Raw genomic sequence first — 50,457 nt, forward strand, 5'->3', positions numbered from 1 at the left:
CACCCCGGCACTGCGCGTGTGCTGGCCACGTCGCAGCCCGTGCCCGGGGGGTTCTCGGTGGTCGTCAAGAAGGACCTGCCCGCCGATGCGCGCAACCGGCTGGCCCAGTGGTTTGGCGCCACGCCAGCGTCCACCGGCCTGCCGCCTGTCACCCTGCGCCCCGAAGCCACCGAATACCGCCGCGTGGCCGAGCTGGGCCTGTTCACCCCCACCAGCCTGCCGGGCGTGAGCCGCATCACCGCCCGCGAGGCCCAGACCCTGCTGGCGCAGGGCGCCACGCTGGTGGACACACGCACCGAGAAGGAATTCAAGGCCAAACGCATCCGGGGTGCGGTGTTTGCGGCCTATGTGGAGAAAAGCCTCAAGGACGTGGCCTTCAATGCGGCGCAGGACGACTTCCAGGCGCTGGACAAGTTGCCGGGCCTGGACAAGGCCAAGCCGGTGATCTTTGCCTGCAATGGCGCCGAATGCTGGAAGTCCTACAAGGCAGCCAAGGTGGCGGCCGCCAAGGGCTACAAGTCGGTGTACTGGCTGCGCGGCGGCCTGCCCGAATGGGATGCCATCGGCCTGCCCACCGAGGGCGGTTGAGCGCTCCGCAGTGGAACCACCGGGGCTTTTGCCCCGTTCCGTACAATCGCTTGCAACTCAACACCCAAGGGCGCGCAAGGCGCCCTTTGTATGGAAATAGCAATACTGTTCGCCCTCATCTTCCTCAACGGCCTGTTTGCCATGTCAGAGATCGCTCTGGTCACTGCGCGCAAAGCCCGGCTGCAAAAGCTGATTGATGAGGGCGATAGCGGCGCCGCCGCTGCCGTGAAGCTGGGCGAAGACCCCACGCGTTTTCTCTCCACCATCCAGATCGGCATCACGTCGATTGGTGTCCTGAACGGTATCGTGGGCGAGGCCGCACTGGCCGCGCCGCTGGCCGCCTGGCTGGAGCGCCTGGGTGTGCCGCTGCCTTACGGGGGCTATGCGGCCACCGGTCTGGTGGTGGTGCTGATCACCTATTTCTCCATCGTGGTGGGCGAGCTGGTGCCCAAACGCATCGGCCAGTCCTACCCCGAGACCTTTGCCCGCCTGGTGGCGCGCCCCATCAACCTGCTGGCGCTGGCGACCAAGCCCTTTGTGCTGCTGCTGTCCACCTCCACGCGCACGCTGCTGCGCCTGTTGGGCGTGAAGGAAACCAGCGGCAGCCCGGTGACCGAGGAAGAAATCCACGCCATGCTGGTGGAAGGCACCACGGCCGGTGTGATCGAGTCGCACGAGCACACCATGGTGCGCAATGTGTTCCGCCTGGACGACCGCCAGATCGGCTCGCTGATGGTGCCGCGCGGCGACGTGGTGTGCCTGGACATCGATGCGCCGTTTGAAGACACGCTGCAGCGCATCGAAGAGTCGGACCACGCCCGCTTTCCGGTGGTGCGGGGCGGCATGGACAACATCCTGGGCGTGATCAACGCCCGCCAGTGGATGGCCAAGGCCCTGCGCGACCGCAGCCAGGGCCTGAACCAGCAGACGCTGCAGACCGCGCTGTATGTGCCCGAGACCATCACCGGCATGGAGCTGCTGGACAACTTCCGCCTGTCGGACGTGCACATGGCGTTTGTCATCGATGAATACGGCGAGGTGCAGGGCATCGTCACGCTGCAGGACCTGATCGAGGCGATCACGGGCGAGTTCCAGCCGCGCGACCCGGAGACCTCGTGGGCGCTGCAGCGCGAAGACGGCAGCTGGCTGCTGGACGGCCACATCCCCGTGCCCGAGCTGAAGGACCGCCTGAACCTGGACGCCGTGCCCGAAGAAGAGCGCGGCCGCTACCACACCCTGAGCGGCATGATCATGCTGCTGACGGGCCGCCTGCCCAAGGTGACCGACACGGTGCAGTGGGAAGACTGGAAGCTGGAGGTGGTGGACATGGATGGCAAGACCATCGACAAGATCCTGGCCACGCGGCTCACGCCCGAAGAAAAGGCCGAGGCCGAGGACAGCCCGGCCCTCTGACCCCAGCACCTGCGCTCAGGCCTGCGGCCCGCTGTCCACAAACACGGTGAGCACCCCGGTGTAGCCGTAGAGGTGGTGGTGGGCGATCTCGCCGCCCGCAAAAAAACCGGCCAGCGGCACATCGCCCAGCGCATGGCGCACGATCTGCAGCTCGGCGCTGGGTCCGCCAAAATGCGGCCCGCCCCGGCCCGAGCAACTCACGTAGATGGCGCCACAGATGCGCCGCCCGGTCTGGGGCAGCACCCCGGCGCCGGGCGTTCCGGGCGCCGGGGCGGGGCCGCCCCGCGCCTCGGACGACGATTCCAGCGGCGCGGGCTCCAGCTCTTCGGGCGACAGCTCCTCGCGGATTTCGGCGCAGATGCGCATCAGGTCGGCGCGTGCCGCCGCCACATTGCGCTGGCAGAACGCCAGGTGCATGCCCGCTTCCACCTGGTCGGCCAGGGCCACGCCCCGGCGGCTGCCGTCGAGCCCCACGATGTGGCGCACGCGCGTGTCGGTACCGAAGTGGCCCGTGCGGCGCTGGCCCTGGGGTTGTTCACCGGCACTCACCAGCCCGGCCAACGTGGCGCGCACCTTGCGGAGCGCGGGCTGCGGGTCGCCACCATCGAGCGATACCTGCAGCGTGTCGAGCAGCACATCGAGCGCGGGCTCGCCGTCGAGCGTGAGCACCACGTTGTCCTGCGCGGCGGTGATGCTGTGCAGCGCGCCCACGGGCTGGCAGCCCTGCGTGACACGCGACACCAGGGCCACCCCGGCATCAAACGCCACGCCCGACAGGCCGCCATCAAACACCCCGCTGGCACCGCCCTGCCCGGCCATGTTGCCGTCGCCGCCCACCGCAAACTGCACGCTGGCCGTGCGGCTGGCGCTGAGGCCGCCAAACAGGTAGCCGGACTCGGTACGCGCCGCCATTTCGGTCAGCAGCCCGGCCAGCTCGGGCGTGTGGCCGTCGGCATGCACCAGGGCCGTGTGCGCTACAAAACCGCTGCCCGGGCGGGGCGCATGCGTGGGCAGCGGCGCCACGCCCGAGAACACGCGGTACTGGTCGGCGGGCACATCCAGCAGCATCACCGACAGTGCGGGTTCGTCAAAATATTCGGCGTTGTTGGCCGACACCCCCACACCCACGGTGCCGCTCCAGTCGGTCACCTCGGGCAGCTCAGCGCTCAGGTGGTCGAGCAGCGCCTGAGCATCGTTGCCGTAGTGGTCGGTGATGTAGAGCAGGCCCAGCGTGGGCGCTGTCGCGTATTCGGGCAGCGCCATCTGGGCGCGCAGCTGCGCCAGCACCAGCGCAGCCGCCATGCGCCACTGGGGGTGGGTGGCGTGGCCGGTTGGGAAGAGTTTCATGGTGAGGGTCTCCGTGCCGGGGCGCGCGCCCGGGTGGCGCTCCGCCTGCGGGCGCTGGCTCAGCCTGCTCGCTTGCGGGCAGCCGGGCTGCGGGTGCTGCTGGCCTTCTTGGCCGCAGGCTTGGTGGTGGTCGTGCGCGCTGCAGGTTTCTTGGTGGCGGCGGTCTTCTTGGCGGCGCCCGATGTGGCAGACCGCTTGGCACCACCCTGCATGGTCTGCATGCCCTTGGCCGCAAACTGGCTGGCCATGCCGGTGGCCGTCTTGAGGGCCTCCTTGGCCAGGCCCGTGGCCATGTTCTTGGTGGTGTCGATGGCGGTCTGCTTGGCCGCGTCCTTCATGGCGTTGGCGGCGATCTGCTGGAACTGGCTGGTGAGCGCGCCCCACCACTGCATCGGGTCCACCACGGCGGGCTCGGGCGTGTCAGCGGCCTTGCCCTTGGCTTTGGGCTTCGCTTTCGCAGCGGGTGCGGGCTCGGCATCGGCCTCTGTTTCTTCAGGGGACTCTTCTTCGGCAGCGGCACGGCCCGTCACGCGGGCGGCGGCGCTGGTCACGGCCTCTGCGGCACCGGTCACGGTGTCGGCGGCTTTCTGCACGCCGCTCATCACGGTGTCGGCGGTCTTGAGCTTGAAGGCGTTGGCCACGTCGCCCATGCTGAAGTTCATGCCCTTGAGCGTGGCCAGGGTCATCTTCTGCACCTCCAGCGCCTGAATGGTGGCGGCCAGCGCGCGCGAGTTCTGCTCCAGCCAGAACTGCACAGCCTTGAGCTCTTCGATGCGCTTTTCCAGTTCTTCCACACTGATGGTGGGGGCCACCCAGTTGGAGAGGTTGGGCAACTGCGGAATGCTGCTGGACGCCCCCTTGGCCAGGCTTTGCAGAAAGTCAAAACCGGGGACGAATTTGCCGAAACCGAAGTTGTTGGATGTGTCGCTCATGGCCGCTCCGCAAGAGGTGGATCTGGGTGGGTCTGTGATGGGGCCACAGCTTACTCCAATGCGTCGCGGCCGGAAGGGGCAGATTCCCGCCCCTGCACGCTCAGTCGCGCTCAGTGCTTGTGGCCGTGCCCGTGGCCTGCTGGTGCAGCGCCGCCCGGGGGCGTGGTGGCCACGGGCACGCTGATGTTGAGCTTGCTCTCGGCGCCCTTGGCGTCCTGGAACACCAGGGTCAGCGGCACGGCGGTGTCCTTGACCAAGGGGGCCTTCAGGTCCAGCAGCATGACGTGGTAGCCGCCGGGCTTGAGTTCCACCGTCTTGCCTGCGGGCAGGTCCAGCGCGGGGATGGCGCGCATCTTCATCACGTCGCCGTCCATCTTCATCTCGTGCACCTCGGTCACGCCTGCGGCGGGCGATTCGGCGCGCACCAGGCGGGCGCCTTCGGGGGCCGTAAGGCGCATGAAGGCGCCCGTGCCCTTCTGGCCCTGCACGCTGGCGCGCGCCCACGCGCCTTCTACCTTGACGGTAGCGGTCTGCGCCCAGGCAGGGGCGCTGGCAAAGGCGGCCACCAGCGTGGCGGCCAGGGCGGCGGTGTGAAGCAGTTTTTTCATGGTGAAGATTCCTTGTTCAACGTAAATGTGGAGGGGCAGAAAGGCTGCCTCTTTTTGGTCAATCAGTGATTGTGGGCACCGGCGCCCGCGCCGGGCAGGATTTCCAGCGCGGCGGCAGGGGACTTCAGGTCCGACATCTTTTGCCCGGCCTTGGGCACCTCCACCCAGTCGTTGCGGCCTTCGGCGCAGGCCTGGCGCACGGGCCAGTACACGATGCCCGCCTGCGCGGGCGCGGTGGCGACCAGCACGAATTCGTCGTAGTGGGCACTCTGCAGCATGTCCTCCGGTGTCTTCGCCGTCCAGGTCACGCGCACCACATCTTCGGTGATGCTGCGGCCGTGGCTGCTATAGGGCTGGGCGAGCTTTTCGCGCTGCACCTCCAGTGCCCAGCCCGGCTTGGGCATGGGGCGCGCGCCGCGCATGCCCGCCGGGATGTCCACCGCGATCTGCCGCGTGGGCGACGCACCGCAGCCGTGGCCCACCTTGAATGTGGCCTTGTAGCTGGCGCCCGCCGGGGCGACCTGGTATTCCAGTACCACATGGGCGGATGCAGCACCAAAAAGGCCTCCTGCGCCTGTCAGCAAAGCGATTACAGCTATCTTTTTCATAGTATTGAAAGGCATGGGATGTATTCCTTTCAGAGACTGACCTTGAGCTCAGCGAGGTAGGTGCGCTGCGGGTAGGGGTGGAAGTTCCAGAACTGGTAGTTGTTCAGGTTGTCGATGCCCACGGCAGCACTGACCTGCTTGGTAATCTGGTAGCGCACCCGCACATCGGTGGTGAAGTAGCGGCTCGCGCCCTGGTAGGCAAAGCCGTTCACGTCGGTGTTGTCGAGCGTGCTGTACTGCCTGCCGCTATAGCGTGCGCCCAGGGTGTACGACCATTTGTCGTCCATCCGGTAGGTGGCCACGGCGCTGGCGCGCCACTCGGGGATGCGCGGCTGCCATTTGCCCACGCTGGCGGGGAACTTGTCGTTGCGGGTGATCTTGGAATCCGTCCAGGTCAGGCTGCTGCCCAGCTCCAGCCCGCGCATGAAGACGTTGGCGGCCTGGTACGACAGCTCCAGCCCCTTGGTACGAATCGCGCCCACGTTCTGCACGTTGGTCACGTTGGGTGTGACGAGCACATTGGTCTGGGAGTACAGCGCGTCTTTGGTGCGCTCAAAAAACGCGGTCAGGCGCAGCAGCCCGTTGCCCATGTCGCGCTCCGCCGTCAGCTCCGTCGTCCAGCTCTTTTCGGGCCGCAGATTCGGATCGTTGTTGATGAGCGTGCCGCTACCACTGATGCCACCCTGGTACAGCTCGGCCACCGTGGGCATGCGCACGGCGCGGCCGGTGGAGGCCTTGAGCACCCACAGGTCGGTGGCCTGGTAGGCCACAGCCGCCTTGGGCGAGACATAGGTCTCATTGCGCTCGGGGTGGCTCAACGTGGTGGTGGCATTGCCGGTCTGGCCGTTGCTGGCGCTCCAGCGCTCGGCGCGGGCGCCCAGCACGGCCTTCCATTGGGGCGCAATCTTCCAGCTGTCTTGCGCCCACAGGCCCAGCAGCTGGGTGTCGCCGTTGAAAGCCTGGTTGCGGGCGCCTGCTGCGCCGTTGATCCAGTTCGTGGTGGCGTTCTCGATGGTGCGCAGCCGGTAGCTGTCGCGCTGCAGGCCAAAGTCCACAATGTGCGCGCCTTGCACCCCATCGGGCCGCCAAGTGCCCTTGGCGGCCAACGTGTTCCAGCCCGTGCCCTTGCTGTTGACAATGCGGCCCGCGCCGCCGTTCAGCGCGGCGGGCAGCGCGGCGGTGGCGGCACGCAGGGTGTCGGTATGGTAGTCGTACAGGCTGGCGGCCACCTCCCAGTCGAACGTGCCTTGCGTGCGGCTCTTGATCGACAGGCCGTGCATGAAGTGCGTGAGGTTCTCGTTGGAGACATTGAAGTCCGTGGGCGCGAGCGCAAACGAGCGCCCATTGATGTTGACCGTGCCGCTGTAGACCACATTGCCGTTGGCATCTCGCAGGTAGCTGGTGGGCCGCCCTTCGGACTCGTTGTGCCACCAGCCCAAGGTATAGGCCGCGCGCACGGTGGGCGAGAAGTCGTAGGCGATCTTGGCCTTGACGTGGTCTTGCTGCGTGTGGTACTGCGTGGCCGTGCCCAGCAGGTACCAGGGCTGGTTGCTGCGGTTGTTGCCCGGCACAGCGCCCGTCACGGGTGTGCCCGCGTTACCCACGTTGCCTGCCGACACGAGGCGCGTGGGGAAGGTGAGCGGCTGGCCTTCGCTGTCGGTCTTGCTGAAGTTGAGGAACCAGGACCAGTCGCCACTCTTGTTGCCCACCGAGGCGCTGACCTGCTTACCGGCATAGGTGGCGTTGGTGCCATACAAGTCAAACGGCTGGTGCTGGACGCTGACCTTGCCATGCGCCTCGAACTGGGTCGGCATGCGCGTGACGTAGTCCACCACCGCGCCCACAGAGTTGCCCGCATAGGCGGCCGAGAACGGGCCGTAGAGCACGTCCACCCGCTCGATCTCCTCGGGCGTGACCAGCATCCAGCGCGGTGCGTTGGTGGGGCCGTTGCCCAGGTAGTTGGAGAGCAAGATGCCATCGGCAAACACCATGGACCGCGCCGGATTGCCCGTGCCCGAGGCGCGGGTGGACAGTACGGCATGGTTGTAGTCGCCGATGTAACGCTTGCGCACCAGCAGGCTGGGCAGGTACTTGAGCGCGTCTTCACTGTCGGTGGCGTTGATCGAATGCTCGATCTGCTCGCGCGTCACGCCCTCGATGGTGGTGGGGATCTGCGTGGGCAGCGAGGTGGGCTGGCCGCCGGTGATGGTGACCACGCCCAGTTCCTTGACGGGGGCATAGCTGGGCTCAGCGGGTTGGGCGAACGCCGGGGCAGCCCCGGTGAACGTGCAGCCCAGGACGATGGGAAAGGCACTGGCCAAGGCCAGCGCCATGCGGCTTTTGCGCATGGGAACTCCTGAATTTCAAGCCAAATAGGCCGCTTGCGCGCGATGGACAAGCGCAAGCAGCTATCAAAAAAGTAGCAAAATCAGGAGAAGGCCGGGGGCCCGCGCGGCGGCAGCGGCGCAGCAGTGCGCGCAGCAATGTGCGCGGCAGGGATGGGGCGCAGCGCATGCGCCAGAGGGTGGAACACAGGAAGCCGTGCCTGCGCGGCAGGCGGCGGTGCACCCACTTGGGCGCACAGGGGGCAGTCCAGCGTGTGGCTCTGCATCTCCTGGGCACCATCGTCCGTCTTGACCAGCAGCTTGATCGCACCCGAACCCGAGCAGATCAGCTCCATGGCCTGCGGGTTGACCAGCGGCGACGCCACGGCCACGCCCATGGACACCACAAACCACGCCAGCACCAGGCGGGCGAGCCAGCCAAGGCTGCGGAGGGTTTGCAGGGAGAAGCGCATGAGGGCCCGATTGTAGGTGGCGCCAACCGCGAGGCCTTGTCCGGGGTCATCTGCGCGACGGACGGCGCCCCCGCCCGCACCTAGGATGTACGCTGCATTCACCCCTACAACGGAGACAACCCCATGCTGACACTCTGTGGCTTTTCGGCCAGCAACTACTACAACAAGGTCAAGCTCGCCCTGCTCGAAAAAGGCCTGCCGTTCACCGAAGAACTGGCTTGGGTGGGCGAGACCGACCGCAGCGCCAGCCCGCTGGGCAAGGTGCCCTACCTGCGCACGCCCCAGGGCCCGCTGTGCGAATCAGCGGTGATCGCCGACTACATCGAGGCCGCCCACCCCGCGCACCCGCTGATCCCCACCGACCCCTACCAGGCCGCCAAGGTGCGCGAGCTGATCACCTTTCTGGAGCTGCACCTGGAGCTGGTGGCGCGCAACCTGTACCCGCAGGCCTTCTTTGGCGGCACGGTGAGCGACAGCGCCAAGGAAAAGGTGGGCGCGCAGCTCACGAAGAACATCGCCGCCTTCGGCCAGCTCGCCAAGTTCAGCCCCTATGTGGGTGGAGACAGCTTTACGCTGGCCGACTGTGCCGCCATCGTGCACCTGCCGCTGGTCAGCTCAGCCACCAAGATCATCTATGGCCGCGACTACCTGGCCGAGCTGCCCGTGCGCGAATACCTGACCCGCATGGGCGAACGGCCCCACGTGCAGCGCGTGAACGCAGACCGCAAGACCAACACGGCGGAGATGCTGGCGCGGCCACCCAAGCGCTGAAGCCGCCTCCCAGCGCAGGGTCTTCATCCCTTGACCTTGGTCAACCGAGGTCGTCCCGCGCTGGCGCACCATGCAGGCATCCGATCACCCTTGAGGAGACACTGCATGGACAAGACCCAGGCCGCCCCATTCCTCCAACAGTTGCGGGCCCAGCAATCCGAGTTGTTGGCCCAGCTGGCGGCACAGCGCGGTGGCACCATCGGCCGGGCCGAGGCCGCCGCAACGCATTTTGGCCAGCCCGAAGACCCGCGCGCCCAGCTGGCCACCGAACGTGAACTGGCGTTCGCGCTGGACGAGCACGAAACTGCCCACCTGGCCGCCGTGGAGGCGGCCCTGGCCCGCATCGAGGCGGGCACCTACGGCGAGTGCACGGACTGCGGCGCCCACATCACCGCAGCCCGCCTGCACGCCACCCCCGAGGCGGCACGCTGCGTGCACTGCCAGGAGAAGGCCGAGCAGCACCGGCGGACAGCCTGAGGGCGAGCCTGAAACCGGACACCGGCTGCTATCCTTTGCGGGATGCGCAGCCTCTTTCACCTCGCTTTCCACGTCACCGACCTCGATGCCGCCCGCCGCTTCTATGGCGGCGTGCTGGGTTGCCAGGAGGGGCGGAGCACCGACACCTGGGTGGACTTCGACTTCTTCGGCCACCAGATCTCGCTGCACCTGGGCCCCCCGTTTGCCAGTGCCCGCACCGGCCATGTGGGCGACCATCTGGTGCCCATGCCCCATTTCGGCGCCATTCTGGAGCTGCCCGACTGGCATGCGCTGGCGGCGCGGCTGAAAGCGGCAGGCACGGCCTTTGTGCTGGAGCCCCAGGTGCGTTTTGAAGGCCAGCCGGGCGAGCAGTGGACGATGTTCTTCCACGACCCCAGCGGCAACCCGATCGAGATCAAGGGCTTCCGATCGCTGGACGCGGTGTACGCCACATGAGCTACACGTTCGCGTCGGCCACCATCTTGCTGCTGCTGATCACCGATCCGCTGGGCAACATCCCCATTTTTGCCAACGCGCTGCGCGGCGTGGCGCCCGAGCGGCGGGCGCGGGTGATCCTGCGCGAGGTGCTGATCGCGTTTGCACTGCTGCTGGTGTTTCTGTTCTTCGGGGCGGAGTTTTTGCGGGTGATGAACCTGAGCGATTTATCGCTGCAGATTGCTGGCGCGGTGGTGCTGTTCCTGATCGCACTGCGCATGATCTTTCCTTCGGCAGACGGTCCGCAGGCGGAGCTGCCGGGCGAGCCGCTCATCGTGCCGCTGGCCATCCCTGCGCTGGCAGGCCCGTCGGCCCTGGCCACGGTGATGCTGCTGGTCGCCCAGGCGCCCGAGCGCAAGCTCGAATGGGTGGGCGCCCTGTGCGTGACCATGGCGGTGTGCGCCATTGTGCTGCTGATGGCCGAACGCATCCAGCGCCTGGTGGGCGAGCGCGTGGTGATGGCGTTTGAGCGCCTGATGGGGCTGATCCTGGTCGCCATCTCGGTGGAGATGCTGATACGCGGCATCAAGCAACTCGCGCACCAGCTCTAGCCCACAGCCAGCGGGGCGCACCGCCCCGCGCCCGCTTCAGCGCCGCTGCAGCAGGGGCATGGAGCCCAGCGCGAACACCGAGTTCGGCACCCCCACCCGGGCCATCAGGGGGCGCGGCTTGGGCGGGAGTTTGGGCTTGGCAGCCACGGCGGGCGCGGCGTCTTCCAGTGCGCCCCCTTTTTCGAGCTGCTGGGCCACCAGGTCCTGCAAGGTGACCGACTGCAGGTACTCCATCACGCGCAGGTTGAAGGTGGACCACAGTTCGCCGGTCATGGACTTCACCTGCGCCGCCTGGCCCGCGCCCAGGTTCTGCAGGTCGTCGGCCTTGAGGTTCTCGACCGCCAGGATGATCTCGGCCACCGACACCTGATCAGCGCGGCGGGCCAGCGTGTAGCCACCACCGGGCCCGCGCGTGCTGTCCACCAGCCCGGCACGGCGCAGGGCGCTGAACAGCTGCTCCAGGTACGAAAGGGATGTGCCCTGGCGTGCACTGATGGTGGACAGGGCCACCGGCCGCATTTTCTGGCGCAGGGCAAGGTCGGTCATGGCCGACACGGCAAGTTGTCCTCTGGTAGTGATACGCATGGTTGCTACTCCTCAGAACAGGTTCTCATGAACGCTGACAGTTCCTTCCCGGGCGGAGCGCGCCACGGACAAGGGCCAAGCCTGCAATGTAGAGATTTTGACACTTCGCGTATATTCGTTTTATTGAGTTTTATTGCTCGCTTTTTTCGAAGTGTTTCACTGAATCGCACCATGAACTTCAAGCACCTGCGCTATTTCTGGACCGTGGCCAAAGCAGGCGGCGTGATGCGCGCTGGCGAGCAGCTGCACACCACCCCCCAGACGCTGTCCGGGCAGATCAAGCAGTTGGAGGAGTGGCTGGGCCACGACCTGTTCAGAAAGCGAGGCCGGGGCCTGGAGCTGACTAGCGAAGGCCGGGTGGCCCTGGGCTATGCCGAGCAGATCTTTGCGCTGGGGGATGAGCTGGAGAAGTCCATCCGCCTGTCGCGCGGCCAGGAGAAGCCGCTGGAGTTCCGCGTGGGGGTGGCCGACTCGATTGCCAAGTCGGTGGCCTACCATCTGCTGGAGCCCGCGTTGGGCATGCCACAACGGGTGCACATGACCTGCCACGAAGGCAAGTTTCCCGAGCTGATCGCGCAGCTGAGCCTGCACAAGCTCGACCTGGTGCTGGCAGACGAGCCGGTATCCAAGAAGATTGGTGTGAAAGCCTTCAACCACCCGCTGGGCACCAGCGGCATGAGTTTTTTGTGCGCACCCAGCCTGCGCGCCCAGCTGGAAGGGCCCTTTCCGCAGTGCCTGCATGGTGCACCCATGCTGATCCAGGGGCCCATGACGTCAGTGCGGCAGCAACTGGACCATTGGCTCAACAAACACCACCTGCAACCCCGCCTTGTCGGCGAGTTCGACGACAGTGCGCTCATGAACGCGTTTGGCCGCCAGGGCCGGGGCATTTTTACGTCCCCCACGGTACTGGACGAGGAGACCACCGCCCAGTTCGGCGTGGAGGTGATCGGCCGGTCCACCGAGCTGGTGGAAGAGTTTTTCGCGATTTCCGTCGAACGGCGGATCACGCACCCCTGCGTCGTTGCGATCACCAAGGCAGCCAAGGCCGATCTTTTCGCCCGCTGAAGAAGTCGTTTCACCCCTTTCCACTGGACGGAGGATCAAGATGTTTCCGGATTCTGCGCCCGAAAGAACGTTGCATGGATGGGCGGACTGGGGACTTCCAGGCCCCGCCTCCGCTCCTACCGCCCTTGGAGTCAGCGCAAAACAGATGGGGGCGCGCTGGTACTGCAACGAACCGACGGCGGTGAGCACAAGGCTCCAAGAGAAAAGGCCCGATCCAAGATAGCAACGGCAAAAACAAAAACGCCCACTGAGGAGTGGGCGTTTTGCAAAGCGGAGACCGCTGTATTTGGTTGCGCGAGAAGGATTTGAACCTCCGACCTTTGGGTTATGAGCCCAACGAGCTACCAGACTGCTCCATCGCGCGGTAAAAAATAAATTATACCCTATTATTCCGCAGCTGCCGAATTATTTTCGGTTTCTGCAGCACGATCGACCAGTTCGACCAGTGCCATGGGCGCGTTGTCACCCACGCGGAAACCCATCTTCAGAATGCGGGTGTAACCACCAGGACGCACCTTGAAACGGGGGCCCAGGTCGTTGAACAGCTTGGTCACGCTATCGCGGTCGCGCAGGCGGTTGAAGGCCAGGCGGCGGTTGGCCACGGAGTCTTCCTTGGCCAGGGTGATCATGGGTTCGATCACGCGGCGCAGTTCCTTGGCCTTGGGGACCGTGGTCTTGATGGCCTCATGCTCGATGAGCGAGTTCATCATGTTCTGCAGCATCGCGAGGCGGTGCGAGCTGGTGCGGTTGAGTTTGCGGAGGCCGTGTCCGTGGCGCATGGTGCTTTCCTTCTACTGTCTATGTAATTAAATCGGACAGCCGTGTCAGGTACTGTCCGAGGCACTCTTCCCTTTGGCGTCTTGCTTCCAGGGAACAAAAAATCCTCCTTGCGGAGGACTGAAAAACCGGGTCCCCTTTTCGGGAAACCCAGAATTATAACGTTCGCTTAGCGCTTGTCCAGACCAGCTGGTGGCCAGTTCTCAAGCTTCATGCCCAGCGTGAGACCACGCGAGGCAAGCACTTCCTTGATTTCATTGAGCGACTTGCGGCCCAGGTTAGGCGTCTTGAGCAGTTCGTTCTCGGTGCGCTGGATCAGATCACCGATGTAGTAGATGTTTTCGGCCTTCAGGCAGTTGGCAGAACGCACGGTCAGTTCCAGCTCGTCCACAGGACGCAGCAGGATCGGGTCGAACGTGGCATTGCCACGTGGGCCTGCAGGTGCGTCGAACGCAGCCAGCTCGCCACCTTCCAGCTGCGCGAACACAGCCAGCTGTTCCACCAGGATCTTGGCCGAGGCGCGCACGGCGTCTTCGGCGGTGATGGCACCGTTGGTTTCGATCTCGACAACCAGCTTGTCCAGGTCGGTACGTTGTTCAACGCGGGCGCTTTCCACGGTGTAGCTCACGCGCTTCACAGGAGAGAACGATGCGTCCAGAACAATCCGGCCAATCGACTTGGTCGATTCGTCGGCATAGCGGCGCAGGTTGCCCGGCACGTAGCCACGGCCCTTCTCGACCTTGATCTGCATGTCGAGCTTGCCGCCTTGCGACAGGTTGGCAATTACGTGATCAGGGTTCACGATTTCGACATCGTGAGGGGTCTGGATATCACGGGCCGTCACCACGCCTTCGCCGTCCTTGCGCAGGCTCAGCGTGACTTCGTCGCGGTTGTGCAGCTTGAACACCACACCCTTGAGGTTCAGAAGTATGTTGACCACATCTTCCTGGACACCGTCGATCGACGAATACTCATGCAGAACGCCTGCAATGGTGACTTCCGTCGCTGCGTAACCCACCATGGACGAGAGCAGGACGCGCCGGATGGCGTTGCCCAGCGTGTGGCCGTAACCACGCTCGAACGGCTCCAGTGCGACCTTGGCACGGTTGTGGCCAAGCTGCTCGACATTGATCGCCTTGGGTTTCAGCAAATTGGTTTGCATTCAGACTTCCTCTCAATACCCCCAGCTCGTTACACCGGTAAGGCTGGTGAAGCGCCTAAACCGCGATGCCTCGCGGTTCAGGGACGGTTTTCTTGATTGACTGACTCGACCGATTAGCGCGAGTACAACTCAACGATCAGCGATTCGTTGATGTCGGCACCGAATTCATCGCGGTCAGGCGTCTTCTTGAAGATGCCTTCTGCCTTGTCGGCGTTCACTTCCACCCATGCAGGCATGCCAACTTGGGCTGCCAGCTGCAGGGCTTCCACAACGCGGGCTTGCTTCTTGGACTTTTCACGCACAGCCACCACATCACCGGCCTTGACCAGGTAAGAAGCGATGTTCACGGACTTGCCGTTCACGGTGATCGCCTTGTGGGACACCAGTTGACGTGCTTCGGCGCGGGTCGAACCGAAACCCATGCGGTACACGACGTTGTCCAGACGCGATTCCAGCAGGAACAGCAGGTTGGCGCCGGTGTTGCCCTTCTTGCCGTCTGCGGCTTCGAAGTAGCGGCGGAACTGCTTTTCCAGCACGCCGTACATGCGCTTGACCTTCTGCTTTTCGCGCAGTTGCAGGCCGTAGTCGGAGGTACGTGCACCCGAAGTGCGGCCATGTTGGCCGGGCTTGGAGTCGAACTTGGACTTGTCAGCGATCGAGCGACGAGCGCTCTTCAGGAACAGGTCCGTGCCTTCACGGCGGGAGAGTTTGGCCTTGGGGCCGAGGTAACGTGCCACTTGAGCTTCCTTTGTGTCATCTACCGCAAACCATTGCGGGAGCCGCCTGAGGCGCTTGCGCGCTCACAGGCGGCGGTGGGCTTAGAGAAAATTAGATACGACGGCGCTTTTGAGGGCGGCAGCCGTTGTGGGGCACAGGCGTCACGTCGGAGATCGACGTGATGCGAATGCCCAGCGCGCCCAGAGCGCGCACCGAGGATTCACGGCCAGGACCAGGACCCTTGATTTCAACGTCAAGGTTCTTGATGCCTTGGTCGATGGCAGCGCGACCTGCGACTTCCGAAGCCACCTGGGCCGCGAAAGGAGTGGACTTGCGCGAGCCCTTGAAACCTTGGCCACCGGACGAAGCCCACGACAGAGCGTTGCCCTGGCGATCGGTGATCGTGATGATGGTGTTGTTGAACGAGGCGTGCACGTGGGCAATGCCGTCCGAAACGTTTTTCCGGACCTTCTTGCGAACGCGCTGAGCTGCGTTATTGGCAGGAGACTTAGCCATGATGATCTTTCAATCTTTATTTCTTCAGTGCAGCAGCACCCTTGCGCGGACCCTTGCGAGTGCGTGCATTGGTACGGGTGCGCTGACCACGCATTGGCAGACCGCGGCGATGGCGGAAGCCACGATAGCAGCCGATGTCCATCAAACGCTTGATGTTCATCGTGGTTTCGCGGCGCAGGTCACCTTCAATGGTGAACTGCTCGATTTGCTCGCGAATTTTTTCCAGATCGCCGTCCGTCAGATCCTTGATCTTCTTGGAGTAAGCGATACCAGTTGCTTCGCAGATCTTGCGAGCGCGGGTGCGACCAATGCCAAAAATGGCGGTCAAACCGATTTCCGCGTGCTTGTGCGGCGGAATGTTAATGCCAGCGATACGTGCCATATGCGTCCTCTAATACTTTCCAATCAACCTTGGCGCTGCTTGTGACGCAGATCCGTGCAGATCACACGCACCACACCCTTGCGGCGGATGATCTTGCAGTTGCGGCAGATTTTTTTGACCGAAGCCGAAACTCTCATTGCATTCTCCTAAAACTTTTCCATCCGTCCCGGCTGCTTCGCACGGAACACAATTTGTGCCCGCGAAAAATCGTGGGGCGCCAACTTAATCGACATTCAGTCGTTTGCAAGCGGCACCGCCATGCGGCTACCGCTTTCCGTCATCCTCAACCGCCGGGATTGCCCTTGAAATTGGCTTTCTTGAGCAGTGACTCGTACTGTTGCGACATCATGTAGTTCTGGACCTGGGCCATGAAGTCCATGGTCACGACCACAATGATCAGCAGTGATGTTCCGCCGAAGTAAAACGGAACGTTGTACTTCAGGATCAGAAACTCTGGCAGCAGGCACACAAAGGTGATGTACACGGCACCGGCCAAAGTCAGGCGGACCAGGATTTTATCGATGTAGCGTGCGGTCTGCTCACCTGGGCGAATGCCCGGGATGAACGCACCACTCTTCTTCAGGTTGTCTGCAGTTTCACGGCTGTTGAAAACCAGCGCCGTATAGAAGAAACAGAAGAAGATGATCGCTGCGGCATAGAACATCACATAGATGGGCTGACCAGGAGTCAGAGCACCCGAAATGTCCTTCAACCAACGCATCGACTCACCAGCACTGAACCAGTTCACCACCGTTGCAGGCAGCAGGATGATCGACGAGGCAAAGATCGGAGGAATCACACCCGCCATGTTCAGCTTGAGGGGCAAGTGCGACGATTGACCACCGTACACCTTGTTCCCCACCTGACGACGGGCATAGTTCACCAAAATCTTGCGTTGGCCACGCTCAACAAACACCACGAAGTAAGTCACCAGACCGACCACGAGGACGATGAAGATGGCCGCCAGGATGCTCATCGCACCAGTACGCACCAGTTCCAGCAGTCCACCGATCGAACTCGGCAAACCCGCAGCGATGCCAGCGAAGATGAGGATGGAAATACCATTCCCCAGGCCCCGCTCAGTGATTTGCTCACCCAGCCACATCAAGAACATCGTACCGGCGGTCAAACTCACCACAGCCGTCAGACGGAAACCAAAGCCAGGGCTCAACACCAAGCCAGCCGAGCTTTCCAGCGCCACCGCAATGCCCAGCGACTGGAACAGGGCCAAGCCCAGTGTGCCGTAACGGGTGTACTGCGTGATCTTCCGACGACCGGCTTCACCTTCTTTTTTCAACTGCTCAAACGCGGGCAACACGTAGGTCATCAGCTGCATGATGATCGACGCCGAGATGTACGGCATGATCCCCAAGGCGAAGACCGTGAAGCGCGACAGCGCACCACCCGAGAACATGTTGAACAGGTTCAGGATGCCGCCTTGCTGGCCGCTGAAAAGCTGCTGAAGTTGGGCTGGATCGATACCGGGCACAGGGATATGAGCCCCGATGCGATACACGACCAGCGCAAGCAACAGAAAAACCAGACGACGACGCAGGTCGCCGAACTTGCCGGTCTTTGCAATTTGAGCCGCGCTAGTAGCCACAGGTGCCTTCCTTCAGTGCCGAACTCAGGCGACGCTGCCGCCAGCAGCCTCGATGGCCGCCTTGGCACCTGCCGTGGCGCCCACACCGTTCAGCTTGACCGCCTTGGTGAGGGAACCGCTCTTGATCACCTTGACCACCTTGGCCAGCTCGCCGATCAGGCCGGCTTGCTTGAGCGCCAGGACATCCACTTCGGCCAGGCCGAGTTGGTCCAGTGCCGTCAGCGTCACTTCTGCATTGAACTTGAGCAGGTGCGACTTGAAGCCGCGCTTGGGCAAGCGACGTTGCAGAGGCATTTGACCGCCTTCGAAACCCACCTTGTGGTAACCACCGGAGCGGGACTTCTGGCCCTTGTGACCACGGCCAGCGGTCTTGCCCAGGCCGGAGCCGATACCACGGCCTACACGGCGCTTGGCATGCTTGGCGCCGTCTGCGGGCTTGATGCTATTGAGTTCCATGATCTATCTCTCAGACGATTTTGACCAGGTAGCTGATCTTGTTAATCATGCCGCGCACTTCGGGCGTGTCCTGCAGCTCGCTCACGCTGTTGAGCTTGCGCAGGCCCAGGCCGCGAACGGTGGCGCGGTGCGATTCCTTGGTGCCAATCGGGCTGCGCACCAGTTGAATCTTGACGGTTTGTTGCGTAGTCATATTCAAACTCCGGTTCAGGCGAAGATGTCTTCGACCGTCTTGCCGCGCTTGGCAGCAACATTCGACGGAGTCGTCGAATTGACGAGCGCATCGAACGTGGCGCGAACCATGTTGTACGGGTTGGACGAGCCGTGGCTCTTGGCCACGATGTCGGTCACACCCAGCACTTCGAAGACTGCGCGCATAGGACCGCCAGCGATGATACCGGTACCCTTGGGGGCGGGCGCCATCATCACAACAGCGGCGCCATGGTGGCCCGTCACATTGTGGTGAATGGTGCCGTTCTTCAGGGACACCTTGACCATGTTGCGGCGGGCTTCTTCCATCGCCTTTTGCACAGCAGCAGGCACTTCCTTGGACTTGCCCTTGCCCATGCCAACGCGGCCGTCACCGTCGCCAACCACCGTCAGTGCGGCGAAACCGAGAATACGGCCACCCTTCACGACTTTGGTCACGCGGTTGACCGCGATCATTTTTTCGCGCAGACCGTCGTCTTGACCTTCGCTCTGCACTTTGGGTTGAAATTTAGCCATTTTGTATTCCGCTCCGCTTAGAACTGCAGGCCGGCTTCACGGGCTGCGTCGGCCAGGGCCTTGACGCGACCGTGGTAGGCAAAGCCTGCGCGATCAAATGCAACCTTCTCGACGCCTGCTGCCTTCGCCTTTTCAGCGATGCGCTTGCCGATGATCTGGGCTGCAGCGGCATTGCCACCCTTGCCCGAACCGCCGAGCGACTTGCGCACATCGGCTTCGGCCGTGGAAGCGCTGGCCAGCACCTTGCTGCCGTCGCCGGAAATCACACTGGCGTAGATATGGAGGTTCGTACGGTTCACGGTGAGACGCGCCACGCCTTGCTGTGCAATGCGGATGCGGGTCTGACGCGAACGACGAAGACGCTGCTCTTTCTTGGTCAACATGTTGCAGCTCCTTATTTCTTCTTGGTCTCTTTGATCGTGATCTTTTCGTCCGCATAACGGATGCCCTTGCCCTTGTAAGGCTCGGGAGGACGAACAGCACGGATCTCGGCAGCGATTTGACCGACGCGTTGACGGTCAGCGCCCTTGATCACCACTTCCGTGGGGGTAGGGGTAGCCACCGTGATGCCAGCGGGCATTTCGATGTTGACCGGATGCGAGTAACCGACAGCCAGGTTCAGCTTGGAACCCGAAGCGGCGGCCTTGTAGCCCACGCCCACCAGGCTCAGCTTCTTCTCAAAGCCCTTGCTGACACCAACCACCATGTTGTTGACCAACTGGCGAATCGTGCCGCTCATAGCATTGGCTTCGCGGGAGTCGTTGACGGGCTCAAAGCTGAGCTTGCCGTCATTGCTCGACACCTTCACCAGCACGTTTTGTGCAAGCGACAGGGCGCCGCCAGAACCCTTCACGGAGATCTGGTCATCTTTCACGGACACATCCACACCTGCGGGGATGGTCACGGGCATTTTTCCTACTCGGGACATTTCAGTTTCTCCTCAATGCCGCGGGTTAGGCCACGTAGCACAGCACTTCGCCACCAACACCGGTAGCGCGCGCCTTGCGGTCGGTCATCACGCCCTTGGGCGTCGTGACAATTGCCACACCCAGACCGTTCATGACTTGTGGAATGGAATCACGGCCTTTGTAGACACGCAGACCAGGGCGGCTGACGCGCTCGATGCGCTCAATCACGGGGCGGCCTGCGTAGTACTTCAGGGCAATTTCGAGTTCCGACTTGCCAGCTTCGGTTTTCACCTGGAAGCCGTCGATATAACCTTCGTCCTTCAGCACCTGGGCGATGGCGATCTTCACTTTGGAAGAAGGCACCAGAACCGTGGCCTTGGAGACCATCTGTGCATTACGGATGCGGGTCAGCAAGTCAGCGATGGGATCACTCATGCTCATGTTTAATCTCTCCTGCCTGCTTACCAGCTGGCCTTGGTGACACCAGGGATGTCGCCATTGAAAGCCAGTTCGCGGATCTTGGCGCGGGCCAGACCGAATTGACGGAAGGTGCCGCGTGGACGACCGGTGATTTCGCAACGGTTGCGCTGACGCGTGGGGTTGGCATTGCGTGGGAGCTTCTGCAGGCCCAGACGGGCTGCATCACGCTCTTCGTCGCTGCGCTTGGCATCGCCAGCGATTGCCTTCAGTTCCGCATACTTGGTTGCGTACTTGGCTGCCAGTTTTTCGCGCTTCAGTTCGCGCTGGATCAAAGCTACTTTAGCCATGCTTCGCCTCAGTTCTTGAACGGGAAACGGAAACCAGCGAGAAGCGCCTTGGCTTCTTCGTCGGACTTGGCCGTCGTGGTGATGCTGATATTGAGACCGCGCAAAGCGTCAACCTTGTCGTACTCAATTTCAGGGAAGATGATCTGTTCTTTGACGCCGATGTTGTAGTTACCACGGCCATCAAAGGCGCGACCGGAGATACCACGGAAGTCACGGACGCGGGGCAGAGCCACGGTCACGAAACGGTCCAGGAACTCATACATCTGCACGCCACGCAGCGTGACCATGCAACCGATGGCCTGGCCTTCGCGGATCTTGAAACCGGCGATAGCCTTCTTGGCCTTGGTCACCACAGGCTTCTGACCAGCAATCTTGGTCAGGTCGGCCACGGCGTTGTCCATCACCTTCTTGTCCGAGACTGCTTCGCTCACGCCCATGTTCAGGGTGATCTTGGTCAGACGGGGAACCTGCATCGGCGAGGTGTAACCGAACTGCTTGGTCAGCTCGGGAGCGATCTTGTCGCGGTAAATGTCTTGGAGTCGTGCCATGTTTACCCCTTAGGCCGCCTTGATTTCAGCGCCGCTGGACTTGAACACGCGAACGCGCGAACCGTCAGCCTGCACCTTGATGCCCACGCGATCAGCCTTGCCAGTAGCGGCATTGAAGATGGCCACGTTGGACTGGTGAATCGGCATGGCCTTTTCGATGATGCCGCCGGTCGTGCCCTTCATGGGGTTCGGCTTGGCGTGCTTCTTGACCAGGTTGATACCGTCGATGACGAGGTGGGAGTCATCCTTGCGCAGCGTGACGGTGCCACGCTTGCCTTTGTCACGGCCGGTCAGCACGATGACTTCGTCGCCCTTGCGAATCTTGTTCATGGCGCGTCCTTAGAGAACTTCAGGAGCCAGGGACACGATCTTCATGAACTTCTCGGTACGCAGTTCACGCGTCACGGGTCCAAAGATGCGGGTGCCGATGGGCTCCAACTTTGCATTCAGCAACACTGCAGCGTTGCCGTCGAATTTGACGAGCGAACCGTCGCCACGACGAATACCCTTCGCCGTGCGAACCACCACTGCGCTGTAAACCTCGCCTTTTTTGACGCGGCCACGTGGAGCGGCTTCTTTGATGCTCACCTTGATGATGTCGCCCACGCTTGCATAGCGACGCTTCGAGCCACCCAGCACCTTAATGCAAAGGACGGACTTGGCGCCGGTATTGTCGGCAACCTCTAACCGAGATTCTGTCTGGATCATTTCAATATTCCCAACTTGCACCAGAAGACAACAGCCCCAGAGAACCTCTCAAGGGCTGCAGATCAGCCAGTCAGTCTTGGGCCCGTCGTCCGCACCGCAAACCATTTGCAGCACTTCCCGCTGGGCAGAAACTTCACGCTTTGAACGCGAAGCCCTCGATTATGACAAAGGACTTTTATGAAGTCAAGCCCTCTATCACAAAGGAACGTGCAGGTACTGCTGGGCCAAGGCCTGGAAGGCCTCCAGTTGGGGGTCGCTCCCCAATTCCTCGCGCAGGATGCCTGCCACCGCAGGCGCGAGCTGGATGGCCTGGCGCGCATCCAGGAACAGCAGCCGGGAGCGGCGCGCCAGCACGTCTTCCACCGTGCAGGCGTACTCGTGCCGCGCGGCAAAACGCACCATCGCCTCGGTCAGGCCACCGCCCAACACCGTCTGCGCCCCGGGGATCGCCTGTACGTCGGCCGCCTCGCTGCCATAGGAATGCAACCCTTGCGCATCGCTGATGCGGTGCTGCACAGGCGCCTGGGGGGTGCCCACCAGGGGCAGCTGATTGGTCACACCGGCGGGTTTTGCAGGGAGCAGGCCCGTGGCGAAGCATTTTTGCAACACATCCTCGGCCATGGCGCGGTAGGTGGTCCATTTGCCCCCCGTCACGGTGATCAGCCCGCTGCGGCTGGCGAGCACCGTGTGCTCGCGGCTGATCTTTTTGGTGTTGTCGCCGTCGTCGTCCTGCGGCTTCACCAGGGGGCGCAGCCCCACCCAGATGCTGCGGATGTCCTCGGCCTTGGGCGCGCGGGTGAGGTAGCGGGCAGATTCCTCCAGGATGAACCGCACCTCCTCCCGGAAGGGCTCAGGCTCACGCACCACGTCCTGGCGCGGGCTGTCGGTGGTGCCCAGAATGAGCTTGCCCAGCCATGGCACGGCAAACAGCACGCGGCCATCGGCCGTCTTGGGCACCATCAAGGCGTGGTCTGACGGCAAGAACTCGCGGTCCACCACGATGTGCACGCCCTGGCTGGGCGCCACCATGGGCTTGACGGGCCGCCCGATGGCTTCGCCGTCCATCTGGCGCAGGGTGTCCACCCACACGCCCGTGGCGTTGACCACCGACCGGGCGCGCACAGTGAACTGTTGGCCGCTGTCCGCGTCCTCGCAGACAAAACCCACGACCTTGCCGGCCTCATGGACCAGCGACTTGGCTGGACAGTAATTGACCACCAGCGCGCCCAGGCTGGCCGCCGTGCGCGCCAGAGCCAGGGCCAGGCGGGCATCGTCAAACTGTCCGTCCCAGTACTTGACGCCGCCTTTCAGGCCTTCGGTACGGGCGGTGGGAAGGCACCGCAAGGTGCTCTCGCGCCCCAGGAACTGGGTGGCACCCAGGCCGGCCTTGCCCGCCAGCGCGTCATACATCATCAGCCCGACGCCGTAGAAGGGGGTTTCCCAGAAACGGTACGACGGCATCACGAAAGGCAATGGCTGCGCAAGGTGGGGGGCGTTGTGCAGCAAGGTGGTGCGCTCATGCAGCGCCTCGCGCACCAGGGCGATGTTGCCCTGCGCCAGGTAACGGACTCCACCATGCACCAGCTTCGTGGCGCGGGACGACGTCCCTTTGGCAAAGTCGTGCGAATCCACCAGGACCACGCTGAAACCGCGCGCCGCCGCATCCAGCGCAACCCCCAGCCCCGTCGCCCCCCCGCCGATCACGGCGAGGTCATAGTGGTGCGGCTGGGCCAGACGGGCCAGCAGGTCGGCGCGTTGCGTAGGAAGGGGGGCGGAGGCAGTGGTCATGGGGGTGATTGTCCATGGATGAAGCAAAAATTAAGGGTTTACCCTTGAATTCTTGACACTTCCGGGGAGGAAACCGCCCTCGACGCGCTGGTCATCGGGGGCGGTATGGAGTGAAAAAGGCAGCCAGAGACCTTATGAGCCCTGGCTGCCTGTGGATGTTGTCAAAACGCGGAGGTCACAGACTCAACGCGTTTTGCCGTCCTTCCAGGCCTGCAGCAACTTGTCGTAGGCAATGGTTTCGCCCTTCGGCTTTTCGTTGGCCAGCTTCTTCCAGGGAGCCTGCTTGTCGCTCAGCCACTTGTTGGGATCACTCTTGGCATTGAGCTTGGGCGCGCAGTGAGCCATGCCAGCGCGCTCCAGGCGGGCCATCACCTGGTCCATTTCGTCGGCCAGGGTGTCCATGGCACCTTGCGGGGTCTTTTCACCCGTCACGGCCTGGGCCACGTTCTTCCACCAGAGCTGGGCCAGCTTGGGGTAGTCGGGCACGTTGGTACCGGTGGGCGACCATGCCACGCGGGCGGGGCTGCGGTAGAACTCCACCAGGCCACCCAGCTTGGGTGCCATGTCGGTCATGGCCTTGGACTGGATGTCGGACTCGCGGATAGGCGTCAGGCCCACCATGGTCTTCTTCAGCGACGTGGTCTTGGCGGTCACGAACTGGGCGTAGAGCCAGGCGGCAGCCGTCTTGTTGGCGTCGTGGTCCTTGAAGAAGGTCCAGCTGCCCACGTCCTGGTAGCCGTTCTGCATGCCTTGCTTCCAGTACGGGCCGTTCGGGCCGGGGGCCATGCGCCATTTGGGCGTGCCGTCGGCGTTCACCACGGGCAGGCCGGGCTTGGTCATGTCGGCCGTGAAGGCGGTGTACCAGAAGATCTGCTGCGCGATCTGGCCCTGGGCGGGCACGGGGCCGGCTTCGCCGAAGGTCATGCCCGTGGCTTCCTTGGGCGCGTACTTCTTCATCCAGTCCACGTACTTGGTCAGGGCATAGACGGCGGCCGGCGAGTTGGTCGCACCACCGCGGGCCACCGAGGCACCCACCGGTGTGCACTTGTCGTCGGCCACGCGGATGCCCCATTCGTCGATCGGCAGGCCATTGGGCGCGCCGATGTCGGCCGTGCCCGCCATCGAGAGCCATGCATCGGTGAAGCGCCAGCCCAGCGAAGGGTCCTTCTTGCCGTAGTCCATGTGGCCATAGATCGGCTTGCCGTCGATGTTCTTTACGTCGTTGGTGAAGAACTCGGCGATGTCTTCGTAGGCGCTCCAGTTCAGCGGCACGCCCAGGTCGTAGCCGTACTTGGCCTTGAACTTGTCCTTGATGTCCTTGCGGTCGAACAGGTCGGCACGGAACCAGTACAGGTTGGCGAACTGCTGGTCAGGCAGCTGGTACAGCTTGCCATCGGGGCCGGTGGTGAACTTGGTGCCGATGTAGTCCTTGAGGTCAATGCCGGGGTTGGTCCACTCCTTGCCTGCACCGCCCATGTAGTCGGTCAGGTTCATGATCTTGCCGTAGCGGTAGTGCGTACCGATCAGGTCCGAGTCCGAGATCCAGCCGTCATAGATGGACTTGCCCGACTGCATGGAGGTCTGCAGCTTCTCGACCACGTCGCCTTCCTGGATCAGGTCGTGCTTGACCTTGATGCCCGTGATTTCCTCGAACGCCTTGGCGAGCGTCTTGGATTCGTATTCGTGGGTGGTGATGGTTTCGGACACGACCGAAATTTCCTTCACGCCCTTGGCCTGGAGTTTTTTGGCTGCGTCGATGAACCACTTCATCTCGGCCATCTGCTGGTCTTTGCTCAGCGTGGATGGCTGGAATTCGCTGTCGATCCACTTCTTGGCCTCGGCCTCGCCGGCCCAGGCAGCCTGCCCCATCGCCAGGGCCGCGGCGGCGAAAGCGATCGCCTTGAACTGCATCTTCATTGCTGTCTCCTCTCAGATTGAGACCCCCATTGGTAGACCGGCACCAACCCGGGGGGGAACCAGGCCAGGCCTTCGACACTACAAAAACAATAGCTATAAACGCTTACCCATCAGGCGTAAACTGCCATTTTTCTCCTTAACCCTTGCGCATGATCAGCGCCAGCAGCGCCATCGACACCACAAAGCTGATCCAGATCGACGGATCGCCCTGCAGGCTGAACCACTGGGCCAGCTTGCCGCTGATGCCCACAAAGATCAGGTTCACGTAGGCGGCCGACAGCAGCCCGATAAAGAGCCGGTCGCCGCGCGTGGTCTCCAGGGGCAGGAAACCCTTGCGCATGGTTGTGGGCGACTTGATCTCCCACACCGCCATGCCCACCAGCATCAGCACGATGCACGTAAAGAACACCGCCACCGGCAGCGTCCAGGCCATCCAGTCAAACATATCGCTGCCTCCTCAAACCCGGCCCATCGCGAAACCCTTCGCGATGTAGTGCCGCACAAACCAGATCACGATGGCGCCGGGCACGATGGTCAGCACCCCGGCGGCCGCCAGCGTCGCCCAGTCCATGCCCGAGGCACTCACAGTGCGCGTCATGGTGGCCACGATGGGCTTGGCGTTCACGCTGGTCAGCGTGCGGGCCAGCAGCAGCTCCACCCAGCTGAACATGAAGCAGAAGAACGCCGCCACGCCCACACCGGCCTTGATCAGCGGCAGGAAGATGGTCATGAAAAAGCGCGGGAAGCTGTAGCCGTCGATGTAAGCCGTCTCGTCGATCTCGCGCGGGATGCCGCTCATGAAGCCTTCCAGAATCCACACCGCCAGCGGCACGTTGAACAGCAGGTGGGCCAGCGCCACGGCAATGTGCGTGTCCATCAGCCCCACGGTGGTGTAAAGCTGGAAGAACGGCAGCAGGAACACGGCGGGCGGCGTCATGCGGTTGGTCAACAGCCAGAAGAACACATGCTTGTCGCCCATGAACTGGTAGCGGCTGAAGGCATAGGCTGCGGGCAGCGCCACGGTGAGCGAGATCACCGTGTTGATCGCCACATAGATCAGGCTGTTGATGTAGCCCGAGTACCACGACGCATCGGTGAAGATGGTCTTGTAGTTGGCCCAGGTGAAGTTCTGCGGGAAGAACGAAAAGCTCGACAGGATCTCCTCATTCGTCTTGAAGCTCATGTTGACCATCCAGTAGATGGGCAACAGCGCAAACAGCAGGTACGCAATCAGGAACAGCGTGCGTTTTTGGAAGCGTTTTTCATTCATGGCCAGCCCCTTCGTCGCTGACGGTGCCCACGCGCTGCATCCAGTTGTAGAGGATGAAACACAGCAGCAGGATGATGAAGAAATAGATCAGCGAGAACGCTGCGGCAGGGCCCAGGTCGAACTGGCCGACCGCCTTGGTCGTGAGGTACTGGCTGAGGAACGTGGTGGCATTGCCCGGCCCGCCCCCCGTGAGCACGAAGGGCTCGGTGTAGATCATGAAACTGTCCATGAAGCGCAGCAGCACGGCAATCATCAGCACGCCGCGCATCTTGGGCAGCTGGATGTAACGGAACACCGCCAACTTGCTGGCGCCGTCAATGCGGGCCGCCTGGTAGTACGCGTCGGGGATGGAGCGCAGCCCGGCAAACGCCAGCAGCGCCACCAGCGGCGTCCAGTGCCACACGTCCATCAGCAGCACCGTGAGCCAGGCCTGCGTGGCGTTGCCGGTGTAGCTGTATTCGATGCCCATTTCCTGCAGCATGCGGCCCATCAGGCCGATGTCGGCGCGGCCATAGATCTGCCAGATGGTGCCCACCACGTTCCACGGAATCAGCAGCGACAGCGCCACCACCACCAGCACGGCGGACGACTTCCAGCCCTGCGCAGGCATGGACAGCGCCAGCAGGATGCCCAGCGGGATCTCCACCGCCAGCACCGCCAGCGAGAAGGTCAGCTGGCGCCACAGCGCCGCGTGCAGTTCCTCATCGCGCATCACGGCGGCAAACCATTCGGTGCCGACGAACACGCGCCGCTCGGGCGAGATGATGTCCTGCACCGAGTAGTTCACCACGGTCATCAGCGGCAGGATGGCCGAGAAGGCCACGCACAGAATCACGGGCAGGATCAGGAACCAGGCTTTCTGGTTGACGGGTTTAGTAGTCGCGCTCATGCCAGAGACTCCAAAAGACTGATGCCAGCCACAGCGCATGGCACGGGCGCAGCGCCATCAGCGGGACGCCCAGCAAGGGCCGCCCCGCAGCAAAGGGCGTCGTCCCCCTCGCAGGGGGAAGCCGCGCAGCGGCTCAGGGGGTAGGCCGTCATGCCAGCAACTCCTCATTCTTGTAAAAACAGGTGTGCTCACCCAGCACCTGAAGCCAGGCCGTGTCACCGGCCGATGGCAGACGCGTCTCGGGCGCAAAACGCGCCTTGACGGTGTGCTCGCCCACCTTGGCGGTCAGCATCAGGTAGGTGCCGATGTCCTGCACCTGCACCACCGTGCCGGGCAGCGCACCGGCCTGCTGCGGCTGGGCGAGGGCCAGGTATTCGGGCCGGATGCCCACCTGCAGGGCGCCATCGGGCAGCGCGCGGCCCACGGGGCTTGCCAAGCGGTGGCCGGCCACCGAGAGGTTATCGCCATCGCGGTGCGCGGGCAGAAAGTTCATGCCCGGCGAGCCAATGAAGTGCCCCACGAAGGTGTGCGCGGGCCGTTCGAACAGCGCATCGGCCGAGCCGACCTGCACCGCCTTGCCACGCGTCATCACCACCACCTGGTCGGCAAAGGTCAGCGCCTCGACCTGGTCATGCGTCACATAGATCAGCGTGAGCTTGAGTTCGTGGTGGATCTGCTTGAGCTTGCGCCGCAGCTGCCACTTGAGGTGCGGGTCGATCACCGTGAGCGGTTCGTCGAACAACACCGCCGCCACATCGGCACGCACCAGGCCCCGGCCCAGCGAGATCTTCTGCTTGGCGTCGGCCGCGAGACCTGCGGCGCGCTGGTTGAGCTGGCCGCTCATCTCCAGCATCTCGGCGATCACGCCCACACGCTGCTTGATCTGGTCCTCGGGCACCTTGCGGTTGCGCAGCGGAAAAGCCAGGTTCTCGGCCACCGTCATGGTGTCGTAGATCACCGGGAACTGGAACACCTGGGCGATGTTGCGCTCCTGCGGGCTGGCACGCGTCACGTCGCGGCCATCGAACAGCACCTTGCCATGCGAGGGCACGAGCAACCCCGACATGATGTTGAGCATGGTGGTCTTGCCGCAGCCCGAAGGACCGAGCAGCGCGTAGGCCCCGCCGTCCTCGAACTCCATCTTCAAAGGCAGCAGCGCGTAGTCGCTGTCCTGCTGCGGGTTGGGCTTGTACGAATGCGCCAGGTCCAGACTGATGCGGGCCATGTCAGCGCCCTCCTTGTGCGGTAACGGGCCGGGCGGGCGCCCAGGCCAGGCGGCCATCGGCACCAAACACATAGGCCTGGGCCGGGTCCAGGTGCAGCGTGATGGCCGTCCCCAGTTCAAAGTAATGCACGCCGGTGAGCTGTGCCACCAGATCGCCCCAGGGCGTGGAGGCATGCACAAAGGTGTCGGAGCCCGAAATTTCGGCCAGCTCCACCAACCCGGCCACACTCACATCACCAGGGCGCGCGTGCACACGCAGCGCACTGGCGCGCACGCCCACCGTCAGCCCGGCCGCCGTGGCCACGCCCTGTGGCAGCGGCAATGCCAGCTCGGCCCCGCCCTGCAGGCGCACCCCTTGCGCGGTGGCCGAGGCCGCCACCAGGTTCATCGGCGGGTCGCTGAAGGCGCGCGCCACCCGCAGCGAATTGGGCGCATGGAACACCTCGGCCGTGGGGCCGTACTGCAGCAGCTGGCCTTCATCCAGCACCGCCGTGTAGCCACCCAGCAGCAAGGCCTCGCCCGGCTCGGTGGTGGCGTAGACCACGGTGGATTGCCCTGCGGCAAACAGCTGGGTCAGCTCCTCGCGCAGCTCTTCGCGCAGCTTGTAGTCCAGGTTCACCAGGGGTTCGTCCAGCAACATCAGCGGCGCACCCTTGGCCAGAGCACGGGCCAGTGCCACGCGCTGCTGCTGGCCGCCCGACAGCTCGGCGGGGTAGCGGTCCAGGAACATGTCGATGTGCAGGCGGCTCGCAATTTCACGCACGCGGGCGTCGATGTTCTTTTCGCCGCGCAGCTTGAGGGGCGACGCAATGTTGGCCGCCACCTTCATCGAGGGGTAGTTGATGAACTGCTGGTACACCATGGCCACATTGCGGTCGCGCACGGGGGTGCCGGTCACGTCCTTGCCATCCACCAACACGCGCCCGTGGGTGGGCACATCCAGCCCCGCCATGATGCGCATCAGGCTGGTCTTGCCCGCCTGGGTCGCCCCCAGCAGCACCGTCACGGCATTGGGCTGCAGCGACAGGTTCATGTCGTACAGCCAGGTCTGCGCCCCGACTTTCTTGCTGATGCTGTCCAACGCCAGCTGCATGAAACATCCTCTTCCGGCCCTGAGGCCTGTGTAAAAGGGCCGCACACACGCACGGCAGCCCTCAAATTTCGCTCTTTTTCATTTTTGTTCCTTTTTGTTCGAATCGAATCAAGGTTTACCCTTAAACAATTCGTTTTTGTTCGATTTACAGTCTTTAGCGCGTCACCGGGCACCCAAGCGAATGTTTCAGATTCGTTACGATTCGGTGACAAACCACTGCGCACCCCACCGTGAACACCAATCCCCGCCAACTCCAACTCCTCGAAGAAGTGCGCGCGCGCAAGTCCGCCACGGTGGAACAACTTGCCGACACCCTGGGGGTCACGCTGCAGACGGTGCGCCGCGATGTGCAGCGCCTGGCGGAGTCGGGACTGCTCACGCGCTTTCATGGCGGCGTGCGCGTGCCCAGCTCAACAGTGGAGAACCTGGCGCACACCCAGCGCGAAAACCTGCATGCCGAAGGCAAGGCCCGCATTGCGCGCGCCGTGGCCGAACAGGTGCCCAACGACTGCTCGCTGATCCTGAACATCGGCACCACCACCGAGGCCATTGCCAAGGCGCTGCTGCACCACCGGGGCCTGCGCGTGATCACCAACAACCTGAATGTGGCCGCCATCCTGAGCGGCAACCCCGAATGCGAGGTCATCGTGGCGGGCGGCGTGGTGCGCGCCCGCGACCGGGGCATCGTGGGCGAAGCGGCAGTGGACTTCATCCGCCAGTTCAAAGTGGACATTGCGCTCATCGGCATTTCGGGCATCGAGCCGGACGGGTCGCTGCGCGACTTCGACTACCGCGAAGTGAAGGTGGCGCAAACCATCATCGAACACGCGCGCGAAGTCTGGCTGGCCGCCGACTTCAGCAAGTTCAACCGCCCGGCCATGGTGCAACTGGCCACGCTGGCGCAGATCGACCGCCTGTTCACCGATGCACCGCCGCCCGAGCCGTTTCCTGCCCTGTTGCAAGATGCAGAAGTGATCTGCACCGTGGCGGCATGACACCCTTGCACCCTCTCTTTCAACCATACAAAACCGTTCACGCTGAGCTTGTCGAAGCGCTGCGCAAGGCTTCGACAAGCTCAGACCGAACGGTCTTGGTGAGGTGAACGCGAGTCCACAACACCTTTTCCGGTAGTGCGCTACCGTCTTAACCTTTCTGCCATGACCTACCTGCTCGCCCTCGACCAAGGCACCTCCAGCTCCCGCAGCATCGTGTTTGACGAACGCGGCCACATCGTGGCCCAGGCGCAGCTGGAGCTGCCACAGATCTACCCCCAGCCCGGCTGGGTGGAGCACGACCCGCTGGAGATCTGGCGCACCCAGCTCGCCACCGCGCGCGATGCGCTGGCCAAGGCGGGCATTGCGGCCAGCGCCGTGCGCGCCGTGGGCATCACCAACCAGCGCGAAACCACGGTGCTGTGGAACCGCCAAACCGGCCTGCCCGTGCACCACGCCATCGTGTGGCAGGACCGCCGCGCCGAGCCTGCCTGCGCGCAACTGCGCGAACAAGGCCATGCCGCCACCATCCAGACCAAGACGGGTCTGCTGGTGGATGCCTACTTCTCGGGCACCAAGCTGCAGTGGCTGCTGGACCACGTGCCCGGCGCACGCGAAGCCGCCGAGCGCGGCGAACTGGCCTTTGGCACGGTGGACAGCTGGCTGATGTGGAAACTCACCCACGGCAAAGTGCATGTGACGGACGTGAGCAACGCCTCGCGCACCATGCTGTTCAATGTGCACACCAACCAGTGGGACGACGAACTGCTGGCGCTGCTGCGCATTCCCAAGGCGCTGATGCCCGAGGTGTTGCCATCGAGCGCCCACTTTGGCGACACCGCGGCCGACCTGCTGGGCCACGCCATCCGCATCGGCGGCGTGGCGGGCGACCAGCAAAGCGCGCTCTTCGGCCAGGCCTGCTTCACGGCCGGCATGGCCAAGAACACCTATGGCACCGGCTGCTTCATGCTCATGCATACGGGGAGCAGCTTCCAGACCAGCCAGAACGGCCTGCTCACCACCAGCGCAGCGCAGGCGACGACGCAGCCTGAATTTGCGATGGAAGGCAGCGTCTTTGTGGGCGGCGCCGTGGTGCAGTGGCTACGTGATGGCCTGCGCGCCATCTCCACCAGCGGCGAGGTCGAGTCGCTGGCCCAAAGCGTGCCCGACTCGGGCGGCGTGATGATGGTGCCCGCCTTCACCGGCCTGGGCGCCCCGTACTGGAAGCCCGACGCCCGCGGCACCATCACCGGCCTCACACGCGGCACCACGCTGGGCCACATTGCGCGCGCGGCGCTCGAAAGCATCGCCTACCAAAGCGCCGCCCTGCTGCTGGCCATGAGCCGCGACGCCGTGGCCGCTGGCGGCGCGCCCGTGAGCGAGCTGCGCGTGGACGGCGGCGCCTGCATCAACGACCTGCTGATGCAGTTCCAGGCCGACCTGCTGGGCATCCCGGTGGTGCGCCCTGCGGTCATCGAAACCACTGCGCTGGGCGCTGCCTACCTCTCGGGGCTGTCGAGCGGCGTGTACCGCAGCACGGATGAACTCTCGCAGCTGTGGCGCGCCGACCGCCGCGTTGTGCCCACGCTCAGCAGCGCACGCGCGCAGGAGCTGATGGCGAACTGGGAACACGCCGTGCGGCAGACCACAGCCGCCTGAACTACCCCAATTACCCCCTGAGTCGCTTCGCGGCTTGGGCGGCCCTTGCGCGAGGGCACTGGCCCTGGCCGCGCCAGCTTCATGCGGCGGGTGTGGCGCGCAGCGCAATCAATCACTGATATGGAACCACCGCCGCCGGGGGCGGCGCCCCCGGTCAAACAAAGGGGGTTTCGGCGGCTTCGCCCATGGCGCGCTCGCGCGCCGTGGCCAGCAGTTCCCGGCGCGTGTGGTCGATGTGCTCTTCGAGCAGTGCCACCACCCGGGCCACATCGCGCGCGCGGCAGGCGGCCAGCAGCGCGTAGTGGTCTTCCATCGGCTTGTCGCGCCCCGTGGCTTCGGACATGGCCACGTGGGTGTAGCGGTCGGTGTTGAGGCAATACTCCTCGATCAGCCGGCGCAGGCGCCCATTGTTGGCCGGCGCCGACAGCGCCAGGTGGAACTGCCGGTTGTACTCGGCCCAGTCGGCCACCACATCCGACGCCGCATAGGCCTCCAGGATGCGCTCCATCGCCTCGAAGTCGCGCTCCACCATGTTGGGCACGGCCAGCCGCGCGGCATGGCATTCCAGCGCCACGCGGATGTCCAGCAGCTCGCAGATCTGCTGCACGTTCATGCCCGCCACCACCGCCCCCCGGTTCAGGTGGTGCACCACCAGACCTTCTGACTCCAGCTGGCGCAGCGCCTCGCGCACCGGGATGCGGCTCGCCTGAAAGCGCTCGGCCAGCGCGTCCTGGCGCAACTGGTGGCCCGCCTGGAGCTTGCCACTGAGGATTTCATTGCGCAGCACCTCGCGGATGGTCTGGTGCAGCGCCTGGGGCGCGGACGGCGAACGGGCTCTCATGCCGGTATTGGAGCAGATTTTTTTCGAGGGTTTTTGGGGGTGGTTGCCAAATTGGATCCAATTACATAAACTTGGATCCAATCTGACATCGAACGGATACAAACCATCGGTGCGCAGCCCCTGGCACCCCCGTGCAACCGCCCGCGCCGCAAGGCGCCCCCTCCCCTTCCTTCCTGGAGTTCCCATGTTCCTCACCCGCCGCCACCTGCCCGCCGCTGCCGCAGCCGCCCTTGCGCTTGGTCTTGCCGCCACCCCGCTGCCCGCCCTGGCGCAGGAGACCATCCACATGGGCGCCGTGCTGTCGCTCACCGGTGCCAACGCCACCGTGGGCGAAGACGTGCGCCGTGCCGTGGCGCTGGCGGTGGACAAGGTCAACGCCGACGGCGGTGTGCTGGGCAAGAAGTTCGGCGTGATCGTGGAAGACTCGGGCGGCAACGCCACCACGGCCCTGAACGCAGCACGCAAGTTGGTCAGCGTGGACAAGGTGCCGGTGGTGATCGGCGAATACTCCTCGGGCATCACCCTGCCCATGGCGCAGTACCTGGTGAAGGAGGGCGTGGCCCACCTCAACATCGCCAGCACCAGCATCAAGATCCGCGACCTGGGCGCCAGCTCGTTCAACCTGATCGGGCTGGAGGACAAAGGCAACCAGTTCTCCTCCAAGGACGTGTGGGACCTCGGCTACCGCAACGTGGCCATGGTGGCGCCCAACAATGCCTACGGCCAGGGCGTGGTGCACGGCTTCAAGCAGGAGTTCGAGAAGCTGGGCGGCAAGGTCGTGACCGAGGTGCTCTACACCGCCGGGCAGTCCACCTACCGCCGCGAGCTGCAGCAGATGGCGCGCAGCAATCCCGACGCCTACATCTACACCGCCTACGGCCAGGAGTCGGCCGTGATCAACCGCGAGGCCATGGAGCTGGGCCTGCGCGCCAAGCCGTTCTACGCCATCCTGATCTCCATGAGCCTGTCAGACACGGCCCCCGAGATTGCCAAGGGCCAGCTGGGCATGGAGGTGGGCAGCGTCTACGGCGCAGCCGGCAAGGCCTACGCCGACGCGTTTTCTGCCAAGTACAAGGAGGGCATGAAGACCTCGTACACCGGCTATGCCTACGACGCGGTGCTGATGACCGCCGCCGCCATGAACAAGGCGAAATCCACCGACACCGCCGCCGTGCAGGCCGCGCTCAAGGAGATCGGCAAGGGCGGCTATGTGGGGGTGACCGGGCCCATCGTGTTCGACGCCGACCGCCAGCGCATCGATCCCCCTTACGCCAAGCTCAAGTTCGACGGCAAGGTCGTTCCTCGGTGACATCCCCCTGAGCCTCAAAGATGCAAGGCGCTGACGTGCCTCCCCCCTTCTCTGGAATCGCTGGCGCGATTCAGTAAGGGGGACGCAGCCCTCGCTGCGCGTGGCCCTAGCGTGGCTGCCCAGCCTGGGCCGCACATTCTCCAAGCCAAATTGGCCTTTCGCGCGCGACCATAAAGCGCCGAAAGCTCTCGTTTTCATAGCAATCCAGCTCCCCTCCATGCTCCAACTGCTCTTTGACACGCTGCTGCGTGCCTCAGACCTCGCGCTCATTGCGCTGGGCCTGAGCACCGTCTACGGCCTCGTCAAGTTTCCCAACATCGCGCATGTGCAATACGCCATGCTGGGTGCCTACGCCACCTATGCTTTTTTTGCCATGGGCGTACCGCTGCCCCTGGCCATCCTCATCGCTAGCGTGCTCACCGGCTTGCTCACGCTGGTGCTGCACCTGCTGGTGTTCCGCCGCCTGCTGCGCTCCGGGCCCGCCATCACCATGATCGGCTCCCTGGCCGTGGCCATGCTGGTCGTGGCCGTTGCGCAGGGCCTGGCCGGATCCTTCCCGCGCATGTTCAACTTGGCCCTGACCGCCCCGGTGCTGGTGGGCGACGTGCGCCTGTCGCACACCCATATCTACGCCATGGCCACCACGGCGCTGCTGCTGGGATTGTTCACGCTGCTGCTGTTCTTCACCCGCACGGGGCGGGCGATGCGGGCCCTGTCCACCAACCCCGCGCTGGCGGCCGCCTCGGGCCTGAACGCCGAGGGCATCACGCGCCTGGTCAACTTTGCCAGCGGCGCCATCGCCGGGCTGGGTGGCAGCCTGCTGGCGCTGTCCACCGGCGCGCACATCAACCTGGGGCACGACCTGCTGCTGCCGGTGTTCGCCGCCGCCATCCTGGGTGGCCTGGGCAACCCGCTGGGCGCGGTGGTGGGCGCGCTGCTCATCGCGCTGACCGAGACGCTGGTCACCAACCTCAACTTCGGGCCGCTGCTGGGCAAGAGCGTGGCCTTCCTGCCGGTGTCGTACATCAGCGCCGGTTCTTTCCTGATCCTGCTGCTGGCGCTGCTTTTCAAGCCCTACGGCCTGTTCGACCGCGAGGTGCGCCGTGTTTGATTTTTTCATTTCCACCCTCACCGTGGCGGGCATCTACGGCCTCATGGCGCTGGGCCTGAACCTGCAGGCCGGTGTGTCGGGCCTGCTCAACTTCGGCCACATCGCCTTCGCGGGCATCGGCGCCTATGCCACGGGCATTGCCGTGCAGGCGGGCTGGCACCCGGTGGCGGGCGCCGCCTGCGGCGTGCTCGTCGCCATGGTCCTGGGCTGGTGCGTGGCGCGCCTGGGCCGACAGCTCGGTTCGGACTACTGGGGCATCGCCACCCTGGCCATCGCCGAGATCCTGCGCACCGTGGCCACCAACGAGGACTGGCTGACCGGCGGCGCCAATGGCATCGCCGGCATCCCCTCGCTGTTTGACGGCCTGGGCCGTCCCTGGAGTGCGCTGGCCTTTCTGGCCCTGGTGTTGCTCGCACTCGGCGCTTTCGCACTGCTGGCGTCGCGCCTGGCCAGCGGCCGCTTTGGCCGCGCGCTGCGGCTGATGCGCGAAGAGCCCCAGCTGGCCATCTGCATGGGCTACGACCTGCGCCAGCTCAAGTCGCACGCCATCATGGCCGGTGCGGCCGTGACGGCGCTGGGCGGCTCGCTCTACGCACACTACATGAGCTTTGCCGGGCCCGACTACATGGTGGCTGCGGAGACCTTCCTGCTCTGGACCATGCTGATGATCGGCGGCCTGGGCAACACGGCCGGTGTGCTCACCGGTGTCGTGCTGGTGCAGGCGGCCTACGCGCTCGTGCCGTTCGCCAAGGACCACTTCCATTTCAGCTCCGACCTGGCGGGCGCCCTGCGCCTGGGCCTGATCGGCGCCATCCTCCTGGCCTGCCTGCTGTGGCGCAGCCAGGGCCTCATCCCCGAAAAGCTGCGCAGGATCCCATGAGCACCGCCCCCATGAACGCATTCCTCGACATCCGCCAGATCGCCAAGGCCTTTGGCGGCAACCAGGTGCTGGAGGCCGTTGATGTCCAGATCACCCGGGGCGAGATCGTGGGCCTGCTGGGCCCCAACGGCTCGGGCAAAAGCACGCTGCTCAACGTCATCACCGGCTTCACACCCGCTGACGCAGGCACCGTGTTTTTCGACGGCCAGCGCATCGACCGCCTGGCTGCGCACCGCATCGTGCAGACCGGCATGGCGCGCACCTTCCAGCTGCCCTCCATGCCCACCCGGATGTCGGTGATGGAAGTGGCCATGGCCGCTGCGACGGCGCACCACGGCGTGTTCGGCACCTTGCTGGGCACGGCTGCGGCGCGCACCACGGAGCGCACAGCGCGCGACAAGGCGGCGCACCTGCTCAACGAGCTGCTGCTCACCCCCGTGCGGGATCTGCCCGCCTCGGCCCTGTCGGGCGGGCAGAAGAAGCTGCTGGGCATCGTCTGCGCCCTGATGGCCGAGCCCCGCATGCTGCTGCTGGACGAACCGACTGCAGGCGTGCACCCCAACCTGCGCCGCGACATCGTGGCCGCCCTGCAGCGCCTCAACGCCCAGGGCATGACGCTGGTGATCGTGGAGCACGACATGCACTTCATCCGCGAGGTGTGCACGCGCTGCGTGGTGCTGGACCGTGGCCACATCGTGGCCAGCTGCCGCCCCGACCAACTGGCAAGCAATGAACGCGTGCTGCAGGCCTACCTGGGCTCCGCAGGCGCCCACCCCCTGGAAGCGAGTGCCTGATGATTGAGATCGACAACGTGGTGGCCGGATACACGGCCGACATCGACATCCTGCGCGGCATGACGCTGGCCGTGCAGCCCGCCGAGATCGTGACCCTGCTGGGCCCCAACGGCTGCGGCAAGAGCACGCTGCTCAAGACCATTGCGGGCTACCTGCTGCCCCGCAGCGGCAGCGTCACGCTGCAGGGCAAAAACGTGTCGCAGATCCCCGTGCACCAGAAGATCCGCCACTGCAGCCTGGGCTTTGTGCCGCAGACCGAGAACGTGTTCAGCGCCCTCACGATCCGCGAGAACCTGCAGGTGGGTGGCCACTACATGGCCCCGGCCGACTGCAGGGCGCGCATGGACGAGCTGTGTGTGCTCTACCCCATCCTGGGCAAGAAGTTCAACGCGCCTGCGGCCTCCATGTCGGGCGGCGAGCGGCAGATCCTGGCGCTGGCGCGCGCGCTCATGCCACGCCCCGAGATCCTGCTGCTGGACGAACCCTCGGCGGGCCTGTCGCCCAAGGTGCTGCACGAGGTGTTCGACGCCATCGTGCAGGTGCGCAACCAGGAGCGCGTGACCGTGCTCATGGTGGAGCAGAACGCCATGGAGGCGCTGCGCATCTCCGACCGCGCCTACGTGCTCTCCATGGGCGCGGTGGCACTCACCGGCCGCGCAGACGCACTCATGCGCGACGAGCAGGTGCGCGAGCTGTACCTGGGCGGCCGCGCGCACTGAGCCGCCGACACGCCCTTCCCTGACGCCTCACCGGAGCCCCTCTCCATGCCGCTTGACCGCTTGTCCCCCCAGGCCCTGGCCTCGCTCCTGCTCTGCGCTCTGGCGGGGGCCATGGCATTGCACCCGGCGCAGGCCCAGCCTGCCAAGGGGGCGCTGGCCCCGATCCAGCTGGGCACCACCGCCCCGTTCAGCGGAGCCTTTGCCGAATACGGGCAGGAGTACCGCAAGGGTGCGGACGCCTGCCTGGCCGCCGCCAACGCCGCCGGGGGGGTGCGCGGGCGCGCGGTGCAGATCACCTACCTGGACGACGGCTACGACCCCGCCCGCGCGGTGGCCAACGCGCGCACCCTGGCGGGCCAGGGCATTGCGGCCTTCGTGAACCTGGTGGGCACCGGCACGCTGCAGGCGCTGCAACCGGTGCTGGCCGACCTCCAGGTGCCGGTGATCGGTGCCTCCAGCGGTGCGCAACAACTGCGCCAGGCGGGCACGGCCAGCCGCTGGGTGTTCCACACCAAGGCCAGCAACAGCGAGGAGTTCGAGGGCTTCGCCCGCATGCTGCCCACCATCGGCATGGAGAAGGTCGCCCTGGTCTACCAGGACAACCCCTTTGGCAGGGCCGGCCTCGACAGCGCGCTCAAAGCCTTTGCCACGGGAACGGGGCGCCCGCCACCGACGGCAATTGCGCTGGGTGAACCCACTGCGCAGGGAGATGCCCATCCGTTTGCCACCACCATCGCCCAGGTGCGCAGCGCCCAGCCGCAGGTGGTGGTGCTGATCGCCGCCGGACAGGCCGCCCCCGCATTCATCGCCGCCTACCAGCAGGCCGCAGGGCCTGCAGCCCGCGTGGCGGTGCTCAACGTGGTGGGCGGGCGGGTGCTGACCGACCAGCTCCAGGCACGGGTGGCAGGCATCATGACCTCCATGCTTTACCCCAGCCCCTGGAGCACCTCGCGCCGCGTGGTGCGCGACTACCAGGCCAGCCTGGCCCGCACCGAGGCCAGCCCCTCCCTGCTGAGCCTGGAAGGCTGCATCAACCTGCGCTTTGCACTCGAAGCCCTGAAAGCGGCGGGCGACGATGCCTCGCCCGCCGGGGTGCGCCGCGCGCTGGAACGTGGTCTCACCGCGGACCTGGGCGACTTCACGCTCAGCCTGCCCGCAGGCAAGCAGGTGGCCTCCCGCTACACCTCGCTGGGTATTTACCGCAGCAATGGGCGCATCGCCGAATAAGCGCCTGTTCAAAGCAACCCCCTCCGGCTCCGCCCCATGGCGGGGCCTTCTGCAGAAGCCACCGCCAGCGCCCCCCAGCGGGCGCGCTGGCCGGTATGCTCGCGCCACCAGGCACAGCGGCCTGTTGCATGCAGCGCCCAGGCGCTACGATGCTCACCGTTTCGGCCCCCGCATTTTTCCGTTCGCATGACAACCACCCACACCCCCGACACCCCCCAGGCGGCGCATGCCAGCCTCCCCACCATCGCCTTCATCGGCGGCGGCAACATGGCCAGCGCCATCATTGGCGGGCTGATCCGCCAGGGCCACCCGGCCAGCCAGATCGAGGTGGTCGAGCCCTACGCCCCCACGCGCGAGGCGCTGCTCAAGAACTTCGGCCTCACGGCGCAGCCCGAGGCAAGCCCGGCGCTGCAGCGCGCCAGCATCGTGGTCTGGGCCGTCAAGCCCCAGACCTTCAAGGACGCCGCCGCGCAGGCCCAGGCGCACACCCAGCAGGCCCTGCACCTGAGCGTGGCCGCGGGCATCCGCTCGGACAGCATCGCGCAATGGCTGGGCACCGAGCGCATCGTGCGCACCATGCCCAACACGCCCGCGCTGGTGGGCAAGGGCATGAGCGCGATCTACGCGCGCCCCGCCGTGACCCCGGCCGAGCGCCAGAGCGTGGAAGCCATCATGGACTCCACCGGCGAGTTCCTGTGGGTGGAGAGCGAGACCCAGCTCGACGCCGTCACCGCACTGTCGGGTTCGGGCCCGGCCTATGTGTTCTATTTCCTCGAAGCCATGACGCGTGCGGGGGTGGGCATGGGCCTGTCCGACGCGCAGGCGCACAAGCTGGCCGTGGGCACCTTTGTGGGCGCCTCGGAGCTGGCCCGCCGCTCCGACGAGCCCCCGGCCGTGCTGCGCGAACGCGTCACTTCCAAGGGCGGTACGACCTATGCGGCCCTGCAGTCGATGGAGGCCAGCGGCGTGTCCCAGGCGTTCCAGGCCGCCATGCGCGCCGCCGAAAAACGCGCTAACGAACTCGGCAACGAGTTCGGGGCCTGACCACTGGCACCCTGTTCACGGCGCCGTGGGGAATCGTGAACAGTTTTTAAGGCCTTTTTTGGCCTTCTCCGCGCGTCCATCAAGCGTTGATAGCTATCAATTTGTGAGTATTGACCGCACCAGGTAGCTGCCTGCAATGCCCGCAAACACCGTGGCGCCCAGCCAGTGGTTGATGCGGAAGGCCTTGAAGCAGCCCTCGCGGGTGCGCGTGCGGATCAGCGTGAAATGCCACACGGCCTGGGCCAGCGCCGCCGCAAGCGCTATACAAAAAATAGCACCCAGCGCATAAGGGGCAAGCGCTACCGCCCAAATACCGACAAACAGCAGGTAGAACAACACAATGCCCGCCACATCAAAGCGCCCGAGGGTTATGGCCGAGGTCTTGATGCCGATCTTGAGGTCATCATCCCGGTCCACCATGGCGTATTCGGTGTCGTAGGCCAGCACCCAGAACATATTGCCCAGCCACATCCACCAGGCAACAAAGGGCACGCTGCCCTGCACGGCGGCAAAGGCAATCACGATGCCAAAGTTGAATGCAATGCCCAGCACCGCCTGCGGCATGGCAATGATGCGTTTGGTGAACGGGTAGGCAATGGCCACCAGCACGGCGGGCACGGACCACAGGATAGCGGCGGTGTTGGTGGTGAGCACCAGGCCAAACGACACGATGGCCAGCGCGGCGCCCAGGCCCAGCGCCTCCTTGACCGACACGGCGCCCGTGGTCACGGGCCGCTGCGCGGTGCGCTTGACATGTTTGTCGAAGTCGCGGTCGGCCACATCGTTCACACAGCAGCCCGCGCTGCGCATGAGGATGGTGCCCAGCACAAACACCACCAGCAGGTGCCAGCCCGGAAAGCCGTCGGCCGCGATCCACAGCGCACTCAGCGTGGGCCACAGGCACACCAGCCAGCCCGCAGGCCGGTCCCAGCGGATCAGGTCAAGGTAGAGCGAGAAGCGGCTGCGGGAGGCGGTGGTGGCGGCGGTCATGGCGCAGGATTTTCCCAGATGCAGACCCGGCACCGGCCCGGCAGCAGAAACGCCCGGGGCCTTGCGGCCGCCGGGCGTTCGGTTCACAGCGCAGCAGCTGGCTTAGAGCGGATAACAAAACCCAGCGCAGCGGTTCTGGCTAGGCGCCGCGTCGCAGGTAGTACGGGTAGTACGACAAGACGCGGCAACGACGCCAGAAGGGTTTTGCTAGCCGCTCTTACTCTTCCAGCAGCGAGCGCAGCATCCACGCCGTTTGCTCATGCACCGTCAGGCGCTGGGTCAGCAGATCGGCTGTGGGCTCGTCGCTGGCCTTGTCGGCCAGGGGGAACAGGCTGCGCGCGGTGCGGGCCACGGCCTCGTGGCCTTCGACCAGCACACGCACCATGTCCAGCGCCTTGGGCGGCTTGGCGGGCGCATCGGGCACCGTGGCCAGCTTGCCGAACTCGGCATACGAGCCGGGGGCCACATGGCCCAGCGAACGGATGCGCTCGGCGATCGGGTCCACCGCATTCCACAGCTCGGTGTACTGCGCCATGAACATGGTGTGCAGCGTGTTGAACATGGGGCCCGTCACGTTCCAGTGGAAGTTGTGGGTGGTCAGGTACAGCGTGTAGGTGTCGGCCAACAGGCGCGACAGGCCCTGGGCGATGGCAGCACGGTCCTTGTCGCTGATGCCGATGTTGATGCTGGGGGCAGAGGTTTTGCCGGATGCGGCTTTGCCAGGAGCTTTGGCCATGGGGGAGGTTCCTTCCGTGCGGAAAACATGAAACACCCCGCGCTGTGCGGGGTCCTCAAACACTGTAGCGCAAGCCGCAGCGCCACTGTGTCAGTCAAGGCCGATGCCTTGTACCAGGGTCAAGAAACCAGCGCGGGCGCCCCCATCGGCTGGCTTATTGCATCTTCGGCAAGTTGCCGATGCGCACCAGCATCTCGGTGAACATCTGCATGTCGGCGTCCAGGTCCACCACTTCCTTGAACTCCTTGGCGTTGTGCGCCGTGTACTTCTTGCCCGGCATGGCGGGGCCGAAGTTGATCGCGTTGGGCATGAGCTTGGCCGTGGTGCTGCCGGCTGTGGGCACGGGCTTGGCTTCGAGGCCCGTGGTGTCGCCAAAGGTGTTGAGCAGCGTGGCCAGCCAGGCGCCCTTGGGGTCGCGCGCCATCCAGTTGCCCTGCTGGTGGTCCACCTCCACCGCCACACCGGCCTGAGCGCCCCAGGCCTTGACCTTGGCCGAGGTGGCCTGCGTGAGCGCCTCCGGCGTGCTGCCACGGGGCATGCGCACGTTCACCAGCACATCGACCTTGCCATCCTTCTCGCGGACGAGGTTGGGCGACATCGTGAGCGGGCCCATGAAGTCGTCGCTGTAGGCTAGGCCCAGGGTGCGGCCCAGGTAGTCCACGCCGTACAGGTCGGTGAGGTAACGCACGGCCTGCGCGTAGCCATTGGGGGCCAGCGCCACGCCCGACTCCTTCAGGAACAGCGCCAGGCGCGGCAGCGGGTTGACGCCCTCTTCGGGGCGCGAGCCATGGGCCGATGCGCCCGTGACCTTCACCACAACGGCGCCGCCATCCTGCGCCACGTCGATGCGGAAGGCGCCGCCCTGCGGCTGGTACTTCTCGACAAAGGCAGCCTTCGCAGCGTTCAGGCGCGCCGCCACGTCGGCGGTGTTGCCGCCCTGCAGGCGGGCCGTGGCGGTCTGCGGCACGGCGTTGGTTGAAGCAGCCCCGGCCATGGCGGTGATCGCCGTCGCGCCGGTCGTGGCAGCAGGCTGCAGCGGGAACGAGGCGCGCAGCGCGCCCGAGCCCTTTTCGGCCACCACGGCGGGGTACTTGCTGTCGAGCACGATGTTGTACTCGGGCAGCGCGGTCTTGGCGCGGTAGTACTTCATCGCGTCGCCACCGGTTTCCTCGGTGGTTTCGATCATGAGGCGGATGGTGCGTGCCAGCGGCAGGCCGCTGTCCTTCACTGCCTTCATCGCAAACAGCACGGTGGCGATGGAGCCCTTGTCGTCGATAGAGCCCCGGCCATACAGGTTGCCGCCCACGCGGGTCAGCTTGAAGGGGTCGAGCTTGGTGCCGTCGTCCAGCACCCACTCATCGGCCACCACGGGCACCACGTCGGCGTGCGTGAGGATGCCGAACTCCTCGGGGCCGCTGCCGGGCAGCTTCACTTCAAAGATGCGGTTGTCCACGTTGCGGTACTGCAGGCCAAAGTCGCGCGCCATGCCTTCGACCAGGGTGCCAAAGGCAATGATGGCCGGGTCTTCGTGGGGAGGCACCTTGGCAGACCGCACGGTGGGGATGGCCACCATCTTCGCGGTGGCCTCGATCACGGCGGCCTGGTTGCGCAGGCGGTTGTGCAGACCGAGCAGTCGGCTGATGTTGACCAGGTCATCGCCCGCCAGGGGCTGGTTCGCTGCATAGGCAGCCACGGCGGGTTGCAATTCGGGCTGCATCTGCGCCGCAAGCTGCAGGAACTGGCGGAAGTCCGCCGCTGCCGCTGCGCTGGGCGTGGCCGCGATGCGGTCGAGCGCGGGCTTCTTCAGCGTGGCGGCCGTGGGCGCCATGGTGGAAGTGGGGATGGACGAACACGCCGTCAACGCGGCGGCCAGGGTGGCGGTCAGCCAGAGCTTCTTCATGGGAACCTTCTGTAGAAAGCGGAGCGCAGCCGGACGATGGTCCACGGGCGCTGCGCAACATGCATGCCCCGCTGCGCAGGCCTGGTCAGCCAGCGCAGGGGCGGCGCGAGTGTAGCGCCGATTCCTCGTGGCAAAAACGCGGCCGCAGGACCGGTTCAGGACAGGCGGTTCACGCCCGGCAGCTCGCAGGCGTAAATGGCATTGCGCAGGGCGGCGATGGCCTCATACCGGGTGAAGCTGCGGCGCCAGGCCAGCACCACGCGGCGCATGGGCGGCGGGCTGCCATCTTCCTCGCGGATGGGCAGGTAGCGGATGTAGGTCTCGTCGCTCTTGCGGCGGCGCGACACGGTAAGCAGCGCATCGCGCGGCACCGACAGGCGCGGCACCAGCGTCACGCCCATGCCGGCGGCCACCATGTGCTTGATGGTCTCCAGCGACGAGCCCTCGAACGACTTGCGGATGCCCTCGGCATTGCTCGCAAAGCGCGCGAACTCGGGGCAGACCTCCAGCACGTGGTCGCGGAAACAATGGCCCGCGCCCAGCAGCAGCATGGTCTCGCTTTTCAGCTCAGCCGCCGTGACCGAGCGCTGCGCCGCCAGCGCATGCGTGCTGGGCACCGCCGCCATGAAGGGCTCGTCGTACAGCGGCGCCATGGCCAGGCCGGTGTCGGGGAAGGGCTCGGCCAGGATGGCGCAGTCGATCTCGCCCGTGCGCAGCATCTCCAGCAGCTTGACGGTGAAGTTCTCCTGCAGCATCAGCGGCATCTGCGGCGTGCGCGTGATGGACTGGCGCACCAGCTCGGGCAGCAGATAGGGCCCGATGGTGTAGATCACGCCCAGCGTGAGCGGTCCGGCCAGCGGGTCCTTGCCACGCTTGGCGATCTCCTTGATGGCCGCCGCCTGCTCCAGCACGCTTTGCGCCTGGCGCACGATGTCTTCGCCCAGCGGCGTCACCGTGACTTCGCCCGCGCTGCGCTCGAACAGCTTCACGTCCAGCTCTTCTTCCAGCTTCTTGATGGCCACCGAGAGCGTGGGCTGCGACACATAGCAGGCATCGGCCGCATGGCCAAAGTGCTTCTCGCGGGCCACCGCAACGATGTACTTGAGTTCGGTGAGGGTCATGGTGTGTTCCTGCGGGCCACGTCAGCGTGGGTCTGAGCGTCTCATGCCTTGAGATAGTCCGATTTTCCACCCAACCAGCGCGCCACGTGTTTGGCGGCAAGCTCAGGATACCGGTCCAGCATCTGCGGCGCCAGCTCGCGCGCCCATTCCAGCAGGTGGGTGTCGGTGGCCAGGTCGGCAAACCGCAGCAACGCGTCGCCTGACTGGCGGGCGCCCAGGAACTCTCCGGGCCCCCGGATCTCCAGGTCGCGCCGGGCGATCTCGAAGCCGTCGTTGGTCTCGGCCATGGCGCGCAGGCGCTCCTTGGCGGTTTCGCCCACGCGGCCGCTGTCGTTGGTGGCGTACAGCAGCACGCAGGCCGATGCCGCCGCGCCGCGCCCTACCCGGCCGCGCAGCTGGTGCAGCTGGCTCAGCCCAAAACGCTCGGCATGTTCGATGACCATGAGCGAGGCGTTGGGCACGTCCACCCCCACCTCGATCACCGTGGTGCTCACCAGCACGCCCATCTGGCCGCTGGTGAACAGCGCCATCACGGCCTTCTTTTCGGCGATGGGCATGCGCGAGTGCAGCAGGCCGACCATGCAGCCCGGCAAGGCCTCGCTCAGGTCGGCGTGCGTGGCGGTGGCGTTGCTCAGGTCCAGCGCCTCGCTTTCTTCAATCAGCGGGCACACCCAGTACACCTGCCGGCCGGCCTCGACTTGCGCGCCGATGCGCTCGATGACCTCGTCCTTGCGGCTGTCGGCAATGAGTTTGGTGACGATGGGCGTGCGGCCGGGAGGCAGCTCGTCAATCACAGACACATCCAGGTCAGCGTAGTAGCTCATCGCCAGGGTGCGCGGGATGGGCGTGGCGCTCATCATCAGCATGTGCGGCTCCATGCCATGCGCTGCGAGTTTCTGCCGCAAGGCCAGCCGCTGCGCCACGCCAAAGCGGTGCTGCTCGTCGATGATGGCCAGCGCCAGGTTCTTGAACTGCACCTGCTCCTGGATCACGGCGTGGGTGCCCACCACCAGCGCGGCCTCGCCGCTGGCCACCATGTGCAGCATGGCGGTGCGGTCCTTCTTCTTTTGCCCGCCCACCAGCCAGGCAACCCTGCGGCCGCGCGCGGCCAGCAGCGGCTCCAGCCAGCCGATCATCTTGGCGAAATGCTGCTCGGCCAGGATTTCGGTGGGCGCCATCAGCGCGCACTGCCAGCCCGCGTCCATGGCCAGGCAGGCAGCCAGGGCCGAGACCACGGTTTTGCCCGAGCCCACATCGCCCTGCAGCAGCCGGTGCATGGGCACCTGGCGGGCCAGGTCGGCGGCAATTTCTTCGCCCACGCGGCGCTGGGCGGTGGTGAGGCTGAAGGGCAGCACGGCCAGCAGTTGCTCGTGCAGGGGCAACGTGCCCGCCTTGGCCTTGGCGGGGCGCAGCACCGGGGCGCGCAGGCGATCACGCTCGCGCCGCGACTGGTACTGCGACAGCTGCTGGGCCAGCAGTTCCTCGGCCTTCAGGCGCTGCCAGGCGGGGTGGCTGTGGTCCTCCAGCGTGGACAGCGCCACGTCGGGCGTGGGGTGATGCAAAAATGTGAGCGCCTCACGCAAGCTGAACGCGCGGTGGAGGCCATTTTGACCATGAAACCTCGCCCAGGGCGGCTCAGCGCCGGGGGGCAGTGTGTCCGACAGGTCCACCCGCGCCAGCGCACTGACCACGGCGCGGCGCAGATAGGGCTGGGGCAGCCCGGCCGTGGTGGGGTAGACGGGCGTGAGCGCGGCGGGCAGCTCGCCGCCCGCCACACGGAAGGCCGGGTGCAGCATCTGCCGCCCCCAGAAGCCACCCTTGACCTCGCCCCGGATGCGCAGGCGTGCGCCCACAGCCATCGTTTTTTGGTGCGAGGGATAGAAGCTGAAAAAGCGCAGCTCGCAGCTGCCGCTGCCGTCTTCCACCTGCACCACCAGCTGGCGGCGGGGGCGCAGTTGCACCTCGCTCGCCACCACGGTGGCTTCGATCTGGGCGATCTGCCCGTCGCGGGCGTTGGCCAGTGGAATGATGCGCGTTTCGTCTTCGTAGCGCAGGGGCAGGTGCAGGGCCAGGTCGATGTCGCGCCGCAGCCCGATTTTTTGCAGCGCCTTCTGCGCCACCGAGGCCCCACCTTTGGCCGCAGCAGGGGCCGCCGGGGCCTTGGCACTAGGGGAAACTCTGGGGGCTGCAGGCGGCATGTAGCGGGTCTTACGAGCGACAGGAACGGGGCAAAAAGGCTACCATGGTTACCGTTAGTCACGCCTAAAGACGGGCGGTTTTTCCAAGTCCAGGCCCCACCATGCTCAAGCGCATCCAAATCCAACACCTCACCCTGGGCATGTACCTGCACGAGTTCTGCGGATCCTGGATGGAGCACCCATTCTGGCGGGCCAAGTTTGTGCTCAAAGACCCCAAGGATCTGGCACGCATCCAGGCCACCGCCATCCACGAGTGCTGGATCGATACCTCCAAGGGCCTGGACGTGGCCGCCGGGACCGTCTCGGTCTCGCGCGAAGAGGTGGATGCCAAGATAGAGACCGACTTCGGCCGCCTGGAAGACCTGCCCCCCATCCAGGTGAGCCTGCCCGTGCCACCCCCACCGGTGCGCAACCGCACCCCCACCGACATGCAGGGCGAACTCAAGATGGCGGCCGCCATCTGCGTGAAGTCCAAGAAGGCCGTGGTGTCGATGTTCAGCGAGGCCCGCATGGGCCGCGCGGTGGACTCCGTGGGTGCGCAGAGCCTGGTGGAGGAAATCTCCGATTCCGTCACCCGCAACCCGGGCGCGCTGATCAGCCTGGCGCGCCTGAAAACGGCCGACGACTACACCTACATGCACTCAGTGGCGGTGTGCGCGCTCATGGTGGCGCTGGCGCGCCAGCTCAAGCTCAATGACGAGCAGACGCGCCTGGCAGGCATGGCGGGCCTGCTGCACGACCTGGGCAAGGCGGCGATCCCGTTGTCGGTGCTCAACAAGCCGGGCAAGCTCACCGACAAGGAATTCACCGTGGTGCGCAGCCACCCGCTGGAGGGCTTCCATATGCTCAAGGAGGGCGGCAACGTGCCCGACGCCGTGCTCGACGCCTGCCTGCACCACCACGAAAAAATCGACGGATCGGGCTACCCCGACAAGCTGCAGGGCGAAGGCATCAGCGTGATCGCACGCATGACGGCCATCTGCGATGTGTACGACGCCATCACCTCCGACCGCCCCTACAAAAGCGGCTGGGACCCGTCCGAGTCACTGCGCCGCATGGCCGAGTGGACCAGCGACCATTTCGACGCGCGGCTGTTCCAGGCCTTCGTCAAAAGCATCGGCATCTACCCCGTGGGTTCGCTGGTGCGGCTGACCTCGGGGCGCATCGGGGTGGTGACCGAACAGGCCCCCACGGCCCTCACCACGCCCATCGTCAAGGTCTTCTTCTCCACCAAGTCCGACCTGCGCATCCCGCCCGAGCTGGTGGACCTGGCCGCCCCAGGCTGCAACGAGAAGATCGTGGCCCGCGAAGACCCCGAGAAATGGCGTTTTCCGGACATCAATGAACTCTGGTCGGGGTTTGCCGAAAAGGCCTGGTAGCCCTGGCCGTCTGCTCTGGCCACCACGCCCGCCCCTGCCCTGCCCCGCGCTTCCTCCGTGCCCGCCCTGATCACCCTGACCCTGAACCCCGCGCTCGACCTGGCGACCACCACCGCCCAGGTCGCCCCCACGCACAAGCTGCGCTGTGGCCCGGTGCAGCGTTTTGCGGGCGGTGGCGGCATCAACGTGGCCCGCGTGCTGCACCGGCTGGGCGCCGATGTGCTGGCCTGGGCACTGGCGGGTGGTGCCGCAGGCGCGCAGGTGCGGCAACTGCTGGCCGACGAAGGGGTGCCCACGGCGCTGCAAGCCATTGCGGGCGACACGCGCGAGAACTTCTCGGTGGTCGAGACCACCACCGGTCAGGAGTTTCGCTTTGTGCTGCCCGGCCCCACGCTGCAGGCCAGCGAGTGGCAGGCTTGCCTGGATGCGCTGGCCGCCTTGCCCACGCCGCCGCGCTGGCTCATTGCCAGCGGCAGCCTGCCACCCGGCACGCCTGACGATTTCTATGCCCGGCTGGTCCGGGCCTTGTCGGGCCGGGGCGTGCGGATAGTCGTCGATACCTCGGGCCTGCCCCTGGCCGCTGCGCTGCAGGCGGGCGTGGCCCTGATCAAACCCAGCCTGCGGGAGCTGCGCGAGCTGGTGCAGCAGCCGCTGGAGCAGGCCGCCGACTGGTGCGCCGCCGCCCAATCGCTGGTGCACAGCGGCGCGGCCGAGACCGTGGCCCTTTCGCTGGGCGAACAGGGCGCCGTGCTGGCCACCCGCGCGGGCGTGTGGCAGGCCCCGGCGCTGAACGTGCCCGCCACCACCGGCACCACGGGCGCGGGGGACTGTTTTCTGGCGGCCCTGGTCTGGGCACTGGACCGGGGCGACGCCCCTGCCGAAGCCCTGCGCTGGGGCGTGGCCGCAGGCGCCGCCGCGCTGCTGCACCCGGGCACCACGCTGGCCCAGGTGGGCGACCTGCAGCGGCTGGTGCACAGCGTGCCCACGCCGGTGGCCGTCGCCACGCAGCCATAACCCCGGCCCGGCGGGCGGCGCGGGCGCGTGGGACAATCGCGCCCTTCGCAATTTTTCCCTTGGCACGGGCCCGTTCGGCCCTCAAGCACGATGACTGATTTCTCCCCCGGCGCAGCCAGCGCGCCCCACGCTTCCCGCGTGTTCACCCTCAGCGACTTCGACTTCTCGCTGCCCCCCGAACTCATTGCCCAGCACCCCGCACCCGAACGCAGCGCCTCGCGCCTGCTCGATGGCCGCGCCATGCAGCCCGTAGACCGCATCTTTCGTGAGCTGCCCGGCCTGCTGCGCGAAGGCGATTTGCTGGTGTTCAACGACACGCGCGTGGTCAAGGCGCGCATCTTTGGCGAGAAGGCCAGCGGCGGCAAGCTGGAGCTGCTGATCGAACGCGTGCTGCCCGCCGAGGCAGGCAACCCAGGCAACGAAGTCGTGGCCCACATGAAGGTCAGCAAGAAGCCCCTGCCCGGCAGCGTGGTGCACATGGCCGGAGGCCGCAAGGCGGGCGGATTTGACGCCCAACTGCTGGGCCGCTGGCCCACCGAGGACGGCCCGCTGTTCCGCTTTGCGCTGCACGGCCCCGCAGGCGAGTCGCCGTGGGAGCTGATGGACCGCCACGGCCACCTGCCGCTTCCGCCCTATATCGAGCGCCAGCAAAACACCGACCACGACCCCGACGAGGCCGAAGACAGCCAGCGCTACCAGACGGTGTTTGCCCGCAACCCCGGCGCCGTGGCCGCGCCCACCGCCGCGCTGCACTTTGACGAGGGCGTGCTGGCCGACCTGGCGGCGCGCGGCATCGAGCGCGCGAGCGTCACGCTGCATGTGGGCGCAGGCACCTTCCAGCCCTGCAAGAC

The 50,457-nt window shown here is 65.2% G+C and carries 56 protein-coding genes and 1 tRNA gene; 19 read left to right on the top strand and 38 right to left on the bottom strand.

Translation table 11 applies throughout. The features are described from left to right. The coding region (locus tag AC07Z7_RS16545; protein WP_494766938.1) for a rhodanese-like domain-containing protein at window positions 1–588 on the top strand (588 nt) is incomplete at its 5' end. 90 nt (window positions 589–678) lie between these two features. After that, a complete protein-coding gene (locus AC07Z7_RS16550) occupies window positions 679–2,001 on the top strand; it encodes a hemolysin family protein (protein ID WP_094290337.1) in 1,323 nt (440 codons plus the stop codon). A 15-nt stretch (window positions 2,002–2,016) separates the two neighbouring features. Here the strand turns inward: AC07Z7_RS16550 and AC07Z7_RS16555 are convergent, their stop codons facing one another. The 6 genes from AC07Z7_RS16555 to AC07Z7_RS16580 form a co-directional block, all read right to left on the bottom strand. Beyond that, the gene (locus tag AC07Z7_RS16555) at window positions 2,017–3,348 is read right to left on the bottom strand and encodes an FIST signal transduction protein (RefSeq protein ID WP_494766939.1); all 1,332 of its coding nucleotides are present in this window, start codon (window positions 3,346–3,348) and stop codon (window positions 2,017–2,019) included. A 59-nt stretch (window positions 3,349–3,407) separates the two neighbouring features. Beyond that, window positions 3,408–4,280, bottom strand: coding sequence for a PhaM family polyhydroxyalkanoate granule multifunctional regulatory protein (locus AC07Z7_RS16560; protein WP_494766940.1), 873 nt, complete (start codon window positions 4,278–4,280; stop codon window positions 3,408–3,410). Window positions 4,281–4,390: 110 nt separating this feature from the next. Continuing rightward, window positions 4,391–4,888 carry a copper chaperone PCu(A)C gene (locus AC07Z7_RS16565; RefSeq protein WP_494766941.1) on the bottom strand — a complete coding sequence of 166 codons (498 nt, stop codon included), beginning with the start codon at window positions 4,886–4,888 and terminating at the stop codon, window positions 4,391–4,393. Window positions 4,889–4,950: 62 nt separating this feature from the next. Beyond that, window positions 4,951–5,511 (bottom strand): YcnI family copper-binding membrane protein, encoded by a 561-nt coding sequence (locus tag AC07Z7_RS16570; protein ID WP_494766942.1) that lies wholly within the window; start codon window positions 5,509–5,511, stop codon window positions 4,951–4,953. A 14-nt stretch (window positions 5,512–5,525) separates the two neighbouring features. Then, complete coding sequence (locus AC07Z7_RS16575) at window positions 5,526–7,844, bottom strand: TonB-dependent receptor (protein WP_494766943.1); 2,319 nt, start codon at window positions 7,842–7,844, stop codon at window positions 5,526–5,528. An 80-nt stretch (window positions 7,845–7,924) separates the two neighbouring features. Next, entirely contained in the window at window positions 7,925–8,293 is a 369-nt protein-coding gene (locus AC07Z7_RS16580) for a DUF2946 family protein (protein ID WP_252658831.1), read from the bottom strand. Between the two features lie 123 nt (window positions 8,294–8,416). Between AC07Z7_RS16580 and AC07Z7_RS16585 the strand changes: the two genes are divergently transcribed. The 4 genes from AC07Z7_RS16585 to AC07Z7_RS16600 all read left to right on the top strand — a co-directional run bounded on the left by AC07Z7_RS16585 (window position 8,417) and on the right by AC07Z7_RS16600 (window position 10,587). Next, window positions 8,417–9,064 (top strand): glutathione S-transferase, encoded by a 648-nt coding sequence (locus AC07Z7_RS16585; protein ID WP_494766944.1) that lies wholly within the window; start codon window positions 8,417–8,419, stop codon window positions 9,062–9,064. Between the two features lie 105 nt (window positions 9,065–9,169). Beyond that, complete coding sequence (locus AC07Z7_RS16590) at window positions 9,170–9,541, top strand: TraR/DksA family transcriptional regulator (RefSeq protein ID WP_494766945.1); 372 nt, start codon at window positions 9,170–9,172, stop codon at window positions 9,539–9,541. A 42-nt stretch (window positions 9,542–9,583) separates the two neighbouring features. After that, window positions 9,584–9,997 (top strand): VOC family protein, encoded by a 414-nt coding sequence (locus AC07Z7_RS16595; RefSeq protein ID WP_252658833.1) that lies wholly within the window; start codon window positions 9,584–9,586, stop codon window positions 9,995–9,997. Continuing rightward, on the top strand, window positions 9,994–10,587 hold the full coding sequence (locus AC07Z7_RS16600) for a MarC family protein (protein WP_094290347.1): 594 nt from the start codon (window positions 9,994–9,996) through the stop codon (window positions 10,585–10,587). Before AC07Z7_RS16595 ends, AC07Z7_RS16600 begins: the two co-directional genes overlap by 4 nt. 36 nt (window positions 10,588–10,623) lie before the next feature. Here the strand turns inward: AC07Z7_RS16600 and AC07Z7_RS16605 are convergent, their stop codons facing one another. After that, the gene (locus AC07Z7_RS16605) at window positions 10,624–11,172 is read right to left on the bottom strand and encodes an Rrf2 family transcriptional regulator (protein ID WP_094290348.1); all 549 of its coding nucleotides are present in this window, start codon (window positions 11,170–11,172) and stop codon (window positions 10,624–10,626) included. A gap of 171 nt (window positions 11,173–11,343) precedes the next feature. Here AC07Z7_RS16605 and nhaR point away from each other — a divergent pair, with 171 nt between their 5' ends. Beyond that, a complete protein-coding gene (gene nhaR / locus AC07Z7_RS16610; RefSeq protein ID WP_494766946.1) occupies window positions 11,344–12,240 on the top strand; it encodes a transcriptional activator NhaR in 897 nt (298 codons plus the stop codon). Between the two features lie 287 nt (window positions 12,241–12,527). Here nhaR and AC07Z7_RS16615 read toward each other — a convergent pair. The 25 genes from AC07Z7_RS16615 to AC07Z7_RS16735 all read right to left on the bottom strand — a co-directional run bounded on the left by AC07Z7_RS16615 (window position 12,528) and on the right by AC07Z7_RS16735 (window position 29,692). Then, window positions 12,528–12,604 (bottom strand) — tRNA-Met (locus tag AC07Z7_RS16615). Window positions 12,605–12,626: 22 nt separating this feature from the next. Then, entirely contained in the window at window positions 12,627–13,019 is a 393-nt protein-coding gene (gene rplQ, locus AC07Z7_RS16620) for a 50S ribosomal protein L17 (protein ID WP_063462385.1), read from the bottom strand. A gap of 167 nt (window positions 13,020–13,186) precedes the next feature. After that, entirely contained in the window at window positions 13,187–14,179 is a 993-nt protein-coding gene (locus AC07Z7_RS16625) for a DNA-directed RNA polymerase subunit alpha (RefSeq protein ID WP_100408937.1), read from the bottom strand. A gap of 113 nt (window positions 14,180–14,292) precedes the next feature. Further along, window positions 14,293–14,916: a 30S ribosomal protein S4 gene (gene rpsD / locus AC07Z7_RS16630; RefSeq protein WP_026435318.1), complete on the bottom strand. Its 624-nt coding sequence runs from the start codon at window positions 14,914–14,916 to the stop codon at window positions 14,293–14,295. A 91-nt stretch (window positions 14,917–15,007) separates the two neighbouring features. Next, entirely contained in the window at window positions 15,008–15,412 is a 405-nt protein-coding gene (gene rpsK, locus AC07Z7_RS16635) for a 30S ribosomal protein S11 (protein ID WP_005793662.1), read from the bottom strand. A gap of 16 nt (window positions 15,413–15,428) precedes the next feature. Further along, window positions 15,429–15,794: a 30S ribosomal protein S13 gene (rpsM, locus tag AC07Z7_RS16640; protein WP_008906516.1), complete on the bottom strand. Its 366-nt coding sequence runs from the start codon at window positions 15,792–15,794 to the stop codon at window positions 15,429–15,431. Window positions 15,795–15,817: 23 nt separating this feature from the next. After that, a complete protein-coding gene (rpmJ, locus tag AC07Z7_RS16645; RefSeq protein ID WP_005793651.1) occupies window positions 15,818–15,931 on the bottom strand; it encodes a 50S ribosomal protein L36 in 114 nt (37 codons plus the stop codon). Window positions 15,932–16,077: 146 nt separating this feature from the next. Next, entirely contained in the window at window positions 16,078–17,397 is a 1,320-nt protein-coding gene (secY, locus tag AC07Z7_RS16650; RefSeq protein WP_063462384.1) for a preprotein translocase subunit SecY, read from the bottom strand. Between the two features lie 24 nt (window positions 17,398–17,421). Beyond that, a complete protein-coding gene (gene rplO, locus AC07Z7_RS16655; RefSeq protein ID WP_056420309.1) occupies window positions 17,422–17,853 on the bottom strand; it encodes a 50S ribosomal protein L15 in 432 nt (143 codons plus the stop codon). Between the two features lie 10 nt (window positions 17,854–17,863). Continuing rightward, window positions 17,864–18,046 (bottom strand): 50S ribosomal protein L30, encoded by a 183-nt coding sequence (rpmD, locus tag AC07Z7_RS16660; RefSeq protein ID WP_063462383.1) that lies wholly within the window; start codon window positions 18,044–18,046, stop codon window positions 17,864–17,866. A gap of 14 nt (window positions 18,047–18,060) precedes the next feature. Further along, on the bottom strand, window positions 18,061–18,579 hold the full coding sequence (gene rpsE, locus AC07Z7_RS16665; protein ID WP_034711783.1) for a 30S ribosomal protein S5: 519 nt from the start codon (window positions 18,577–18,579) through the stop codon (window positions 18,061–18,063). A gap of 17 nt (window positions 18,580–18,596) precedes the next feature. Then, window positions 18,597–18,962 carry a 50S ribosomal protein L18 gene (gene rplR / locus AC07Z7_RS16670; RefSeq protein ID WP_005793639.1) on the bottom strand — a complete coding sequence of 122 codons (366 nt, stop codon included), beginning with the start codon at window positions 18,960–18,962 and terminating at the stop codon, window positions 18,597–18,599. 11 nt (window positions 18,963–18,973) lie between these two features. Then, window positions 18,974–19,507, bottom strand: a complete 534-nt coding sequence (gene rplF / locus AC07Z7_RS16675) for a 50S ribosomal protein L6 (protein WP_063462382.1) — start codon at window positions 19,505–19,507, stop codon at window positions 18,974–18,976. A gap of 25 nt (window positions 19,508–19,532) precedes the next feature. Beyond that, window positions 19,533–19,928, bottom strand: coding sequence for a 30S ribosomal protein S8 (gene rpsH, locus AC07Z7_RS16680; protein WP_005793636.1), 396 nt, complete (start codon window positions 19,926–19,928; stop codon window positions 19,533–19,535). 20 nt (window positions 19,929–19,948) lie between these two features. Continuing rightward, window positions 19,949–20,254: a 30S ribosomal protein S14 gene (gene rpsN, locus AC07Z7_RS16685; RefSeq protein WP_015016017.1), complete on the bottom strand. Its 306-nt coding sequence runs from the start codon at window positions 20,252–20,254 to the stop codon at window positions 19,949–19,951. Between the two features lie 8 nt (window positions 20,255–20,262). After that, a complete protein-coding gene (rplE, locus tag AC07Z7_RS16690) occupies window positions 20,263–20,802 on the bottom strand; it encodes a 50S ribosomal protein L5 (RefSeq protein WP_015016018.1) in 540 nt (179 codons plus the stop codon). Between the two features lie 9 nt (window positions 20,803–20,811). Next, on the bottom strand, window positions 20,812–21,132 hold the full coding sequence (gene rplX / locus AC07Z7_RS16695; RefSeq protein WP_015016019.1) for a 50S ribosomal protein L24: 321 nt from the start codon (window positions 21,130–21,132) through the stop codon (window positions 20,812–20,814). Between the two features lie 9 nt (window positions 21,133–21,141). Further along, window positions 21,142–21,510: a 50S ribosomal protein L14 gene (gene rplN, locus AC07Z7_RS16700; RefSeq protein WP_007861702.1), complete on the bottom strand. Its 369-nt coding sequence runs from the start codon at window positions 21,508–21,510 to the stop codon at window positions 21,142–21,144. A 195-nt stretch (window positions 21,511–21,705) separates the two neighbouring features. Next, window positions 21,706–23,298, bottom strand: a complete 1,593-nt coding sequence (locus AC07Z7_RS16705) for a glycerol-3-phosphate dehydrogenase/oxidase (protein WP_252658835.1) — start codon at window positions 23,296–23,298, stop codon at window positions 21,706–21,708. A 183-nt stretch (window positions 23,299–23,481) separates the two neighbouring features. Next, window positions 23,482–25,215 carry an ABC transporter substrate-binding protein gene (locus AC07Z7_RS16710; protein ID WP_094290351.1) on the bottom strand — a complete coding sequence of 578 codons (1,734 nt, stop codon included), beginning with the start codon at window positions 25,213–25,215 and terminating at the stop codon, window positions 23,482–23,484. 136 nt (window positions 25,216–25,351) lie between these two features. Continuing rightward, complete coding sequence (locus AC07Z7_RS16715; RefSeq protein ID WP_063462377.1) at window positions 25,352–25,660, bottom strand: DUF2160 domain-containing protein; 309 nt, start codon at window positions 25,658–25,660, stop codon at window positions 25,352–25,354. Window positions 25,661–25,672: 12 nt separating this feature from the next. Further along, on the bottom strand, window positions 25,673–26,485 hold the full coding sequence (locus tag AC07Z7_RS16720) for a carbohydrate ABC transporter permease (RefSeq protein ID WP_055395662.1): 813 nt from the start codon (window positions 26,483–26,485) through the stop codon (window positions 25,673–25,675). Continuing rightward, window positions 26,478–27,374, bottom strand: a complete 897-nt coding sequence (locus tag AC07Z7_RS16725) for a carbohydrate ABC transporter permease (protein WP_094290352.1) — start codon at window positions 27,372–27,374, stop codon at window positions 26,478–26,480. The genes AC07Z7_RS16720 and AC07Z7_RS16725 overlap by 8 nt, the downstream gene beginning before the upstream one ends. 148 nt (window positions 27,375–27,522) lie before the next feature. Beyond that, window positions 27,523–28,599, bottom strand: coding sequence for an ABC transporter ATP-binding protein (locus AC07Z7_RS16730; protein ID WP_494766947.1), 1,077 nt, complete (start codon window positions 28,597–28,599; stop codon window positions 27,523–27,525). 1 nt (window position 28,600) lies between these two features. After that, window positions 28,601–29,692, bottom strand: coding sequence for an ABC transporter ATP-binding protein (locus tag AC07Z7_RS16735; RefSeq protein WP_494766948.1), 1,092 nt, complete (start codon window positions 29,690–29,692; stop codon window positions 28,601–28,603). Between the two features lie 230 nt (window positions 29,693–29,922). Here AC07Z7_RS16735 and AC07Z7_RS16740 point away from each other — a divergent pair, with 230 nt between their 5' ends. Together AC07Z7_RS16740 and glpK are read left to right on the top strand one after the other, a co-directional pair. Then, entirely contained in the window at window positions 29,923–30,687 is a 765-nt protein-coding gene (locus AC07Z7_RS16740; RefSeq protein ID WP_056065359.1) for a DeoR/GlpR family DNA-binding transcription regulator, read from the top strand. Window positions 30,688–30,849: 162 nt separating this feature from the next. Beyond that, window positions 30,850–32,343, top strand: coding sequence for a glycerol kinase GlpK (gene glpK / locus AC07Z7_RS16745; protein ID WP_494766949.1), 1,494 nt, complete (start codon window positions 30,850–30,852; stop codon window positions 32,341–32,343). A 154-nt stretch (window positions 32,344–32,497) separates the two neighbouring features. Here glpK and AC07Z7_RS16750 read toward each other — a convergent pair whose 3' ends face one another. Then, the gene (locus AC07Z7_RS16750; RefSeq protein WP_094290355.1) at window positions 32,498–33,184 is read right to left on the bottom strand and encodes a GntR family transcriptional regulator; all 687 of its coding nucleotides are present in this window, start codon (window positions 33,182–33,184) and stop codon (window positions 32,498–32,500) included. 184 nt (window positions 33,185–33,368) lie between these two features. Here AC07Z7_RS16750 and AC07Z7_RS16755 point away from each other — a divergent pair, with 184 nt between their 5' ends. The 7 genes from AC07Z7_RS16755 (at window position 33,369) to proC (ending at window position 40,268) form a co-directional block, all read left to right on the top strand. Further along, entirely contained in the window at window positions 33,369–34,493 is a 1,125-nt protein-coding gene (locus AC07Z7_RS16755) for an ABC transporter substrate-binding protein (RefSeq protein ID WP_494766950.1), read from the top strand. A gap of 217 nt (window positions 34,494–34,710) precedes the next feature. Next, entirely contained in the window at window positions 34,711–35,604 is an 894-nt protein-coding gene (locus AC07Z7_RS16760) for a branched-chain amino acid ABC transporter permease (RefSeq protein ID WP_494766951.1), read from the top strand. Then, the gene (locus AC07Z7_RS16765) at window positions 35,597–36,484 is read left to right on the top strand and encodes a branched-chain amino acid ABC transporter permease (protein ID WP_094290358.1); all 888 of its coding nucleotides are present in this window, start codon (window positions 35,597–35,599) and stop codon (window positions 36,482–36,484) included. Before AC07Z7_RS16760 ends, AC07Z7_RS16765 begins: the two co-directional genes overlap by 8 nt. 11 nt (window positions 36,485–36,495) lie before the next feature. Next, window positions 36,496–37,278 carry an ABC transporter ATP-binding protein gene (locus AC07Z7_RS16770; RefSeq protein WP_494766952.1) on the top strand — a complete coding sequence of 261 codons (783 nt, stop codon included), beginning with the start codon at window positions 36,496–36,498 and terminating at the stop codon, window positions 37,276–37,278. Continuing rightward, the gene (locus tag AC07Z7_RS16775) at window positions 37,278–37,997 is read left to right on the top strand and encodes an ABC transporter ATP-binding protein (protein ID WP_094290359.1); all 720 of its coding nucleotides are present in this window, start codon (window positions 37,278–37,280) and stop codon (window positions 37,995–37,997) included. The genes AC07Z7_RS16770 and AC07Z7_RS16775 overlap by 1 nt, the downstream gene beginning before the upstream one ends. 45 nt (window positions 37,998–38,042) lie before the next feature. Further along, window positions 38,043–39,224, top strand: coding sequence for an ABC transporter substrate-binding protein (locus AC07Z7_RS16780; RefSeq protein WP_494766953.1), 1,182 nt, complete (start codon window positions 38,043–38,045; stop codon window positions 39,222–39,224). A 186-nt stretch (window positions 39,225–39,410) separates the two neighbouring features. After that, a complete protein-coding gene (proC, locus tag AC07Z7_RS16785; protein WP_494766954.1) occupies window positions 39,411–40,268 on the top strand; it encodes a pyrroline-5-carboxylate reductase in 858 nt (285 codons plus the stop codon). A gap of 96 nt (window positions 40,269–40,364) precedes the next feature. Here proC and ubiA read toward each other — a convergent pair whose 3' ends face one another. From ubiA to recG, 5 genes are all read right to left on the bottom strand, one after another. Further along, the gene (gene ubiA, locus AC07Z7_RS16790; RefSeq protein ID WP_494766955.1) at window positions 40,365–41,258 is read right to left on the bottom strand and encodes a 4-hydroxybenzoate octaprenyltransferase; all 894 of its coding nucleotides are present in this window, start codon (window positions 41,256–41,258) and stop codon (window positions 40,365–40,367) included. 217 nt (window positions 41,259–41,475) lie between these two features. Next, complete coding sequence (locus AC07Z7_RS16795) at window positions 41,476–41,994, bottom strand: Dps family protein (RefSeq protein ID WP_056065336.1); 519 nt, start codon at window positions 41,992–41,994, stop codon at window positions 41,476–41,478. 154 nt (window positions 41,995–42,148) lie between these two features. Further along, window positions 42,149–43,894 carry a dipeptidase gene (locus tag AC07Z7_RS16800; RefSeq protein ID WP_494766956.1) on the bottom strand — a complete coding sequence of 582 codons (1,746 nt, stop codon included), beginning with the start codon at window positions 43,892–43,894 and terminating at the stop codon, window positions 42,149–42,151. Between the two features lie 155 nt (window positions 43,895–44,049). Beyond that, entirely contained in the window at window positions 44,050–45,015 is a 966-nt protein-coding gene (locus tag AC07Z7_RS16805) for a LysR substrate-binding domain-containing protein (protein WP_094290364.1), read from the bottom strand. A gap of 41 nt (window positions 45,016–45,056) precedes the next feature. After that, window positions 45,057–47,213: an ATP-dependent DNA helicase RecG gene (gene recG / locus AC07Z7_RS16810; protein ID WP_494766957.1), complete on the bottom strand. Its 2,157-nt coding sequence runs from the start codon at window positions 47,211–47,213 to the stop codon at window positions 45,057–45,059. 101 nt (window positions 47,214–47,314) lie between these two features. Here recG and AC07Z7_RS16815 point away from each other — a divergent pair, with 101 nt between their 5' ends. The 3 genes from AC07Z7_RS16815 to AC07Z7_RS16825 form a co-directional block, all read left to right on the top strand. Beyond that, on the top strand, window positions 47,315–48,592 hold the full coding sequence (locus AC07Z7_RS16815; RefSeq protein ID WP_494766958.1) for a cyclic di-GMP phosphodiesterase: 1,278 nt from the start codon (window positions 47,315–47,317) through the stop codon (window positions 48,590–48,592). A 57-nt stretch (window positions 48,593–48,649) separates the two neighbouring features. Next, window positions 48,650–49,606 carry a 1-phosphofructokinase family hexose kinase gene (locus AC07Z7_RS16820; RefSeq protein WP_494766959.1) on the top strand — a complete coding sequence of 319 codons (957 nt, stop codon included), beginning with the start codon at window positions 48,650–48,652 and terminating at the stop codon, window positions 49,604–49,606. Window positions 49,607–49,696: 90 nt separating this feature from the next. Next, on the top strand, window positions 49,697–50,457 hold a 761-nt coding region (locus AC07Z7_RS16825; protein WP_494766960.1), incomplete at its 3' end, for an S-adenosylmethionine:tRNA ribosyltransferase-isomerase.

This window comes from Acidovorax sp. GW101-11A03 (assembly GCF_059424825.1).

Bases quoted from the DNA above. Each gene is read 5' to 3' on its own strand.
- rpsH (WP_005793636.1), bottom strand. From the start codon at position 19,928: ATGAGCATGAGTGATCCCATCGCTGACTTGCTGACCCGCATCCGTAAT.
- AC07Z7_RS16780 (WP_494766953.1), top strand. From the start codon at position 38,043: ATGCCGCTTGACCGCTTGTCCCCCCAGGCCCTGGCCTCGCTCCTGCTC.
- AC07Z7_RS16565 (WP_494766941.1), bottom strand. From the start codon at position 4,888: ATGAAAAAACTGCTTCACACCGCCGCCCTGGCCGCCACGCTGGTGGCC.
- AC07Z7_RS16625 (WP_100408937.1), bottom strand. From the start codon at position 14,179: ATGCAAACCAATTTGCTGAAACCCAAGGCGATCAATGTCGAGCAGCTT.
- AC07Z7_RS16720 (WP_055395662.1), bottom strand. From the start codon at position 26,485: ATGAATGAAAAACGCTTCCAAAAACGCACGCTGTTCCTGATTGCGTAC.
- AC07Z7_RS16725 (WP_094290352.1), bottom strand. From the start codon at position 27,374: ATGAGCGCGACTACTAAACCCGTCAACCAGAAAGCCTGGTTCCTGATC.
- AC07Z7_RS16555 (WP_494766939.1), bottom strand. From the start codon at position 3,348: ATGAAACTCTTCCCAACCGGCCACGCCACCCACCCCCAGTGGCGCATG.
- AC07Z7_RS16580 (WP_252658831.1), bottom strand. From the start codon at position 8,293: ATGCGCTTCTCCCTGCAAACCCTCCGCAGCCTTGGCTGGCTCGCCCGC.
- AC07Z7_RS16755 (WP_494766950.1), top strand. From the start codon at position 33,369: ATGTTCCTCACCCGCCGCCACCTGCCCGCCGCTGCCGCAGCCGCCCTT.
- AC07Z7_RS16585 (WP_494766944.1), top strand. From the start codon at position 8,417: ATGCTGACACTCTGTGGCTTTTCGGCCAGCAACTACTACAACAAGGTC.
- rplO (WP_056420309.1), bottom strand. From the start codon at position 17,853: ATGGAACTCAATAGCATCAAGCCCGCAGACGGCGCCAAGCATGCCAAG.
- rpmD (WP_063462383.1), bottom strand. From the start codon at position 18,046: ATGACTACGCAACAAACCGTCAAGATTCAACTGGTGCGCAGCCCGATT.
- AC07Z7_RS16770 (WP_494766952.1), top strand. From the start codon at position 36,496: ATGAACGCATTCCTCGACATCCGCCAGATCGCCAAGGCCTTTGGCGGC.
- AC07Z7_RS16605 (WP_094290348.1), bottom strand. From the start codon at position 11,172: ATGCGTATCACTACCAGAGGACAACTTGCCGTGTCGGCCATGACCGAC.
- rplR (WP_005793639.1), bottom strand. From the start codon at position 18,962: ATGTTGACCAAGAAAGAGCAGCGTCTTCGTCGTTCGCGTCAGACCCGC.
- AC07Z7_RS16730 (WP_494766947.1), bottom strand. From the start codon at position 28,599: ATGGCCCGCATCAGTCTGGACCTGGCGCATTCGTACAAGCCCAACCCG.
- glpK (WP_494766949.1), top strand. From the start codon at position 30,850: ATGACCTACCTGCTCGCCCTCGACCAAGGCACCTCCAGCTCCCGCAGC.
- rpsM (WP_008906516.1), bottom strand. From the start codon at position 15,794: ATGGCACGTATCGCTGGCATTAACATTCCGCCGCACAAGCACGCGGAA.
- AC07Z7_RS16735 (WP_494766948.1), bottom strand. From the start codon at position 29,692: ATGCAGCTGGCGTTGGACAGCATCAGCAAGAAAGTCGGGGCGCAGACC.
- AC07Z7_RS16815 (WP_494766958.1), top strand. From the start codon at position 47,315: ATGCTCAAGCGCATCCAAATCCAACACCTCACCCTGGGCATGTACCTG.
- AC07Z7_RS16800 (WP_494766956.1), bottom strand. From the start codon at position 43,894: ATGAAGAAGCTCTGGCTGACCGCCACCCTGGCCGCCGCGTTGACGGCG.
- rplQ (WP_063462385.1), bottom strand. From the start codon at position 13,019: ATGCGCCACGGACACGGCCTCCGCAAACTCAACCGCACCAGCTCGCAC.
- AC07Z7_RS16560 (WP_494766940.1), bottom strand. From the start codon at position 4,280: ATGAGCGACACATCCAACAACTTCGGTTTCGGCAAATTCGTCCCCGGT.
- rpmJ (WP_005793651.1), bottom strand. From the start codon at position 15,931: ATGAGAGTTTCGGCTTCGGTCAAAAAAATCTGCCGCAACTGCAAGATC.
- AC07Z7_RS16805 (WP_094290364.1), bottom strand. From the start codon at position 45,015: ATGACCCTCACCGAACTCAAGTACATCGTTGCGGTGGCCCGCGAGAAG.
- rplX (WP_015016019.1), bottom strand. From the start codon at position 21,132: ATGAACAAGATTCGCAAGGGCGACGAAGTCATCGTGCTGACCGGCCGT.
- proC (WP_494766954.1), top strand. From the start codon at position 39,411: ATGACAACCACCCACACCCCCGACACCCCCCAGGCGGCGCATGCCAGC.
- AC07Z7_RS16570 (WP_494766942.1), bottom strand. From the start codon at position 5,511: ATGCCTTTCAATACTATGAAAAAGATAGCTGTAATCGCTTTGCTGACA.
- AC07Z7_RS16590 (WP_494766945.1), top strand. From the start codon at position 9,170: ATGGACAAGACCCAGGCCGCCCCATTCCTCCAACAGTTGCGGGCCCAG.
- recG (WP_494766957.1), bottom strand. From the start codon at position 47,213: ATGCCGCCTGCAGCCCCCAGAGTTTCCCCTAGTGCCAAGGCCCCGGCG.
- rpsN (WP_015016017.1), bottom strand. From the start codon at position 20,254: ATGGCTAAAGTAGCTTTGATCCAGCGCGAACTGAAGCGCGAAAAACTG.
- AC07Z7_RS16705 (WP_252658835.1), bottom strand. From the start codon at position 23,298: ATGACCACTGCCTCCGCCCCCCTTCCTACGCAACGCGCCGACCTGCTG.
- AC07Z7_RS16775 (WP_094290359.1), top strand. From the start codon at position 37,278: ATGATTGAGATCGACAACGTGGTGGCCGGATACACGGCCGACATCGAC.
- AC07Z7_RS16550 (WP_094290337.1), top strand. From the start codon at position 679: ATGGAAATAGCAATACTGTTCGCCCTCATCTTCCTCAACGGCCTGTTT.
- AC07Z7_RS16600 (WP_094290347.1), top strand. From the start codon at position 9,994: ATGAGCTACACGTTCGCGTCGGCCACCATCTTGCTGCTGCTGATCACC.
- rpsK (WP_005793662.1), bottom strand. From the start codon at position 15,412: ATGGCTAAGTCTCCTGCCAATAACGCAGCTCAGCGCGTTCGCAAGAAG.
- nhaR (WP_494766946.1), top strand. From the start codon at position 11,344: ATGAACTTCAAGCACCTGCGCTATTTCTGGACCGTGGCCAAAGCAGGC.
- rplE (WP_015016018.1), bottom strand. From the start codon at position 20,802: ATGGCACGACTCCAAGACATTTACCGCGACAAGATCGCTCCCGAGCTG.
- AC07Z7_RS16595 (WP_252658833.1), top strand. From the start codon at position 9,584: ATGCGCAGCCTCTTTCACCTCGCTTTCCACGTCACCGACCTCGATGCC.
- rplF (WP_063462382.1), bottom strand. From the start codon at position 19,507: ATGTCCCGAGTAGGAAAAATGCCCGTGACCATCCCCGCAGGTGTGGAT.
- AC07Z7_RS16710 (WP_094290351.1), bottom strand. From the start codon at position 25,215: ATGAAGATGCAGTTCAAGGCGATCGCTTTCGCCGCCGCGGCCCTGGCG.
- AC07Z7_RS16575 (WP_494766943.1), bottom strand. From the start codon at position 7,844: ATGCGCAAAAGCCGCATGGCGCTGGCCTTGGCCAGTGCCTTTCCCATC.
- AC07Z7_RS16715 (WP_063462377.1), bottom strand. From the start codon at position 25,660: ATGTTTGACTGGATGGCCTGGACGCTGCCGGTGGCGGTGTTCTTTACG.
- rpsE (WP_034711783.1), bottom strand. From the start codon at position 18,579: ATGGCTAAATTTCAACCCAAAGTGCAGAGCGAAGGTCAAGACGACGGT.
- ubiA (WP_494766955.1), bottom strand. From the start codon at position 41,258: ATGACCGCCGCCACCACCGCCTCCCGCAGCCGCTTCTCGCTCTACCTT.
- AC07Z7_RS16760 (WP_494766951.1), top strand. From the start codon at position 34,711: ATGCTCCAACTGCTCTTTGACACGCTGCTGCGTGCCTCAGACCTCGCG.
- rplN (WP_007861702.1), bottom strand. From the start codon at position 21,510: ATGATCCAGACAGAATCTCGGTTAGAGGTTGCCGACAATACCGGCGCC.
- AC07Z7_RS16795 (WP_056065336.1), bottom strand. From the start codon at position 41,994: ATGGCCAAAGCTCCTGGCAAAGCCGCATCCGGCAAAACCTCTGCCCCC.
- AC07Z7_RS16750 (WP_094290355.1), bottom strand. From the start codon at position 33,184: ATGAGAGCCCGTTCGCCGTCCGCGCCCCAGGCGCTGCACCAGACCATC.